The sequence below is a fragment of the Corynebacterium sp. ACRPE genome, assembly GCF_022347435.1.
In the GTDB taxonomy this organism is placed as follows: Bacteria; Actinomycetota; Actinomycetes; order Mycobacteriales; family Mycobacteriaceae; genus Corynebacterium; species Corynebacterium tuberculostearicum_D.
The window spans coordinates 1-50,470 of record NZ_JAKRNA010000017.1; the positions used below are offsets into that span (position 1 = coordinate 1).

A 50,470-nucleotide genomic window follows, 5' to 3' on the forward strand; every position below is an offset into this window, starting at 1 on the left:
GGCTCGGACATGAACGTCGATTCCGTAGAGGTGCTCGATGGCGAACTCAAGCTCACCATCACCGGCACCGATGTTCCGATGAACGACATGGATAAGCTGGCCGGCGGCGAGGGCGCCACCGGCAACAGCGGGTCTAATAATGGCGCGCCGCAGCAGGACGCGCAGAAGCAAGCCGCCTAAACCACAGCGGCGGGAAATTCGAGGACCGGAAGCTTGGCAGCCGCCAACTCCGGTCCTTTTTTCATGCCTTCTTCACCGGCGCCGGATTCTGCGCGGTCCGCGGCCGCAGCCTCGCTGCTGCGCACAATGAGGCGCTGGTAGCCGGCCTGTTGTGCAGCCGTAACCGCGGCATCCGCGGCTTCGGCCGCATCTGCGCCCACAGCCTCCGGCACGATGAGGCCCAAGCGGGCCGGATCCGGGCAGGCCTCGCGGATGGCGATGAGCTCGGAGAGCACGGCATTGGCATCCGTCACGATCTCATCGAGGCTGACCCACACCTCGCTGGCGCCCGATTGGATGGCCAAGCGCGCCTCAGAGGCCTTAATGAGCGTGTGGTGGCGGCCGGTGGGATAGCCAGCGACGGAGATGATATCGGCCGCGCCGGCCCCCGCGGCAATAGAAACGTGGTGTGGGGAGACCACGACGGTGTTATCGGCGGCGCGGTCCTTGACCATCGCGGCCGGGGCAGCAAGCAGGTTAAGCATTAGTAGCTGTAATCGCCGTTGATGATGGCCTTGAGCTGCGGGCGCACATCAAACCAGTACACGCCGGTAATGACCGCGCCGATCCAGGACAGGAATGGCATGCCGGTGGCCATCGCTACCGCCGAGCCCGCCAGGAGGCCAACCCACACCCACTTGCCCTGACGGTCGCCGGCGCGGAAGGCATCCTCGCGCGTGGCGGCGGCAAGCACCGCACCGACGATGGCGGTCAGGGTGAGGATTTGGAAAATGATGGCATCAAAGCGGAATGCGAGATATAGAAGGATATCCATGCAGATTAATTCTTCGGGTCGTCGGTATCGATTACTTCGCCATCGATAATATTATCGCCCTGCGAAGGAGCCGAATTCTGGCCGGGGCGCGCGCCGTTCTTCTTTTCCGCGCGACGGGCCTGGGCGGAATTATAGGCATCCATAACGCCCCCACGGGTCTCCTGATAGGCGGTGGAGAACTTGCCCTTGGCGTCAGCGAAAGACGCGGACTCGCGGGTGCCGTCCGCGGCCTTCTTCAAGGAAGCACCAAATTCCTTCGCGGTGGCGGTGGCCTTGTCCACTAGGCCATCCTTGCCGGTGGCGCCGTAGGGGCTTTGTGCCTGCGCGCCATGAGCGTGCTGGGTGCGCTCTTCTTGCAGGCGGCCGCCGAAGTCCTTGGCTACCTCAAAAGCAGCGCTGCCGGCATCCTTCAGGGAATCGAAAATCTTCTTATTATCACTCATTGCTCATTACTCCTTGTGTCTAAGCACCAAAGATAAGGTGGTTGATCGCGAATATCACCAATCCTGCCAGGGAACCGACGATAGTGCCGTTCAAACGAATAAATTGCAGGTCCTTGCCCACCATGAGCTCGATATTTTGGGAGGCTTCCTCCGCATCCCAGCGCTTGATGGTCTCTGGGATAATAGCGATAATTTCCGGCGCGAATTTCTCCACCGCGTAGCGCGCGGCTTTATCCACGAGCGCATTGGCCTGGGCCAGGAATTCGGAGTCCTCGAGCAGGCGGTGCGCCAACTCCTTTACCTTCGCCGTAATCTTCTGGCGCAGGAAAGACTCCGGATCATTGAGCTGATCAATGAGCGTGGTGGATACCGTACGCCACATGGCAGCCGGTGCCTGCTGGGCTTGGTCGGAGGCGAGCATCTCTTGCTTGATTCCCTCGATGCGCCCTCGCATGTCCGCATCCCACTGCAGATCCGAGGCCAGCTTGGACAGGTTGCGGCGAATGGCCAGGCGGGCCTCGTGGTTGCCATTGCGGCGCACCTCATCGGCGAATTCCACGAGCTCGGTATAGACCTTCTCCCCCACCATCTCGCGGGCAAAGCGCGGCGCCCATCCCGGCATGCGCTCGTCGATGGCGGTGACCACGGTGGGCTCCATGCTCAGAATCTTGCCGTGTGCCCACTCAATGAGGTCGTCTTCCAGCGGTCGAGCCTTGCCGTCAGCAATATAGCCCTCCAGCAACCTACCCAGCGGCGGGCCCCACTCGGGCTCGGCCAGACGGTCCATGACTTGGGTGCGGATGAATTGCTCTGCTTCTTCGGGGTCGAGATCCTCCACCACGCTGGCGGCACGCTCACCAATCCACGCGGAGGCCTCCTCCGCCTTGCCGGGTTCCACCCCCTGGCGCGCCAGCCATAGCGGCAGCTCCGCCTCCCGCACCTTGGCGCTAAGCGCATCTGCGGTAAGGAAGTTCTCCTCCACAAAGTCACTTAAGGCATCGCCCACGCGGTCCTTATTATTCGGAATCAGCGCCGTGTGCGGGATGGGCAGCCCCATCGGCCGGCGGAAGAGCGCGGTCACTGCAAACCAGTCCGCCAGGCCACCCACCATTCCGGCCTCCGCCGCTGCACGCACGTAGCCCACCCAGACGGGAGCCCCGCTTTCCGACGCCTGCCACCACGAACACGCCAAAAAGATCACCGCCGCACCAATCAGGAACGACAGCGCAATCGCCTTCCACCGGCGCAGGTCCGCACGCCGAGCCTCCTGATTGCCAGCCTGCGGCACGGGAGCAGCACCCGACGAGGCCGTTGCCGTAGCCGTTTCGAGGCTGTCGTCCGCGCGGTGCGTCATGAGTTCTCCTTGAGGTTGTGAAGGTGTAGTTCAGCTTCGTTCTATAACACTAGTGCCCGCCTCGGACATGCCCGGTGGTTGCCGTCATTCCAGCGACTTGTTGAATCGCTACCACGTGCTAGCGGCAGCGTCGTTTAGATGGTGAGAGATCACGCAACCCCCGCCTCCTGCACGGTGAACATGCTAATGGAGGCGGGGGTGACGTCGAGTCAGTACAGAAACTTAGGCAATGCCTGGATTAGGCAAGCACCTTAGTTAACTCGGCCGGTTTCCTTGCGGTACTTGCGGTAGTAGCGGCGGCCGTAGTGGACGGAGCCTACCGCAGCGATGGCCACAATGACTAGGGCGATGATGCCGATGATCATGGTCAGGGTGTAGTCACTCTCGCCTGCGGTGCCCAGCGGGGTATCCCACACGCCAAGACCCCAAATGAAGATGCCGGCAGCCGGGAGGCAAGACATGATCAGACCCATGCCCACCCAGGTGGAGGTGCGCAGGAGGGAAGAGTGAGGAGCACCGAAGGATACTGGATCGTAGCCTTCAATGTAGGTGTCCTGAATCTTGCCGGAGAACTCCGGGTAGGTCTCGCTGGTGTAGTCAGCGACTGCGTGGGTGTTATCGCTCATGGCGGAGTCTTTCTGTCTTTCTCTCGTTCCTAGTATTCCTACGGAATAACCTTAGCTTAGTCGTCCTTGCCGCGGAAAGCAGCACGTGCACGTTCGCGGGTAACTGCGGAAACTGCGGTCAGCGGAACGCCGGCCGGGCAGACATCGGCGCACTCACCGTAGAGGGAGCAGTGGCCGAAGTTGGCTTCCAGGTCGTCGACCATGTTGCGGGCACGGCGGCCACGCTCTTCCTTGCCCAGCGGCATGAGGGAGAGGTGTACCAGCTTCGCGCCGGTAAACAGGTGAGCCGCACCGTTCGGGCAGGCAGCAACGCAGGCACCGCAGCCAATGCAGGCAGCGTGGTCCAGCGAGTACTCGGAGGTCTCATGGTTGATGTGCATGGTATCTGCATCCGGAGCGGTACCAGCGTCCATGGAGACGTAACCGCCCTGCTCCATCACGTGATCCAGTGCCGCGCGGTCCACGATCATGTCCTTAATGACCGGGTAGGCAGCGGAACGGAATGGCTCCAGCTTGATGGTCTGGCCATCGGTGAAGTTGAACAGGCGCTGCTGGCAGGCCGGGGTGTTCTGCCCAGGGCCGTGTGGACGGCCGTTGACGGTCAGACCACAGGTACCACAGATGCCCTCACGGCAGTCGGAAGCGAAGGCGAAGGGCTCTTCGCCGCGCTCAATGTAGCCCTCGTTGACGTGGTCCAACAGCTCCAGGATGGACATCTGCTCAGAAGCGTCATCCACCTGGACGGTCTCGAAGTGGCCTTCTTGGGTCGGTCCGGCTTGACGCCAGATCTCAAGTGTCAGTTTCATTACTTGTAGTTCCTTGTCATCAGCGGGATCGAATCAAAGTACAGCGGCTCGGCGTGGCGGATGAACTCGTTCTTATTAGCGCCCGGCTCCCAGGCGGAAACAAAGCACCAGTTCTCGTCGTCGCGTTCTGCCTCGCCGTCCTCGGTGAGGTGGTCCTCGCGGAAGTGAGCGCCACAGGACTCATCGCGGTCCAGAGCGTCAACACACATGAGCTCACCCAAGTCCAGGTAGTCGGCAACGCGCAGGCCGTACTCCAGCACCTGGTTCATGTCATTGGCCTCACCCGGAATGCGGACATTAGCCCAGAAGTCCTCGCGCAGCTCGCGGATCTTGGTGATCGCGGCCTTGAGGTCCTCGACGTTACGGGACACGCCGCAGCCATGGTAGAGGATATCGCCCAGCTGGCGGTGGTAGTAGGACGGACCGTGCGGGTTCTCACCGCGCACACCCATGAGGCGGTCGATGCGCTCCTGGGACTGTGCCAGGGTTGCCTGTGCCTCTGGGGAATCCTCGGCCAGCTTCTCCTCGTTGAGGTGGTCAGCCAAGTAGTTCGGGATGGTGAACGGCAGGGTGAACCAGCCATCGACGGAAGCCGAAAGCAGGGAGTTTGCACCCAGGCGGTTAGCACCGTGGTAGGTCCAGGAGCACTCACCGGCGGCAAAGAGGCCGTCGATGGAGGTCATCTCGTTGAAGTCCGTCCACAGGCCGCCCATGGTGAAGTGGCAGGTCGGGGCGATGCGCATCGGGGTCTCATAGGCGGACTCGCCGATAGCCTCTTCGTACATCTCGATCAGGTTGGAGTAGCGCTCGCGGATCTTGTCCTTGCCTAGGCGCTCGATGGCGTCGCGGAAGTCCAGGTACACCGAGTTGTGCAGCGGGCCAACGCCCAGGCCGGCATTGATCTGCTGGGAGATGGCACGGGAAGCAACGTCGCGCGGAACCAGGTTGCCGAATGCCGGGTAGCGGCGCTCCAAGAAGTAGTCGCGCTCTTCTTCCGGAATGGTATTCGGGTCGCGGTCGTCGCCCTCCTTCTTCGGGGACCAAATGCGGCCGTCGTTACGCAGGGACTCCGACATCAGGATGGTCTTGGACTGCCAATCGGAGTTGACCGGCAGGCCCGTCGGGTGGAACTGCACGAAGGCGGGGGAAGCCAGGTAAGCACCGCTGTCGTACGCACGCATCATGGCGCTGGCATTGGAGTTCTTTGCCAGGGTGGACATGTGGTAGACGTTGCCGTAGCCGCCGGTACCCAGCACAACTGCGTGGCCGGTGAAGGCCTTGAGCTCACCGGTAATCAGGTTGCGGGTAACGATGCCGCCGGCACGCTTCTTACCGTTGTCGTTGTAGACGATGATGTCCTGCAGGTCGTTGTGAGCGAAGAGCTCCACGTTGCCCAAGCCAATCTGGCGGTAGAGCGCCGAAGTGGTGGACAGCTGCAGCTGCTGACCTGTTTGGCCACGGGTGTAGTAGGTACGGGAGACCTGCACACCACCGAAGGAACGGGTAGCCAGGGTGCCGCCGTACTCGCGAGCGAATGGGGCGCCGATGGCGTTCATGTGGTCAATAACGCGGACGGACTCGTTTGCCAGGCGCCAGCAGTCGGACTCGCGGCAGCGGTAGTCGCCGCCCTTCACGGTGTCCTTGGTGTGGCGGTAGGCGGAGTCATTGTCCACCTTCTTGGCACGGGAGGCGTTGACGCCACCCTGCGCGGCAATGGAGTGCGCGCGGCGCGGGGAATCGTGGTAGGTGAATACCTTTACCTTGTAGCCCAGCTCGCCCAGTGCGGCCGCAGCGGAACCAGCGGACAGGCCGGTACCAACCACGAGAACCTCAAACTTGCGGCGGTTCAGTGGGGAGACGAGCTGCATGTGGTCCTTCTGGTGGGACCACATATCCTTCATCGGCACGCCGTGCGGCTCGTGGGATTCCAGGATGTTGCCGGCGGATACGCCCGGAACGATGGACTGTGGGTGCGAGAACTTAGGGTGCTCGCGCTTGAGTTCAGTATTAGTCATGGGTTTCTAACTCCTTTAGCTGACCAAGCCCAGGGCAACGGACAAAGGCATAACGATGTTGCCGATGCAGACAACGGCCGGGATGACGTACGCCAAGATCAGGAAGGTCTGACGCCACTTCGCACCGGTGATACCCAGGTCAGAGGCGGCAAGGCGAATGCCGTGGGTGAGGTGCAGGAACAGGAAGCACATGGCAATCACGTACACGATGGTGACCGGCCAGCGGCTGAAGGTAGCAATCATGTTGGCCTTCACTGCACCCTCTGCAAAGTCACCTGGGGCGATGGGCTGTACGCCCATGGTCAGGTCCAGCAAGTGGAAGATGATGAACAGCAGCAAAACCAGGCCGGAGACCAGCATGGTCTTGGTGGCGAAGGAATCTAGGCCACCCATGAGGTTGCTGCGGCGGAACTTGCCGCGGGATGCCTTAGAGCGGGCAGTCAAGGCGATCGCGCCGTAGATGTGGGCGATGATGGCGACCAGCAGGACGGCGCGAATGATCCACAATGCGCCCTCATGCGGGAACAACGGCTCGCCCATGGAGCGCAGGAATGCACCGTATTCATCTAGTGCTTCTTCGCCGCCGTTCGCCGGCAAGTACAACTTCAGGTTGCCGGCCATGTGGCCGACGACGAAAAGTGCAAACAGCAGGCCGGTGACGGCCATGATGAGCTTCAGAACCCAGGAGGGCACTCCCGGCTTCTGACGGATTGGTTCGTTAGTAATGTGGCCGTGAGCTACTGCCTCACGGTCGGGATTTCTTAAAGTCATGACACCTCCATTGTCGCCCTCACTTTAACTGGGCTTAACCGCTGGTTACTAGTCAATTCCTGCGGTGTTTCACCTAACGGTACGGTGGTACGGTTAAAGCCAGAATTCTTTTAGGCAAGGGTTACCTTAGAAGGTTTGAGGCAAAACGTCGCTACCTTGGCCGCTCGCAATTCCGCAATATTTACGTTGCGTAATTCGCGTTCTGAATGTGAACTTGCTCACCCGGTGTTACTAGAGTGACCGCCTTACCCCTTTATGTGTCAAACTTTCGCATGAAACCCACATGAGCCCCACAGGCGTGGTGAATATTCTTCGCAAGATCTTTGTAATTAGGGTGCACACCCGCTGGCCGCCCAGTAACCTTGCCGGCATGAGTAAGACGTATGTGGGTTCCCGCCTTCGCCAGCTTCGCCGCGAGCGCGATCTCAGTCAGGCTTCCCTTGCCGCAACGCTTGGGCTCTCCGCCAGCTACGTCAATCAGATCGAACATGACGTTCGGCCTCTGACCGTTCCGGTGCTCCTCCGCATCACCGAGGTCTTCGGCGTCGATGCCACCTTTTTCTCCCGCGACGATGACTCCCGCCTCCTCGCCGAGATTCAGGACGTCATCCAAGACAAGGAGCTCTGCCCCTCCCCCGTCGAGCTGCAGGAGCTCTCCGAGCTGGTCTATAACCACCCCACCGTGGCTCGCACGCTGGTGGATGTCCACCGCCGCTACCGCAACGTGCGCGATAAGCTCTCGCTCGCCACGGATACCCGCCGCACCACCGAGGCCACCCAGGCCCTGTCCATGCCGCACGATGAGGTGCGCGATTTCTTCTACGCCCGCCAGAACTACCTGGACGGCTTGGACCACCATGCAGAACAGCTTGCCGACGCCCTCTCGGTCACCCACTTCGGCATTCGCGACACCGAACATGCCCTGGCCCAGCGCCTGCGCGATCGCCACAACGTAGATATCCGCATCACTTCTCAGATGGATGGCACGCTACACAGCTTTAACCGCGAGACCGGCGAGTTCCGGCTCGCGTCGCGCCTGAGCGAAGGCCAGCGCGCCTTCCGCATGGCCGCGGAGCTGAGCTTCCTCGAGGCCGGGGAGGACATCGCCGCCTTAGTGGAGGAGGAGCCGTTTACCTCGGATGCTTCGCGCAACCTCGCACAGCGCGGCTTGGCCAGCTACTTCGCCGCCGCCACCGTGATGCCCTATGCACTGATGCATTCCGAAGCCGAGCGCTCCGGCTACGACGTGGAATACCTCTGCCAGGTCTTCGGCGTGGGCTATGAATCCGTGGCCTCCCGCCTGTCCACCCTGCAGCGCGATAACCTCCGCGGCATTCCTTTTACTTTTGTCCGCGTCGACCGCGCAGGCAATATGTCCAAGCGCCAATCCGCCACCGGCGTGCACTTTTCCAATAACGGCGGCACCTGCCCGCTGTGGAATGTCTACGAGACCTTCACCCAGCCCGGCATTATCTCCCGCCAGCTGGCGCAGATGCCCGACGGCCGCAAGTATCTGTGGATTTCGCGCGCCGTCCAGCACCACCAAGGGCGCTTTGGCGATACCGATAAGCTTTTCGCCATCGGGCTAGGCTGCGAAGCCCGCCACGCCGACCGCACCGTCTACGCCGAGGGGCTCGATCTCACCGATCTCTCCTCGGCCACCCCCATCGGTTCCGGCTGCCGCACGTGCCCGCGCGAGAACTGCGCGCAACGCGCCTTCCCACCGATCAACGAGGTCATCAACGTCGATGCCCACCGCTCCGCCGTTGCGCCCTACTAGCGCCTTAGGCACCAATCGACCTACTCGAAAGCTACTCGAAAACTACTCGAAAGCTACTCGAAAGAGCTCGTTTCGAGTAAATAACGTTACGACCTGCCGGTTTGGCAGCACTCGAAGCCTACTCGAAGCCTACTCGAAGCCTACTCGAAATCTACTCGAAAAATTTTCGAGTAGCAGTGAGGGTTGCGCGCGTTATGCACACAAAGAGCATCGGCACCGCTGATCCTCCTGCTCCGTGTGGGCGGAGGAGGATCAGCGGTGCCGATGCTGTTGCCGTTGTGGTGTGCCGAGGTCCTATCCTCCCGCCGCTGCTGGGGCGGTGGTGGGAGAAAAGGTGGACGTCGGCAAGCAGCCCTGCTTAGAGGTTAATCATGTGGCCGCCAATACCCTCGGCAGCTTCCTTCATGGCCTCAGAGAGGGTCGGGTGGGTGTGAACGTTGCGGCCGATTTCCTCAGCGGTGAGGTCGAAGCGCTGCGCCAGGGTCAGCTCTGGCAGCAGCTCGGAAACGTTGGAGCCCACCATGTGGCCGCCGATGAGCTCGCCGTACTCGCCGTCCGCGATGAGCTTGACAAAGCCCGCGGTCTCATTGAGGCCAGCGGCCTTGCCGTTAGCGGAGAACGGGAAGGTAGCGACCTTGATATCGCGGTCCGCGAACTTCTCCTTGGCAGCCTCTTCGGTGTAGCCGAAGGAAGCGACCTGCGGGTTGCAGAAGGTAGCGCGCGGCATATTCATGTAATCGCCCAACAGCTGGGTCTCCACGCCGGCGATGGTCTCTGCGGCCACAACGCCCTGTGCCTCAGCAACGTGGGCGAGCTGCAGCTTCGCGGTGACGTCACCAATGGCGTAGATGTGGTCAACGTTGGTGCGCATGGTGTCATCGATGGCAATCGCGCCGCGCTCGGTGAGCTCAACGCCGGTGTTCTCCAGGCCGAAGCCCTCGGTGCGCGGGGCGAAGCCGATGGAGATCATGGCGCGGTCCACGGTCAGGGTGTCCTGCTTGGAGCCGTCCTTGGACTCGACCTCAACGGTGACATTATCGCCGTTGTCCTTCACGGAGGTGGTCTTATAGCCGGTCAGCAGCTTGACGCCGAGCTTCTTGTACTCCTTGGCAATAGCCTTGGAGACGTCCTTGTCCTCGTTCGGCAGGACGCGGTCCATGAACTCCACGATGGTGACGTCTACGCCATAGTTGGACAGAACATAAGCAAATTCCATGCCGATGGCGCCGGCGCCGACGATGACCATGGACTTCGGGGCCTCATCGTTGAGGATCTGCTCCTCGTAGGACACGATGTTGCCGCCGAGCTCTACGCCCGGCAGGGACTTGACCACGGAGCCGGTAGCGATGATGCAGTCATCGAAGGTGACGGTCTTACCCTTGTCATCACCATCGGTGATTTCGATGGTCTTATCGTCCTTGAAGGAGCCAAGGCCGTTGATCTCGGTGATCTTGTTCTTCTTCATCAGGTAATGGACACCCTTGACGATTCCCGCGGAAACCTTGCGGGAACGCTTGTGGGCAACACTGAAGTCGAAGGAGACATCGCCGGAAATGCCGAAGTCCTTGGCCTCGTGGTTGAAGGTGTGGGCAACCTCAGCGTTCTTCAGCAGTGCCTTGGAAGGGATGCAGCCTACGTTGAGGCAGACACCGCCCCAGTACTGCTTCTCGATTACGGCAACTTTCTTACCAAGCTGAGCTGCACGGATGGCGGCCACGTAGCCGCCAGGGCCCGCGCCGAGTACTACTACGTCATAATGTTCATTAGTCACGCCCTTTAGGATACGTAACTTTCCCCTCCATGTCGCGCATTGGGTCACACGCTTGTGCCCGAGTACCCCACGCTTCGGGGGTAAAACGCACAAAGGCCCTGCACGGTGGCGTCGGCAAGCGCGCGACGCCCCCACGCAGGGCTCTATGGGTTCGGTGTTTTAGAACAGGCCGAGAGCCAATGCGGCGGCGGAGGACATGGAGGAACCCATGTGCAGGAACTGACCCAGAACTTCATTGATGGATACGAGGATGGAATCGAAAACGTTCATTATGCTTCTTTCTGTGTTTTTACTTGCCTAGAGCGAGGGATGGGCCCGCGGTTGGGGACCGCATTATTCACACGTTTAGTACTAGCGGAGATTGTAGCGACACCGTTACATACATACGCGCTGCGTTCAGAATTATGACACACAAACCACATACGTCACAGGTTTTGCTACATTAAAAGGGCTATTAAGGCATAGAGTCTTGCTAACACTCCCGCTATGCGGAACGATACCTACTGAGAAGATTCTCTTAACTCGAGGAAGCTAAAAATATGCATACTTTGCGCTCTATCGGCTCCAGCGTCGCAGGCATCGCCATCGCGGCAGGAGTCCTCTCCGCCCCTCTCGCCTCCGCCGTCGAGCCGGCCGAGATCCAGGGTGACGCCACCCCGTCCACCATCCGCGAGGTAAACCTCACCGACTCGGCGGATGCGGAAAACATCAACTACGCCATCACCACCGAAGGCGAAAACCGCGTGGTAGATATTGCCAAGCTGAAAGATAAGGACAAGTGGAAAGGCTATGCCTTCGGCCACAAGAGTGGCCAGGACAAGCACTACGGCAACCACGTTAAGGCCCTGACCGCCACCTCCGCCGCGATGGGCGGCCGCGAGGTTCCGCTGGCGGTCATCACCCCGGACGGCAACTTTGATAAGCAGCGCCCCACCCTGTACCTGCTCAACGGCGCCGGCGGCGCCGAGCAGGGCATGGACTGGCTGACCGCCACTGCTAACCACGACATCGACCCTGAGGCCGAGGGCGTACAGGACATGGTGGACTTCTACACGTCCAAGGACGTCAACGTGGTCATCCCGCAGGCCGGCGCCTTCTCCTACTACACCGACTGGGTATCTTCCCCGAATAGCGGCTACCTCAAGGGCCCGCAGAAGTGGGAAACCTTCCTCGCCAAGGAGCTACCGGGCGCACTGGAAGAGCACATCGGCGGCAATGGCAAGCGCGCGATTGCCGGCATGTCCATGTCCGCGACCTCCTCCCTGCTGCTGGCGGAGCACAACCCGGGCTTCTACAACGCCGTGGGCTCCTTCTCTGGCTGCGCTTCCACCTCTCGCCCGCTGCCACGCCTGTACACCCAGCTGACCGTCAACCGCGGCGGTGGCTCGGCCGATCAGATGTGGGGCGCTATGGGCAGCGAGTACAACGTGTACAACGATGCCTTGGTGAACGCTAACCCGAATAACCTGGGCAAGTCCGAGACTTATGTTTCGGTCAACTCCGGCCTGGGCGGCGCCAACGACTGGGGTGTTCCGGGGTCTTCCACCCTCATCGTTGAGGGCGGCGTCATCGAGGCTGCCATGAACTCCTGCACCCATGACCTCAAGGCCAAGATGGACTCCCAGGGCATGAAGGCGGACTGGAACTTCCGCAATACCGGCACCCACTCCTGGCCGGGCTGGCGCAATGACCTCTTCACCTCCTGGGCAACCTTCGAGCGCGGCTTTGCCAAGGATGCCGCAGAGGCACCGGCCGAGCCGGAGGTAAAGCCCAACGAGCTTTCCATCGAGGCACCGCAGGCCGAGGAAGATGCGCAGGTTAAGGACGCCCCGAGCGCCGCTGACCAGTCCCCGGATAAGGACTTTGTCGCAGGCAAGGACGCAGAGGGCGCAGAGGTTCCGGACGCTGCGGAGGCTGCAGCGTCCGCCGAGGCTGCTGTCGCTGCCGAATAATCAGGAATTCAATAACTACAGGAAAGAAGCACTATGAAGCGCCTAAGCTCCATCCTTGCCGGCACCGCAGTGTGCGCAGGCTTGGCTTGCGCCCCAATGGCGGGGGCCGCACAGCTCACCCCGCAACAGGTAGCGGGCAACGCCGCCCAGTCCACCCTGGCCCCACTGGAGGTCACCCCAGAGCTGGAGCAGCAGACCTGGTACCAGAAGTACAAGGACGATCCGCGCGTCGAAAAGCTGCAGGCCACCTCCCCTGCCATGAACGGCCGTAAGATTCCGCTGGCCGTCATTCGCGCAACGGATGAGAACCGCCCGACCATCTACCTGCTCAACGGTGCAGGCGGCGCGGAGCAGGACATGGACTGGCTGAAGCTTTCTGACGCCGTCGATTTCTACCACTCCAAGAACGTCAACGTGGTCATCCCGCAGGCCGGTGCTTTCTCCTACTACACCGACTGGGTATCCGAGCCGAACTCCAAGTACCTCAAGGGCCCACAGAAGTGGGAAACCTTCCTCACCAAGGAACTGCCGGGCGCCATCGAGGGCCACATCAAGGCCGATAATCACCGCGCTGTCGCGGGCATGTCCATGTCCGCCACTTCCTCCCTGCTGCTGGCGGAGCACAACCAGGGCTTCTACGACGCCGTCGGTTCCTACGCCGGCTGCGCAGCCACCGCTTACCCGGTAGAGCACAAGGCCGTTGAGCTTACCGTCAACCGCGGTGGTGCGACCGCGGAGCAGATGTGGGGCCCGTTCGGCTCCCCCACCAACCGCTATAACGACGCGATGATGAACCACGAGAAGCTGCGCGGCACGGATCTGTACATCTCTTCCGGTTCTGGGTTGGCCGGAGAAACCGATACGTATTCTTACTATACGAATCAGGGAGCTAACCCTGCTATCGCTGCTGTGGGCTCCGCTCGGCTGCAGGTCGAAGGTGGCGCCATCGAGGCTGGCGTGAACTACTGCACCCACAACTTCAAGGCCAAGCTGGACCAGGCTGGCATCCCGGCGACCTACAACTTCCGCAATACCGGCACCCACTCCTGGCCGCACTGGATTGCGGACCTCAAGGATTCTTGGCCGGTCTTCGAGCGCGCTTTCAATAAATAAGCTCGTTTCTTTCCGCGGCTAAAAGGGCGGTAGGCTTGCAGCATTATGAAGTTGCTTCCTACCGCCCTTTCGCGTGCCCACACTGATCCTTATACCGGCGTGGATTTTAACCTCGGCTTTGAGGTCTCCCACTACACGCTGGATCTGACCTACCGCGTGGAGCCCAACCTGCTCCACGGCGAGGCTATTTTGGCCATCCGGGCCGATGAAGATTTGGCGTCCCTGACCCTAGATCTGGGCGGGGCGATGGTGGCTCGGCGCGTGACCGCAAAGGGTGCGCCGCGGGTGGCTAAATTCCGCCAGTCCTCCGGGAAGCTGCGCCTGCGCTTTGCTGAGGAGATTGCGGCCGGCACTGAGTTTGAGCTGGTGATTCGCTATGGCGGCAGCCCGCGGCCGATCCGCACCACCTGGGGCGAGATTGGCTGGGAAGAAACCGAGTCCGGTTCGCTGGTGGCCAGCCAGCCCAATGGCGCGCCGAGCTGGTTCCCCTGCGACGATACGCCTTCTGCCAAGGCACTCTATGACATCATCATTACGGCCGATGATCCCTTCATCGTGGTATCTAATGGTGACCTTGTCTCCCGCCGGGCGGGCGGTTCCACCACGCGCTGGCACTACCGCACCCGCGAGCCCATGGCCACCTATCTGGCGACGGTGCAGGTAGGAGAGTTCTCTTCTTTCGATTTGGGACCTTCCACGCGCGCTTGGGCGCCGGCCGCGCTGCGCGAGCGCGTGCTGAACGAGTTTGCCCAGCAGCAGGAAATGGTGGACTTCTTCTCCTCCCTCTACGGCCCGTATCCCTTTGCGGATTATCAGGTGGTCATCACGGAAGATGAGCTGGAGATTCCACTGGAGGCGCAGGGCCTCTCCATCTTTGGCTCCAACCACATCAAGGGCGACCACGCCTTCGAGCGCCTCATTGCCCATGAGCTTTCCCACCAGTGGTTTGGCAATTCCGTGGGCCTGGGCGAGTGGAAGGATATTTGGCTCAATGAGGGTTTTGCCTGCTACAGCGAGTGGCTATGGGGCGAGCACAAGGGCGAGACCACCGCGCGCGAGGCAGCACGTTCCCACTACAACGTCCTGGGACGCAAGGCGCAGAACCTCACCGTTTCCGATCCGGGTGCGCGCGATATGTTTGATGACCGCGTGTATAAGCGCGGGGCCTTGACCGTGCACGCCATTCACCGCCTGCTTGGCGACGCCTTCTTTACCACCCTCCGCAGCTACCTCACCGAGCACCAACATTCGGTGGTGGAGCCTTCCATGTTGCTAGATTCCTTCCGCGCCGCCGCTCCTGATGCCGCGCTTTTCGACGCCACCGTAGACGCCTGGCTCAACCAAAAGGCCCTTCCCCCCTTCCCGAATTAGTGGTTTTGGCCCCGCTTTGCGGGGTTTTGGCTGCGTTTGTTTGGGGAATGTCTAATCTATTGACCAATCTCTTCTTTCCTGTTGACGGGGTGTTTTATCTGGGTAAGATAGAACATGTAAACGAAAAGGAAGGGAGGGATCATGCAGACCACCAAGCACGCGGAGATAGACTCCGCCATCGCACAGGTTGCCACTGGGCTCACCCAGCTGCGCAGCCTCATGCAGGATCCTTCCGATCTGTCCTTCGAGCTTCTTCATTCGCATTTCGAACACTTGGAGCGGGCGCTAGGCAATAAGTCCACCATCGACGCCGCCTTCGCTTTCATCGCGGAGCGGGATGACGCCGGCCGCCGCGTTGGTTCTTCCAAGGCCAAGGACTACCTGACCACGCGCCTAGGCCTTACCGATGCCGAGGCCGCCGCCCGCCTCCGCAATGGACGCAACCTCTTCGCACCCATCCCCGATCCGGAGCCCACTCCCCCTGCGGACCCCGATGCGGACGATGCCGCACGCGCCCGAGCCGAAGAGGAATCCCGCCGCCGCGCTGACCGCGAGCGCCGCGAGGAGGAGAAGCGCCGCAAGAAGCTCTTTGAGGAAGATCCTATCCCCGAGCGCATCCTCAACCTCATCGAAAACGAGCTGCGCAGCCTCAGCAAGTACGCCATCCCCGGCCCGAGCGAACTGCGCAACCAGGCTCTCGAGCAGGCCAAGCGTCGTTCCTTCGATTCCCTGCGCGAGTGGCTGCGCAAGGCCATCCGCAAAGCGAATAAGCACGCTCTCAACCCAGCCGGCGAGCCCGATCCGCACGCCGCTACCCGCAAACGCCGCTTTAGTATCTCCCGCCAAGATGCTGATGGCGGCGTGCACATCTCCGGCTATCTCGATGCCTCCGCAGCTGCCATCCTCGCCAGCGCCTTCGCGCCCGCCAAGAATAAGGGCAGCGCGGATCTCAGTGCCGAGGACGATACCCGCACCTATGCCCAGCGCATGGCGGACCAATTAACCGCTGCGCTATCCAGCTATCTTTCCGCCACCCAAAAGAACTCCGACGGTCTCGGCTCCTTCTTCGTCGCCACTACCTTGGAGGAGCTAGAAGCGATGGGCGGAGATACCCGTTTCGCTACCAGCACCGGCATCGAGCTCACCCCGCTCGACCTCCTTCGCCTCGGCGGCGCGCGGCACGATTTCTTCTGCGCTGTGGACGACAAGAGCTTCCCCCTCGAGCTTGGCCGCACCAAGCGCACCGCGTCCCTCTGGCAGAAGCTCGCCCTCGCAGCCTCCGAGCTCGTCTGCACACACCCAGAATGCAACCGCCCGTGGCAGGACTGCGACGTCCACCATCTCCAAGCCTGGTCTCACGGTGGCGCCACCGACCTCAAGAACCTCACTCTGTTGTGTCGCCGGCACCACGTGGACAATAACGACTACCGCGATGGCCGCAACGGAATGGGACACGCCGAACGAGACCCCGACACGGGCCGGGTAGGATACCGAGCCGCCCACACCAACGGCTTATCGCCGACCGTGGAGGTCAACGACCACCCCGCCGCGGAACAAGCCCCGGCCCGCAGGCTCACCGATCCGCCTTCGCCACCGCCCTCACCTCCGGGAGCGGCCTGACCGGGGCCCGCGGCCTGCCACAGCCGCGCGCCCGACTGCCCTACACTGGATAACCATGCAAACGATGCTCGTCACTGGCGGCGCCGGTTTTATCGGCGCCAATTTCGTGCGCCTAATATGCCAGGCGCGCCCCGATACCCGCGTTACGGTGCTCGATAAACTGACCTACGCCGGAAACCGCGCCAACCTCGCCGGTCTCGATATTGACCTCGTGGAGGGGGATATCGCCGATCCCGCCACCGTAGAACCGCTCGTCGCCGCTGCCGATGTAGTGGTTCATTTTGCCGCCGAGTCCCATAACGACAATTCTTTGCGCGACCCCTCGCCCTTCATCCACACGAACCTCGTAGGCACATTCACCCTTCTGGAAGCCTGCCGGAAGCACGATACCCGCCTCCACCATGTCTCCACTGACGAGGTTTTCGGAGATCTGGAAATCGGGGCAGACACCAAGTTTACTGAGGAGACCGCCTACGCTCCCTCCAGCCCGTACTCAGCCACCAAGGCGGGGTCTGACCACCTCGTGCGGGCATGGGTGCGTTCCTTCGGACTGCGCGCGACCATCTCAAACTGCTCCAATAATTACGGGCCTTACCAGCACATCGAGAAGTTCATCCCCCGCCAAATCAGCAATATCCTTTCCGGACACACCCCCAAGCTCTATGGCACGGGCGAGCAGGTGCGCGATTGGATCCACGTCGATGACCACAACGAAGCGGTGCTCGCCATCCTCGAGCGGGGCCGCATCGGCGAGACCTACAATATCGGCGCGGACCAGGAAGATATTAATAATAAGCAGGTCATTGAGCTGATCTGCGAAATCATGGGCCACACCCGCAATGGGCGCGCACTTTATGAGCACGTGGCGGACCGCCCCGGCCACGACCAGCGTTATGCCATGGACGCCGCCAAGCTGCGTCGCGAGCTGGGATGGACCCCGCGGTTCACGGATATCCGCGCCGGTCTCGAAGACACCATCGCGTGGTATCGCGATAACGAGGGCTGGTGGAAGCCCGAGAAAGAAGACGTGGAAGCCCGCTACAAGCAGCAAGGACAGTAGATATGCGTATTACCGAAACCGCCATCCCGGGGCTGCTCATCATCGACCTCGACGTGCACGGCGATAACCGCGGCTGGTTCAAGGAGAATTGGCAACGCGAAAAATTCACCGGCCTCGCGCCCGAGCTCGCGAGCTTCCAGCCGGTGCAGAACAATATCTCTTTTAATCACGCCGGTGCTACGCGCGGCCTGCACGCTGAGCCGTGGGACAAGCTCGTCTCGGTGGCGCAGGGCAAGATTTTCGGCGCATGGTGCGACTTGCGCGAGGGGTCAGATAGCTTTGGCGAGGTCGTCACCCACGAGGTAGGGCCGGAGACTGCGGTGTTTGTCCCACGGGGCGTCGCCAATGGCTTTCAGGCGCTGGAGGAAACCTCCTACTGCTACCTGGTGAATGAGCACTGGTCGGCCGAAGCTCGCTACGCCGCGGTGAACCTCAACATCGTGGACTGGCCGCTGGAGCCCACCGAGATTTCGGAGAAGGACAAGCAGCACCCCGCTCTTAAAGACGTGAGCCCGATGCCCGCCCGGCGCATCCTCGTCACCGGCGCGAACGGGCAGTTGGGGCGGGCGCTCAAACGCCTGCTTGCCGATGCTGAATTGTGTACCCACGCCGACTTCGATATCACCGACCCACCAGAACGGAATTGGAAGCAGTACTCCGCCATCATCAATTGCGCGGCGTATAACGACGTCAACGGCGCCGAAAACGACCGCGCCGCCGCCTGGGCCGTCAATGCGGAAGCGCCCGCACGGCTGGCGCGCATCGCCGCGGAGAACCAACTCACGCTGGTGCATGTGTCGAGCGACTATATCTTCGATGGGGCGAGCGAGGTCCACTCCGAGGAGGAGCTACCGTCGCCGCTGAGTGCATACGGGTCGTCGAAAGCCGCGGGCGATACCGCCGCGCAGACCGCGCCGCAGCACTACGTCATCCGCACCTCGTGGGTGTTCGGCGAGGGCGAGAATTTCATGTCCACCATGCGCCGGCTGGCCAATAAGGGAGTGGAGCCGAAAGTCATCCATGACCAGCGCGGGCGGCCCACGTTTGCCGAGGACCTTGCCAAGGGCATCGTCCACCTGCTTAAATCCGGAGCGGAGTACGGCGTGTATAACCTCTCCAACTCGGGCGATACCGTGGGCCGCGATGAGATTGCCATGGCCGTGTTCATCGGGCTCGGCCACGACCCGGCCGAGGTCACTCCGGTAAGCACCGAGCAATACCGCGAGATCGCGGGCCCCGAGGCGCCGCGCCCCAAGGAGTCGACGCTTGCGCTAGATAAAATCGAGGCTACGGGCTTCAAGCCGCCGAATTGGCGCGCGGCCCTTGCCCTGTACTTGGCGCTGTACCCGGAGGATTAAATGAAAGGCATCATCCTGGCCGGCGGTTCCGGCACGCGGCTCTACCCGATTACCAAGGGCATCTCGAAGCAGCTCATGCCCATTTATGACAAGCCGATGATTTATTACCCGCTCACCACGCTCATTCAGGCGGGTATTCGGGAAATCCTCATCATCACCACCCCGGAGGATGCGGGGGCCTTCCAGCGGCTCTTTGGCGATGGATCGCAGCTCGGACTCATGATCGATTACGCGGTCCAACCGCGGCCGGAGGGGCTCGCGCAGGCCTTTTTGATTGGCGAGGATTTTATTGGAGACGACAGCGTCGCACTCGTGCTCGGCGATAATATCTTCCACGGCTTCGGCAGCGAGCTCGCCCACTGCCAAGATCCGGAAGGCGGCATCATCTTCGCCTACGAGGTCTCGGATCCGCAGCGCTATGGTGTCGTGGAATTCGACACCGCAGGCCATGCGCTGAGCATCGAGGAAAAGCCGGAAGTACCGCGGTCGAACCACGCGGTGGTGGGCTTGTACTTCTACGACAACTCGGTGGTGGAGATAGCCAGGGGCATCAAGCCCAGCGGCCGCGGCGAACTGGAAATCACAGCCGTGAACGAAGAGTACCTGCGCCGCGGCGAGCTCAGTGTCCAGCGCCTGCACCGCGGGAGCGTATGGCTCGATACGGGAACGGTGGACTCGATGAGCGAGGCCTCCGCCTACGTCGAGGTGATGCAAAAACGCACCGGCATCGTTATTGGCTCACCAGAAGTGGCCGCCTTCGAAGCCGGCTTCATCGACCGCGCCCAGCTAGAAAAACTCGCCGAGCCGTTGCTTAAGTCCGGCTACGGCGAGTACCTGCGGGCGTACTAGAGGCTAGTAGCCGCGCTCGATGTATTCGTCGATGCGCGCTGCCTCCGCGCCCACCGTGGTGGCGTCGCCATGCCCTGGCAGGACCTTGGTGTCCTCCGGCAGGGTGAAGACGACGTTCTTCAGCGACTCGATGATCACATCGAAGTCGGAGTACTTGCGGCCGGTGGCACCAGGACCGCCGTTGAAGAGCGTATCGCCCGACAGCAGCGTCTCGCCCACGTGCAGCACCACGCAGCCCGGCGAGTGGCCCGGGGTGTGGTAGACCGTGATCTTCTCGCCGCCAATATCGAACTGACCGCGGTCCGCCAATGGCGTGTATGGAGCATCGCCATTGGACTCCTGCCACAGCATGTCATCGTCCGGGTGCAGGTAGACCTCGGTATCGAAGCGCTTGGCGGCCTCGGGGGCGAGCTCGCAGTGGTCATTGTGCGCGTGGGTGAGCAAGATGCCTTCCACGCGGCGGTCGCCAACGAGCTCTGCTACCGCATCCAGATCGTGGGAGGGGTCCACCACGTACACGCTGGAGTCATCGCCCACGACGTAGACGTTATTGTCCACGTCCCACTCGCCGCCATCGAGGCGGAACTTGCCAGAAGTAACCGTGCTATCGATACGCATTAGAACTCCACCACCGAACGCAGAACCTTGCCGGACTTCATGGTGGTAAAGGCCTGCTCGACGTCGTCAAGCGCAATGCGCTCGGAGACGAACTTGTCCAGCGGGAAGTTGCCGGCCTTGGACAGCGCTACGTAGGCGGGGAAATCGCGCTCTGGGAGGCAATCGCCGTACCACGCAGGCTTGATGGAGCCGCCGCGGCCGTAGAGGTCGATGGCCGGAATGTCCACGTGGTCGGTGAGGTTCGGCACGCCCACCATGACCATGCGGCCGGCGTGGTCGCGGGAGTAGAAGGCCTGGCGCCAGGTGGGCTGGATGCCCACGGCGTCGATGGACACGTCGGTACCGAAGCCGCCGGTGAGCTCGCGGACCGCGTCAATAACCTCCTGCTCCGAGAGATCCTTGGAGCAGATGGTGTCGGTCGCGCCGAACTCGCGAGCGGTTTCCAGCTTGGACTCGTCGATGTCCACGGCGATGATCTTGGCCGCGCTCGCCAGCTTGGCACCCGCAATGGCAGCCATACCAACGCCGCCGCAACCAAAGACAGCGACGGACTCGCCGAGCTGGATATCGCCGGTATTCACGGCCGCGCCGAGGCCCGCCATGATGCCGCAGCCCAGCAGGCCAGCGGCAGCCGGGTCGGTGTCTTCCACCTTGGTGCACTGGCCCTCGTGGACCAGGGTCTTCTCAGCGAAGGAACCGATGCCCAGCGCAGGGGTGAGCTCGGTGCCGTCCTCGAGGGTCATCTTCTTGGAGGCGTTGTGGGTATTGAAGCAGTACTTTGGCTCGCCCTTCTTGCAGGCGCGGCACTCGCCGCACACGGCGCGCCAGTTCAAAATGACGAAGTCGCCTTCCTCCACGTGGGTGACCGCAGAACCTACGGTCTCTACTACGCCTGCGGCCTCGTGGCCGAGCAGGAAAGGGAAGGCGTCTTCAATATCGCCATCGCGGTAAGCAAGGTCGGTGTGGCACACACCGCAGGCCTGGACGCGCACGATGACATCGTTAGGGCCGGGGTCAGGAACGACAATGTTGACGGTTTCGACTTCCGCACCCTTGGAACGGGCGATAACAGCTTTTACAGTCATGCGCCCGAGCGTACCGATATTTTCAAAACCGGCGCATTATTGAAAACTCTTTTTAAGAGTGGGCAATGACGTTGGCCGCATGCTCGTGACCACGCTGGTTCATATGGATGGGCAGGTTGCCGTCACCACCAGTAAAGTCCACCAGACCAGCCCACATGCGCTGGTTTGCATCGGCGCACATGCCGTTATTGCGGGTAGAGGGCTTCAGATCCAGGAACTGCACGCCGGTGCGCGCCGCCAAGTCCACCTGCATCCACTGCGCCTTATTCTCAAAGTCTTGGATGCCCGGCAGGAAGGTGGAATCGGCCGGGCGCGGACCGAAGTGGAAGAGGCAGTAATAAGGGCCGGTGCCGATGGTGGGGTATCCCACGATCTGGACGCGAGCGTTCGGGGCAGCGCGCTTAATGCGCTCGATCTGCGGGGCGGTGCGGTCCGCGAACTCCTTGCGAATCTGCGGCAGGCTCATATCGCGGTGGTTGTAGGTGTCATTAAAGCCGGTGGTGATGACCACGCGGTTAGTGGCCGGGCTCAGCGCGCCGGTACGGATGGCCGCATCCACCTGCTGGAAGATCTGCGGGCCGCGGGACATGGACACGGCGCCGGAGCAGGAGAAGTCCCGCACCGGAAGGCGCAGCTTGGCGCCGGCGCGCTTGGCGTAATTATTAGAGGTCGGGCAATCTACGCCCACACCTTTAGAGGGGGCGTAGCGGTGAGCGAGGTAGGAGCCGGCGTCTGGATCCGCCAAGACGGAATCGCCGAAGGCTACCAGGTTGCGCTCCGCGGCGGTGGCCTGCGGTGCGACAGCCACGCCTACGACGGCCAGCGCGGACGCCACCACGGAGAGGACTTTGAGCTGCAGAGATTTCATGAGATCCTTTTCTAGAAACACCAGTAACTTCAGGTAACTGTAGTCACTTCTGTAACATATTTCGAGTTGGCGGCAACACCGCCCGCCTCTCTCACGATATCGTCCATGGTTATCTTTTCGTTATCTTCGCTAATTTGGAGCTTTCCCGATCGTGAATTTTTCTGATTTCACATTCCACGCTGCAGCCCTCGGCCGGTTCGTGCCGGCGCTTCTTAACGCTGGACTCGTCAGCCACCAAGGCGGCGCGAAGGCCCAGCTCAATCTCCTGCCGAACCTGGCCCGCTACCGCTTCACCACCGCGCGCGAGATCGAACAAGGCTACCTCGCCTGCCCGGAGCGTTTGGCGCTTATCGACGACGACGGCACCCTCACCTACCGCCAGCTGCGCACCCACACGCAGGGCTTCGCCCGCTACCTCCGCTCGCTGGACCTGCCCGAGATCCGCCTCGGCGTCATGGCGCGCAACGGCCGCGGCATCATCATCCCGCTCGGCGCCAAGGGCTATGTGGGCGCTTCTATTTACCTGCTCAACGTGGGCTCCTCCCCGGAGCAGCTGGCCGGCTGCATTGAGGAAAACGGCATCAATGTGCTCGTCGTGGATGATGAATTCATCGACCGCGTGGACACCGATATCCCGGTCATCATCGCGCACGATACGGGCGCAAGCGATCTACCGAAGCTGGATAAAATTGTGAAGAACCCACCGGCCGTGCAGCTGCCGCGCTTCCCCAAGCACGGCCCGATTGTGCTCATGTCCTCCGGCACCACCGGCATTCCGAAGGGCATTGTGCGGCCGGAGCCGACCCTGCCGGTGGTGCTGGCATCCATCGTGGATACGATTCCGTGGCGCGCCGACCAGCGCCTACAGCTCACCGCCTCCATTTTTCATACCTGGGGCTGGGCCTGCATCAATATTGCACTGGGCCTGCGCAATACCATCGTCACCCGCCGCGTATTCGACGCGGAGCAGGTGCTTGACGACGTCCAGCGCTACCGCCTCGATGGCATGATTTCCTCCCCCATCTTTTTCAAGCGCTTGGTGGAGCGGGATCCAGCCGGCGAGTTCGATACCTCGAGCCTGAAATTTATCGCCTCGGCCGGCAATGCGCTGACCCCGGAGGTGGTCAAGGAGACCAATGAGCGCTTCGGCGCCATCCTGTGCAACGTGTACGGATCCACCGAGCTCGCGCTCGCAACGACCGCCACCATGGATCAGGTGGCCGCCAACCCCACCATCGCCGGGCGCGTGGCCTCGGGCACGAAGCTGCGCATCCTCGATAAGGAGGGCCACCCGGTTCCGCGCGGCGAGGTGGGAGAAATCTACCTGACCAACTCCACCGCGATGACCGGCTATACCAACCCGAACCTGCGGCTCAATAAGGTGGACGGGCTCATTTCCATCGGCGATTTGGGCTACATCGACGAGCACGACTTCCTCCACGTGGTGGGCCGCGCCGATGACATGATCATCGTCGGCGGCGAAAACGTCCACCCGCAGTCCGTCACCGAGGTTCTCGAGGCCATGCCCGGCATCCACGAGGTGCATGCCGGCGGCGTGGAGGATAGCGAGACCTTCCAGCGCATCGCCGTGTGGGCGGTGCCTACTGCCGACGCCGCCGGAAAGGCCCTCACCGCCGACGCCATCCGCGACTGGGTCCGCACCAAGCTCGCCGATCACTCCGTGCCGCGCGACGTGCACTTCCTGGCCAAGCTTCCGCGCAACGCCACCGGCAAGGTGGTCCCGCGCCTGCTTAATAACGACAGCGAGGCTTAGCGCGCCGCCCCCACAACGCGCTTTCCCCAATAACGCGAAAGGCCGCAGGCTATACACCTGCGGCCTCTGTGGAGCCGCCTGCGAGAATCGAACTCGCGACCTTTTCATTACGAGTGAAATGCTCTACCGACTGAGCTAAGGCGGCACGCTGCTCGGCATGCGCCAGTGCAGCAAGAGAAAGTTTAACCTAGGGGCGCCGCGGAATAGAAATCGGGCCCCACCTACAGGCACGCGCGGCGCAGGCGGCCCACCAACCCGTCGAAGGCAATCTGCGTGCCGACGTTTTGGGTCAGCTGCTCGCGGCACAGCGTAATGGCCGCCTGGCAGTCCAGCAGGCCTTCCTCGCTCACGCGCTGCGCGATCTCACCAGAAAGTCCAGCAAAATCCGGGTGGGTGAGATCCACCTGCGCGCCCACCTTCTGCATGAGTGCATCGCGGTAGACGCCGGAGAGATCAACAAGCACGAGGTCCAGGTTGTCGATCACGCGGCGCTTCGCCCGCTTCTTGTGCTGGTCCTGCAGATCCTTGATGGCGGAGCGGGCGTCGCGCTGCGCCTTGGCCGCACCTTTGCCCTTCGCACCCACGCCGAGGGTCTGTTCCAGCTTCGCCAGCTCGGCCTCTTCCTGTTCCTTATGTGATTCCTTCGCCTCCGAGTCCACCAGCTTCAGCAGCGAGGTCACCGCCTGGAAGCCTTGGGAGCCGTGGAAGACCTCTTCTGCCAGGTTGATGGCCACCGCGCGGCGTTTTTGCACCGCCGGATCGTTGACCAGGCGCCGCGCCCGGCCGACGTGGCGGAGGGAGGTGAGGGCGGCCAAGTGGGCGTCGTGATCCGAGGCGCCCTCGCCGACCAACTGGGCGGTAATGCTCTCCACCGACGGGGAGGGAATGTAGAGGTGGCGGCAGCGCGAGCGAAGGGTCTGGGAGAAGTCCTCGGGGGCGTCGGAAGGAGCGCACATGATAATCACGGTGCGCGCCGGCGGCTCCTCCACCGTCTTGAGCAGGGCATTCGCGCCGTTATTGTTCAGGCGGTCAGCGTTATTGAAGATCACCACTCGCCAGGGCGCCACCGTGGGCAGGCTCGCCGCGCGGCCGATGACCTCGCGCACCGTATCCACGGGAATGATGACCTCCTGCGGATCCACGAGGACCAGATCGGTGTGCTGTTTGGTTTCTAGCACCGCGCGGCAGGCCTCGCACCGGCCGCAGCCTGGTTCCTCCGGGTCCGTGCACATGAGCGCGGCCGCAAAATCGATGGCGGCCAAGGAACGGCCGGAGCCCGGCGGGCCGGTAAATAGCCAGGAATGGCTCATCGCCCGCGGGTCTGCCCCCGGCATCCCCCGAGCTGCCCGGGCGGCGCCCAGGATAGTGCGGGCCACACCTGGGGTATCTGCCAATCTTTGCGCAACGCTTCCGGTATTCACTCGCCCTAGCCTACTGGTCTTACTAAAGTATGAAAGCATGAACAGACTACTGCGCGGCGCACGATGGCTCATGGGTACCCAATGGCCGGTCTACGCTGCCTTAGTCCTTGGCGCGAACCTCATCGGTGCCATCGCGATCATGACCTTCGTCCTCTATTTCTTACCGATGCCGGAGATTAAGGACTTTGCCGCCGAGCTACCCAGTCTGATGGGCGTCGCCGCGGTGTACCTCATCTTTGCCGTGGTCATCGGCATCGCCGTCACCCTGCTGCTTTTCCGCCCGGTGCTGGACTGGCAGCGCAACCCGGACGAGCACGATCCGAATATGGTGCGCAACCTGGTGCTGCGCATCCCCGTCTACCAATCCGTGGTGGCGGCCGCGGTGTGGCTCATCGGCATCATCCTGGCCGTGGTGATTTCCGGCCGGGAAGCTGCCAGCCTCGGGCTCGTCGTGGGCGTGTCCGCCACCCTGGCCGGCCTCGTGGTGGTCATCTTGACCTACCTGCAGGCAGAGCGTCTCGTGCGCCCGGTGGCCGCCCAGGCGGTGGCTCGCCGCTTCGAGGACGCCACCCTGGAGCCGCCCATCAAGTACCGCCTGATTTCCACCTGGCTGATGACCTCCGGCGTGCCGCTGGTGGGCATCTTGCTCGTGCTCATCGCCCAGCGCACCGGGCTCTTCTCCGGCACCGCAGGAGACCTCGTGCCTGCCATTACCGCCCTGGCACTTACCGCCCTGGCCACCGGTTTTATCGGTACTAGCTTCGCGGTGATGAGCGTGGTGGACCCGATCGTGGAGCTCCAAGACGCCATTAACCGGGTGCGCCGCGGCGAGAACAATGCCGAGGTCGATATCTATGACGGGTCCGAGCTGGGCGTGCTGCAGGCCGGTTTCAACGAGATGATGCGCGGCCTGCGCGAGCGCCAGCGCGTGCGCGATATCTTCGGCCGCTACGTCGGCGCCGAGGTGGCGCAGCGCGCCCTGGAAGAGCGCCCCGAGTTGGGCGGCGAGGACCGCAAGGTCGCGGTGCTCTTCATTGACGTCATCGGTTCTACTACCTTCGCCGTCAACCACTCCCCCGAGGAGGTAGTGGAGGAGCTCAATAAGTTCTTCGAGCACGTTGTCCAGGTGGTGCACCGCAATAAAGGCATCATTAATAAGTTCCAGGGCGATGCTGCGCTGGCTGTCTTCGGCGCGCCGCTCAATGTTTATGATTCCGCTTCCATGGCCCTGCAGGCCGCCCGCGAGCTGCGCGGCGAGTTGCGCGGGCTGGAGCTGCAGGCGGGCATTGGCGTGGCGGCGGGGCACGTCGTCGCCGGGCACATTGGCGGCGCGGATCGCTTCGAATACACCGTCATCGGTGACGCCGTGAACGAGACCGCGCGCCTGACCGAGCTGGCCAAGGACACCCCGGGCCAGGTACTCACCAACGCCGCCACGCTCAAGACCGCTAATGAGGCCGAGCAGGCCCGCTGGACTATGATGAAATCCATTGAGCTGCGCGGGCGTCACCGCATGACCCAGCTGGCTCGCCCTATCCGCGCTACCCTGGCAGAACGTTCCGAGGTATAACGAGGTTTTTCAGTGAGCTCAGCTTCCCGGCCCCGCATGATCGTGCCCGATGTGGCACGCGGCATGGCCCTTCTAGGCATCGCCATGGCCAATATGACCACGGCATGGATCATCACCACCGACCGGCAGGGCAGCTATTTCGGCGGCATCATCGATGGCAGCGCGTGGGATAAGGCGGCCGTCGTCTTTGGCGCCTTCTTTGTCCACAACCGCGGCCTGCCCATGTTTTCTACCCTGCTCGGCTTTGGCGTGGGGCTTATTGCGATGAGTCTGTGGCGGCGCGGGTTTCCGGTGCAGGCGGCGCGCGGGGTCATCGCTAAGCGCTATGCCTTCTTGGCGGTGATGGGCGCGGTGCACTTGGTGCTGCTGTTTTGGGGCGACATTATGTTCTTCTATGGCGTGGCCGGAATTATCATCGCATTCCTGCTGCGCAAACGGGATTCTACCCTCATGCTCGTTGCCTATATTCTGTTTGCGCTGTGCGCGCTGGGCGGGGTTGTGGCCTTTATTTCCGGTGCCTTGGATCCCCTCGGCGTGGTGGCCACGGAGGGCATAGGCACCATCGAGTCTTATCCAGATCTGCTGCTCAGTCAGCTTATTACCCTGGGCAGCCAGGCCGTTGCCACGCCGATCATTGTGCTGATGTACCTGCCCGTCATGCTGGTGGGCTTTGTGTGGGCGCGCCAGGGCGTGCTTGCCGACGTCCCCTCTCACCGCCCCACCCTCATGCGTTGGGTCACCATTGCGGTGGCCATTACCGTGGTTATCGGTACTTTGTGGTCTTTGAGCACGCTGGGGGTCATCGAGCAGCGCTGGGCCAATGCAGCCAATAATGCCAACGCTTTCATCGGTGTCTTTACCGGACCTGGCATCCTGGCCGGGCTCGCGCTGCTGCTGCAGCCGGTGCAGGAGCGGCTCTCGGCCGGCGCGCCGCTGCCCACAGTGCTGTGGCCTTTTGCGGCGCTGGGCAAGCGCTCCATGAGCGGCTACGTGGGGCAGTCCATTCTCTTTTTCTTCCTCGTGCACCCGTTCACGCTGAACTTCGGCCACGATCTGGGCGCCTTCGGCCAAGCCGCGCTGGCCTTCGCGGTGTGGTTGGCCACGCTTATCGGGGCCTGCGTGCTGGAGGCCTTCGACCTCCGCGGCCCCTTCGAGGCGGTGCACCGCCGGCTGTCCTACGGTCCGACGATGCAGCCGCAGCTACCGCGTGCGGCACAGGCCATCAATGAGCAGCAGGTGGCCGACAACTAGGGCGCCCGCCTCGGCCGCGCCCACCAGGCGCGCCCCCTGCTTCCGCTTACCGCGATAGTGCTGCGCGAGCGCCGCGCGCAGGGCCGTCAGCCCCTCGGCCACAACGAGTAGGTTGGCGCCGTGGCTCATGCCCTTGCCGGCCTCGGTGCGCAGCGCTGGGTCTCCCGCCAAAGCCGAGGTCGTGAGCACGGCCGCGCCGCCCACCGCGACCGCAGCGGCCGTCGGCTGTGTGCGAGCGGCGGCAACGCCCGCGCCCCATGCTGCCGCGCGCAGGCCCCAGCCTAGGGCATCATTGCGCGCGCCGCGGCGATAGAGGCTCCACGCATAGGCGGCGTGGTTCGCCGTTACAGCCGCCACGCCAAGCGCCGAAGGACGGGTGAGCCGGCGGGCCTTTTCCACCTGGCCAATAGCTGCGGCTACAACTCCGGCGCCTACGGCGGGTTCTTCGCGAACCGAGGCCAGAACCTGCGGCCGTGCACTGATATCGGTGACGGCGCGCCACAGAGCCGCGGCGCCTTCTCGGGTGCGGACAAGAAAATCGTTCATGCCCGCCACCTTACGCGGTTACTTCTTGCGCGAGCCGGCCTTTACCACGTTCTTCGTGCCGGGCGAAGGCTTCTTAGTCGCCTTCTTTCCAGCCTTCTTCGTGGACTTTTTGGTGGCCTTCTTGGTTGCCTTCTTTTTCGTCGTCTTCTTAGAGGACTTCTTGGTGGACTTCTTCTTGGTCTCGCCGGAAGCTTCCTTGGCGCGGCGCTCGGAAAGGAGTTCGTTCGCGCGGGCGTCGGTAAGCTGCTCCGGGTCATCGCCGCGGCGCAGGGAGGCATTGGTGGTGCCATCGGTGACATAGGGGCCGAAGCGGCCGTCTTTGACGGTCATGGGCTTGCCGGAGACGTCGTTATCGCCCAGCTGCTTAATCGGCGGCTGGGCCGCTGCGCGGCCGCGACGCTTCGGCTCGGCGTAGATGCGGCGGGCCTCGTCCAAGGTGACGGTGAAGATCTGCTCTTCCTTAGCCAGCGAGCGCGAATCGGTACCCTTCTTCAGATACGGGCCGTAGCGGCCGTTCTGCGCGGTGATCATCACGCCGTCGTCCTCGCCCACCTCGCGCGGCAGGGAAAGCAGCTTGAGGGCCTCCTCCAAAGTCACGGTGGACGGTTCCATGGAGCTAAATAGCGAAGCCGTACCCGGCTTGAGCTTGTTCTCGATGTACTCCTTGACGCGCTTTTCCTTCTGCTTTGCGGCCGTCTTGGTTTCCCAGTTCTTGGCGCGTTTTCCTTCCTCGGCGCGTTGCTTGTCTTCCTCGGCGCGCTCCTCGGCGACGACCTCCTCGGCCTCACCCTCGGCCTTCTCTCGCTCATCCTCGCGGACGATTTCGGTGACATACGGGCCGAAGCGGCCTTCCTTGGCCACGATCATGCGGCCGTTTTCTGGGTTCTCGCCCAGCTCGCGGCCGCCCTGCGGGGTGGCGAAGAGCTTTTCCGCCAGCTCCTCGTTCAGGCCGTCTGGGGTGACGGTTTCGGACAGGTTAGCGCGCTGGTACTCGATGCTGCCGTCGTCATTAGTGCCAACGGCGCGCTCAATATACGGGCCGTAGCGGCCTACGCGGACAAAGACGTCGCGGCCCTCGGTGTCGGTATAGAGGCGCAGGGAGTTGACCTTGCGGGCGTCGATGGCTTCCAGGTTGACGTCGATAAGCGACTTCAAGCCGCCGTGGCGGGCAATGGAAGCCACCTTCTGCTCGTTGGCCTCGGCGTTGCCAAAGTAGAAGCCGTTAAGCCAGGCGGTGCCGTCCTCGATGCCGGTGGCAATCTGGTCTAGCTCGTCTTCCATGGAAGAGGTGAAGTCATAATCCACCAACTCGGTGAAGTTTTCCTCCAACAGGCCTACGACGGCGAAGGCAACCCACGAAGGCACCAGCGCATTGCCGCGCGAGACCACATAGCCGCGGTCCTGGATGGTCTTGATGATGGACGCGTAGGTGGACGGGCGGCCGATTCCCAGGTCCTCCATCTTCTTGACCAGGCTGGCCTCGGTATAGCGCGCCGGCGGGTTGGTGGAGTGGCCCTCGGCGGAGACCTCCTTGGCAGTCAGGCCGCGGCCCTCTTCCAAGTGTGGCAGGCGGGTCTCGCCCTTCTTGTCACCCTTGGCGTCGTCCGCACCGTAGGCCTTCAGGAAGCCGGGGAAGGTAATGGTGCGGCCGGTGGCGGAAAATTCCACGTCGTAGCTGCCCTTATCGGTGGCGGCGGTGCCGGCTACGGTGACCTTCATGGAGGTTCCCTTCGCATCGGCCATCTGCGAGGCGACGGTGCGCTTCCAAATCAGGTCATAGAGCTTAAACTCCTCCGCATCCAACTGGCCGGAGAGCTGGCCCGGGGTGGCGAAGGACTCGCCGGCCGGGCGGATGGCCTCGTGAGCCTCCTGGGAGTTTTTCACCTTGCGGTCATATACACGCGGGGAATCAGAGACGTACTCTGCGCCATAGATGCTGGTAGCGGAGTTGCGCGCGGCGGACAGGCCCTGCTTGGAGAGCGAAGTGGAGTCCGTACGCATATAAGTAATGTGGCCGTTTTCGTACAGTCGCTGCGCAATGCGCATGGTGCGCTCAGAGGTAAAGTGCAGGCGGCGTCCGGCCTCCTGCTGCAGCGTGGAGGTCATAAACGGCGCATAGGGCTTGCGCGTATAGGGCTTGTGTTCGACCCCAGCGACCTGCATATCCGCACCGCGCAGCGCTGTTTCCAGCGCCTTAGCCTGTGGCTCGGTGATGACGATGACGTCTTTGCTCTTGACGTTTCCGCGGTCATCAAAGTCGCGGCCCAAGGCCACGCGCTTGCTATTGACGGCCGTGAGGCGGGCGTCGAAAGTAGCAGGGTTGTCCGCATCCGCAGCGCCGGTATCTAGCGTGGCGGCCAGGTCCCAGTAGTCGGCCGGGATGAACGCCATGCGCTCGCGCTCGCGCTCGACGATGACGCGGGTGGCCACCGACTGCACGCGGCCGGCAGAAAGCCGCGGCATGACCTTCTTCCACAGCACCGGGGAGACCTCATAGCCGTAGAGACGGTCGAGGATGCGGCGGGTTTCCTGGGCGTCGATAAGATTGTAATCCAGATCGCGGGTATTGTCCGCGGCCTCCAGGATCGCGGACTTGGTGATCTCGTTAAAGACCATGCGGCGCACCGGAACCTTGGGCTTGAGCACCTCGAGTAGGTGCCAGGCGATGGCCTCGCCCTCGCGGTCGGGGTCTGTTGCGAGGTAGAGCTGGTCGCACTGCTTCAGCTTGGACTTGAGGTCCGCGACCTTCTTCTTTTTATCGGGGCTCACCACATACAGCGGTGCGAAGTCATCCTCCGGGTTCACGCCGAGGCGCGCCCAGGATTCCTTCTTATACTTAGCCGGCACGTCCGCAGCGCCACGGGGAAGATCGCGGATATGACCCACGGAGGCCTCCACGATGTAGTTGTCTCCGAGGTAAGGCTGAATCTTCTTCGCCTTCGTCGCCGACTCGACGATCACCAAGGTCTTTCCCGGCCCGGCTGCTTCTGCCACTTCGACTTCATCCCTTTCGATGATGCGAACAATAAGGTATGCACGCTTTCAGCAATCGCCCCTAGCGTACACAGTTGATCTGCGTTTCCTTTCTCGCACCATATACGCGGTTCTGCCAAAAGGCCGTTTTCAGGGGCACTATGTACCCCCACGGAACGGGTCTATACTGGCCTACTTAGAACGCCCAGTAGCTGTGAAAGCATTGTGGGGCACGATAGCACACCCAAGACGACGCCCGGGGAGTATTCATGGTTGACACCATCACTATGTGGATCGAAACCGTCATGTCCACAGAGTGGATCTACCCGCTGGTGGGCGTACTGATCTTTGGTGACTGCTTCTTCCCCGTGCTGCCTTCTGAAATCCCGCTCAATATGGCCGGCGCCTGGTCCGGCTCCCAGGGCTTTCCGCACCTGCCCACCATGTTTTTCGTGGCGCTCATTGCCGCCATGATGGGCGATAATCTCTGTTTCCTGCTGGGCACGCGCTTCATGCCCCTGCTCCAGCGCGTACCTAAGGGATCGAAGGCCTACGAGGGGCTCAAGTGGGTCAAGCGCAATATGCGTCGCGGCGGCGGTGCGGCCATTATTATTGCCCGCTTCATTCCTTCAGCGCGCCTGTTTATGACCATCCTGTTGGGGTCGATGCGCTTCCCGTGGCTCGTCTTTGTCTTCTTCGACACCATCGGCGTCGCGCTCTGGGCGGCCGAGGCGCTCGCCATTGGCTACCTGGGCGGCATGGCCTTTTCCAATTCGCCGGTGCTGGCCGTGGTGGTCAGCATCATCGCCGCCGTCATCATCGGCGTGGGCCTGCAGAAACTGCAGAATAAGTTCACCGAGTGGTGGGATACCCGGCGCGGCTACGCCGAAACGCCGTAGCGGGAAGACCTGAGCGAGGCAACCGGCCGCCTAAACTACGGACACGGACTGGGCCTGCTCGCCCTTCGGGCCGGAGCCTACCTCGAAGGTGACCTGCTGGTTTTCTTCTAGGGTGCGAAAGCCGCTGCCCTGGATCTCGGAGTAGTGGACGAAGATATCGCCTTCGCCGTCCGCGCGTTCGATGAAGCCGTAGCCCTTTTCAGAGTTAAACCACTTAACGGTTCCTTGTGCCATGGTGTGCAGTCCTTTTCTTGATTAGCGGTGCGGCGATTCCGCGCCGAGGGGTTCGGTAAATGCGTCCTTTAGCAGTACCTTAAAGTGTAAACACCGCACCAAGACATCATTGGCCTCATATCAGTGTGACACGTTCCACGCCAAAGCGATAGGCCTAACCCACGAGGGGGTAAAAATGGCTCACCCGGAAACGGATAATCCCCTGGGAGAAGAGCTGCTCGAGTTCATCCAGCGCCGCCTCGATGAGGCCACTCTCACATTTCACACCACCCTGCCGCCGCAGCGTGCGCAGTATGCCGAGTGGCCCGAATGGGTGCTGCCGGAGTTGAAGGAGAAGCTGGTCGAAGGGGGCGTCGGCAAGCTGTATAGCCACCAAGCGGAGCTGGCGCAGGCGGCCTGGGCCGGCGAGGATGCGGTGATTTCTACCGGTACGTCCTCGGGTAAGTCCCTGGGCTACCAGCTGCCCATTTTGAGCCGGCTGGCGCAGGAGCCGACCGCCTGCGCGCTGTATCTCACCCCCACCAAGGCGCTGGGATCTGACCAGCTGCAGGCGGTGCTCGAGCTGTGCCGGGGCATTCCGGCGCTCAAGGGCGTGGTGCCCTCGCCTTATGACGGCGATACGCCGCAGGAATCCCGCGCGGGCGTGCGCGATCATTCGCGGTTCATTTTCTCCAACCCGGATATGGTGCATATGTCGCTGCTGGCGGCGCACGCGCGGTGGGCGCGGCTGCTGCGGCACCTGGAGTTCATCGTCATTGATGAATGCCATTCCTACCGAGGCGTTTTTGGCGCGAACGTGGCGCTGGTGCTGCGGCGCCTGCTGCGCCTGTGCGCGCACTATGGCTCGCGGCCGACGGTAATTTATGCCTCGGCCACTATGAAGGACCCGGGCCGGCATGCGCAGCGCCTTACCGGCCGGCCCGCCCGCGCGATTACGGAGGACACCGCGCCCACCGGCGCGCGCACCGTGGCGCTATGGGAGCCGGGCTTTATCGAGGGCGCCGAGGGCGAGCACGGGGCGCCGGTGCGCCGCGCCGCCACCACCGAGGCGGCCGAGATGATGGCCTCCTTCATCGCCGAGGGCGCGCGCACCATGACCTTTGTGCGTTCGCGCCGCTCGGCCGAGGTAGTAGCCATGCGCGCGGCCGAGGTGCTCTCCGGTAGCCTCGGCCGGCCCGATTTTGCCCAGCGCATCGCCGCCTACCGCGCCGGTTACCTGGCCGAGGACCGCCGCAAGTTGGAGCGCGCGCTTGACGACGCCTCCTTGCTCGGCGTCGCCACCACCTCCGCCCTCGAGCTGGGTATCGACGTCGGTGGGCTCGATGCTGTGGTCACGGCCGGTTTCCCGGGGACCGTCGCAAGCTTTTGGCAGCAGGCCGGGCGTGCGGGCCGCCGCGGGCAGGGCTCGCTCGTAGTGCTCATCGCCCGCGATGAGCCGATGGATACCTACCTGGTCCACCACCCCGAGGCCCTGCTGGGTCGGCCGGTGGAGGCCAGCGTCTTCAATCCGGCCAATCCGTATATCCTCTTCGGCCACGTCTATTGCGCCGCAGTGGAAAAGCCGCTGGATGATGCCACGATTGCCGCCTGGGGCGCCCAAGACGTGGTCCACCAGCTGGCCGAGTCTGGCCTGCTGCGCCGCCGCGAGCGCGGCTGGTTCGCCGTGCCCATCCCTGCCCATTCACCGGAGGAACTCTCGCCCGAAACGGCGCATACCGCGGTTTCGCTGCGCGGCGGGGCGGGCGAGGAAGTCATGATCATGGATTCTTCGGACGGCCGCCTGCTCGGCACCATCGACGCCGCCCGCGCTACTAGTCAGGTCCATCCCGGCGCGGTGTACCTGCACCAGGGCGAAAGTTTTGTCATCGAGGGGCTCATCCTCAGCGATTACCTGGCACTGGCTCGGCCCGAGGCCCCGGACTATTCCACGACTCCGCGCTCCACCACGGATATCCGCATCCTGCGCGAGGCCGATAACCTGGTCAATTACTCCCCGGGGCTGTGGGTGGCGGACGTGGAAGTGGAGGTCACCGACCGCGTCACCGGCTACCAGGTGCGGCTTGCCGACGGCACCATTGGCGATGACATCCCCCTCGATCTCCCCGAACAGCGCCTGGTCACCCGGGCGGTGGCCTACACCATCGATCCGGTGGCGCTTTCCGCCATGGGTGTGACGGCCTCCGATACTCCTGGCACGCTGCACGCGGCCGAGCACGCCGCCATTGGCCTATTACCGCTTATCGCCACCTGCGACCGCTGGGACATTGGCGGCGTCTCCACCGCGTTGCACCCCGATACGCAGCTGCCCACCGTCTTTGTCTACGACGGCCACCCCGGCGGCGCCGGTTTTGCTGAGGAGGGCTTTCGCCGCTTCCCCGAATGGATCGAGGCTACCTTCGAGGCGGTGCGCTCTTGTCCGTGCGAAGCCGGGTGCCCGTCGTGCGTCCAGTCGCCCAAGTGCGGAAACGGAAACAATCCGCTGAGCAAGGACGGCGCCATCAAGCTACTGGGTGCGCTGGTCACCATGACGCAGGGCTAGCCTCAACTTAAGCGGTTTTGCCTTTTTCTTCATTTACTCGCTGCGCCCGCGCGTGTTCATAGTCCGCGCTGCGCTGCAACAGCTCCTCACGCCGATGAGGGAACCGCTCCAAAATTATGCGCTGAATTTCCGCCGCTGCACGTGCGCGAGTGCGCCGCACTTCCGGATCCGGCTCATAAAAAGGCGAGCCTTGCGGATGTCTCATGGAGCATCGCCTCTTTCTTTTTTCGGGGCAGATTTGTCGAGCTCACCCTCTTTAAACTCTTGGGCAAAATCCCACAGTGTGTTGATAAAAGGGGAATCTCCTTCAACGTCCGATAATAATCCCAGAATTGTGGGGAGAAAATACCATCCAGTAATTTTTTCGGCTCTTTCCGCCGAGTCAGTCTTATCGATACACCACTGCACAATTCCCCACCATCTATCTTGTTCCCGCCTATGATCCGATTTGATTTCTTCGCGTACCTTTCGGCGATATTCCCGCCAAGCAATGAAGCCTGCTACGGCTGCCACTGCGGTGGGGATAAGGCGCACTACTGCTTCCTGCCAGCTCATACCGGCCCCGCCTTCGCTTGAGTGGACCGGCCACGGACCGCAGCGGTGACGATGACGTCGCGGCCGGATTCGGTGCAGGTTTCTAAGGTGGCGTCGTTAAGCTCGGCGGTATCGCGCGCGGCGGTACAAGCATCTTCACCCGTAGCGAGGGCCCAGGCACCGGCAACCGCCGCGAGGTCGGCCGCCACTTGGGCCTCGTGGCGCGCGGCCACGCGCGAGCCCACTGCCGCCACGATAAGCAGCAGGCTCACTATGGCGACGATGATACCGGCCGCGGCAATGGTGGCATAGCCTTCCTCGCCGCAGCGCCTCGGCCTACTCATTTCCGCCCACCTCGGCCGGAAATACCGCCTCGGAGCGCATGGTGCCGACGGGGGCATCGACGCTTACCGACGCCCTCACCAACCCACCGCTTTCTTCCACGCTGACCTGGGCATCCTCGCGCGGGGGATGGTATTCGACGCCGATGGCGTGCGAACGCGCGGCCGCGCCCGCCATGTCCACCGCGGCGATATAGGATGCCAGCGTGGCAATGGCACCCACGATTCCCGCCGCGACCAAGACCAGGGAGCTTAAAGCCAAGGCGGCCTCGATGGTCACGGAGCCATCGTCATCAAATACCCTGTGCATCATTCCTCCTTTCTGCCGGCAGGCTGGGCCCGCCGGCCGCGGTTAAAGAGCGGCGCTAGCTCGGGGTATTCGAGAGGGCGTCGGTAATGATGCCCTCGATGGCATCGACCACCCCGCCGCCGTTGATGACCATGTAGAGCACCCCGGCAAGCGCGGCGGCCGCCAAAGATCCCATGGCATATTCGATGGTGCTCATCCCCTCGTCATTGCGGATGAGCTGGGAATACTTATTTAGTGCGTGCATGATTAGTGTCCTTTCATGTGAGGTTTAGAGAAGTTGCGCGCCCAAACTGATGACTACGGGCGCAAGGCCTAGAACGATGAATGCTGGCAGGAAGCACACCGCCAGCGGGAGGGCGATAAATACTCCTGCGCGCTCCGCCTGCGCCGTGGCGTGGGCGGATGCTTCCGCGCGCAAAGAAGTACAGATTCGATGGCACCCGGCCGCGATGGTGGCGCCGGATTGGCCCGACATGATGACAAGCTGCGCTAAGTCCTCCAGCCCCGCATGGCCCTTCATGTGGCCCCACGCGGAGTGCGCGGGAACGCCCACGCCGAGCAGCGCGGCGACGGTCTCCCACAGTTCCTTAGTCTGGGCATCCGCGGTGCGGGCCACCGCGGTGGTGGCGCCATGTACGGAAAGCCCTGCGGCCAGGCACGCTGCGAAGAGCTCGACGTCGCCAGCTACTGCCAGTGGATCCAGCGGTGCGGCGGGCTTGAGCTTGCTTATCAGTCCCCCGCGTGCGGTCGGGCCATCGCGCGGGGTCTTGGCGGTGGTCTCGGTTGCGCTGGCAGGTGCCAAACGGGCGGTGTGCGACGGCAGGCCGACAAAGGCGGCGAGGGCGATAAAGATGAGCGGGGTCATGCGGCCGCCTTCCGGATAATGACGCGCGACCAGGCGAATCCGCCACAGGCCAGCGCCACACCCACCACGAGGAGAATGCCGCCTAATCCGCCGCCTAAAAGGAAGCCGAGGGAGTTGGCACCCATGGCCCCGCCCATGGCGATGCCGGCTATGGGCAGGCATGCGAGCACCGTGGCGGTGGCTTGGGGGCCTTGCAGGCTAGCGGCGGTGGATTGCTGGTGGCGTCGGGAAGCGTCGAGGCGGCTTTGGGCTTGGTCGAGCAAGCTGGCCACCGCTATGCCGTGGTAGGTGGATAGCTCTAATAAGTGACCTAAGCGGTGAAGCTCTGTCAGAGCCTTGCCGCCCTGCGCTTCTATCAGCGCCATGTGCGGCGGCGCACCGCGCGTGGCGAGGGCGGCCGTGGATTCCAGGGCGACGGATACCTCGCGCGGGGTGGTGGCTGGCATGGACTCCACGCCGCGGGCGAGCGCCCCAGCCAAGGTCGCCCCTGCACGCAGGTCCGCGGTGACCACGCCCAGGTAGGCGGCCAGCCCCTCGCGGCCGCGCCGCTCTGCCCGCGCGGCCACTAGGTCTTTGACGTACCAGGACACGCACCACGCGATAATGGCGGCGGCGATGGCGATGCTGATGCGTCCCACCGAGTAGAAGACCAGGCTGCCGCAAAAGACTGCGCCTAGGATAACCACGGAGCTGGTCTGTGCCCGGCGCGTGGCTGAGGCCAAGCGGCCGGCACTCGAGGGCGCGGGTATAAGCAGCGCAGCGGCAAGGAAGAGGTAGCTAAGCATGGCTGGCCTCCCCGGCAGGCTCTCCCAGCAGCTGCGCGGAGAATTCCGCGAAGCCGTCTGCCGGGCCATCTTCGGCGCTCCAGATGATGCGCGGGGTCACTGGGATTCCCTCGAGCACACCGATATGGGCGAGGCGGCGGCCCTGCGGGGTGCGCTCCATGGTCAGCACCATGTGCACAGCCGCCGCCAATTGCGAATGCAGCGCCGCGCGGTCCACGCCGCCGAGGGCGGCGAGCGCCTCCATGCGGGCTGGTACTTCAAAGAGGGAATTGGCGTGCAGCGTGCCGGCGCCGCCGTCGTGGCCGGTGTTGAGCGCGGCGAGGAGGTCCACCACCTCGCGGCCGCGGATCTCGCCCACCACGATGCGGTCCGGCCGCATGCGCAGCGCTTGGCGCAGCAGTTGTGACATCGTGACCTCGCCACTTCCCTCCGCGTTGGCCCGGCGCGAGACCACGCTGACGCAGTGCGGGTGGTGCGGGGAGAGCTCGGCGGTGTCCTCGATAACGAGGATGCGTTCGCGCTCGGAGACGGTTCCCAAAAGCGCGGAGAGCAGGGTGGTTTTGCCGGAACCGGTGCCGCCGATGACGAGGAAGGAAATCCGCTTGTCCACCACGGCGCGCAGCAGTGCCGCGATGTCGTCAGGCAGCGTGCCATTGTCTACCAGCTGGGGCAGGGTGGTCTGCGCTTGGCGCAATACGCGCAGGCTCAGGCAAGTCCCGGCAACCGCGGGCGGGCTCAGCAGTGCGTGGACGCGCAATACGACACCATCGGGGCGAGTGACGCGGCCATCGGCAAAGGGCTGCGCATCATCGAGGCGCGTGCCTGAAGCTGCCGCAAGCCGGCTGGCCAGCTGGCGGACCTCGGCATCATCGCGGAAGGTGATATCGGTGCGCTCAAGGCCTTCGCCGCGGTCCATGAATACCGCGTGTGGCCCGTTGACTACGACGTCTGTAACGCCCTCGCGCCCCAGCACCGCATCGAGCGGGCCCATGCCGGTGGCGTCTTGGCGCAGGCGGCGCAGCAGGTCGAGCACTGCAACGTCACTAATCACGCCGGCTTCTGCGCGAATGCGCCGGGCCAGAGCTGCCGCATCATGCACCAATTCGGGCTCGGCGGCAATGATGCGCTGCATCTTTTCCAGCGTTTCTTGTGCTGCTTTATGCTCGCTCATACGCCGACCTCCTCGAGGACCGCGCGGGCGGCCTTGCGCAAGGGTGCGGGGAGGCGCTGCGGCAGGCCGCCGATTTCCACCGCGCGGGTGAGGCCCCGGAGCGTCGGCAATTCTGCCAGCACCGTGCTGTGGACGATGCGTTCTACTTCGGCCGCGCTTAACGACGCCCACTGGCGTTGCCGCAGCACCACCACGCACCTGCGCCGCGCGGCATCGAGACGCACCAGAAGTTGCGCGGCCGACGCGGCCGATCGCACCTCCGCGGCCACCACGATGACCACGTGGGTACAGGCATCCGGGATGGTCTCCGGGGTGCAATCCACCACGCATACCCCTTCGCCCGCATGGGCCGCCCCTACCACCCGGGCAAGCAGGTCCTTGTCCAAGCGGAAGGGATCCGCGACGGTGCTGCGCGCGGCTGAGAGCACCGCTACCCCATCGGGCGTGGAAGGCAGCGCGCGGTAGAGATCGGCGGCATCGATGCTGCCATCGCCCACGGTAAGCTCCGGCCAGCGCGCCCCCGGTTCCGCTTCTACGCCGAGCAGGAGGTCGAGGCCGCCGGAGTATGGGTGGGCGTCGATAAGCAATGCGCGACCGTCGGCTGCGCACTGGGTGCGGGCCAGCGCGGCCGCGAAGGTAGAAGCACCCACCCCACCGCTCGCGCCCACCACTGCGATGGTCGCACTGCCCGGCCGCGCTTCCTGCGGCGCGCCCGCCGCGGCAATGCTCGCCAGCAACTCCTTCACCTGGGCGGGGATGATAAAGGCGCTCTCCGCGTGGCAGGCGAGCGCCGCCTCGTAATCAATCGGTCCGGGGTCCGCGGCCAGGAAAAGCACCGGCGCAGGCGCGGTGTGGGTGCGCCGCGCTGCTGCCACCACGCGGGCCATAAGGGAATCAACCAGCACCGCATAGGCGCCGGGCAGGCTGCGAGGGATATCGCGGGGATCGGTTACGGTCAGCACATCGTGGCTGGTCGCAGCCGCGGCGTGAACGGCCTCGGCGCGCAGCGCTTCGTCACCAATGGCGACAACGATGACGGCGGAATCAGGGTGTAATGCGTTCATGCCTCATAGCCTGAAGCAGTCGCGCAACCGCAGCGAGGCTCTGGCAGCAGCGTTGTGGATAACCCGCCAGACGTCACCATGTGGACCTAGTTTGGTTGTCGTTTCAACCAAAAATCTGTGGATAACCCGCTCCGCACGGCGGTAGATATAGGTGACGGCCCGCGCATCGGGGGGTGTGCGCGCGGGCCGTCAGTAACCCGGCCTCGGGGGGGTGAGCCGGGGCAGGCCGCACAGTATATCGGGGCCTTGCACGCATTATTATGACATGTTCGCCACCCAATCACAACAGCTAACAGCAGATTTCCACGGTCACGGCGCTGACCTGCACCGAATGCATGTTCACTCAGCGCCACCCCCACGCGGGTTCCCAATCCCACATTAGTGACATACAAATCACCGTTAACGCCAGCCACTTCTACACCAGCAAGCGCTGAGGGCGGCTACACTCGGCAGCACATCATGCCTACTTCCCGCGAGCCCCGTCATCCCCGCCCCGCCAGCGCAACCCGCACCGGCGGCGACCCCGCACGCACCGCGGCGTTTTTCGATCTCGATAAGACCATCATCGCCACCTCCTCGGCCTATGCGTTTGGTCGCGAGTTCCTCCACAACGGGCTCATCTCGCCGGCCGAAGCGCTGCAGCTCTCACTTGCTAAGGCCAGCTATATGTTCTCCGGGCTGACCAGCGAAGGCATGGATTCCACTCGCGACCAGCTCACTGCACTGGTCACTGGGTGGTCCGTGGACGAGGTGCGCGCCATCGCCCGCGACACCATGCATCACGTGGTCACACCCTCCATTTATGCCGAGGCCCGCGAACTCATCCGCGCCCACCGCGCCGCTGGCCACCACGTGGTCATCGTCTCTGCCTCCGCGGCCCTGCTGGTGGACATCATCGCAAAGGAACTCGGCGTCGAGCACGTCATCGCCACCGAATTGGCAGAGGAAAACGGCCGCTTTACCGGGGAGGTGCTCTTTTACTGCAAGGGCCCCAATAAGGCAGAGGCACTGGAGCGGACCGCAGCGGCAGAAAACCTCGACCTTAATGCCAGCTATGCCTACTCGGATTCCGCTACCGATATCCCGATGCTGGAAAAGGTAGGCCACCCCGTCGCCGTCAACCCGGACAAGCAGCTAAAGCGCCACGCCCTCGCCCACGAATGGGAGATCCGCTCCTTTAAGGACCCAGAGCCGCTCCTGCCTGCGCCGACCGCCAAAGAAATTGGAATCGGCGCCTCCGTTCTGGCAGGTACCGCGGCAGTTATCGGCGCTGGCCTGTGGCTCGCCCAGCACCCGGGCCGCCCCGGCCCGCCCAAGCGGGGCCCACGGCGCGCCTCCTAGGCCGCGCGGGCAATCGCGTCGGCTTCTTTGCCGCCGGCGGTCCAGGCGGCGAGGTGGGTTAAGAGGGCGTCGGCAAGCGCGGTGCGGTAATTGCCCACCGCGGCGGCATACTCGGCGCGGTGACGGGTGTAGTAGACCTCGGGCACGGCGAAACCGCGCGGGTCAAAGCCCGTATGCACCGCGGCGAGGCGGGAGGCAACGCGGGCGACGAGGCCACTGCGAGGGCCGAAGAACTCGCCGGCGGCAATCTCGGCATGGACCACGCTCGGCAGCAAGAGATCGAAGGCAGGGCCGCCACCCTGCGCGATGAGCCGGCCCAGCCCTTGCAAGCGCGCACTCTCGCCGGCCGGAATGCCGGTACCGCCGGCCGCGACGTCAATGCGCGCCAGTACCTGCAGCGGTGCCCTAGCAAAGGAGCGCACCGTGGCTTCTAAGAGTTCCGGGGCGGCCACGGAATAGGCGCTGACTGCGCTGGCCAGCGGCCCTTCTTCCATATCTTCTGGTCCCGGATGTGGGGGGATGGCGTGGCCGTCCAGCGCCACGCTGGCACGGGCGCCGCGCATAAGGGACTCCGCAGAGATAACCTCAAACTTGCGCAATCCTGCAGGTCGGCGGTGTGCACGAGCAATGGCAGCGGCGGCCTTTTCTGCACTTTCTTTCACCCCCGGCAGGCGAAACAGCGGGGATAACGCGTCATTTTCTGACATATCCATTAGGATAGCCGTGGAAGTCCCTAAGTATGCGTGGCACCATGGGATAATAGTGATTCCATTATTATTGGGGACATTACAAGGTTTAGATAAACGCGAGGAGAATTAATCGTGAGCAACGACGGACTTTTTACCGACGGTACTGATCAATTTGCACCGAAGGTGAACTCGATCCCTTTGAGTGACGTGGATACGTCCTCGTCCGAGACCTCGGTAGGCCAGCTGGTCTCCAACGCCACCGAGCAGATGTCCCAGCTCGTACGCTCCGAGGTGGAGCTAGCCAAGACCGAGCTGGCAGAGTCTGCTAAGAAGGGCGGCATCGGTGCAGGCCTCTTCGGCGGCGCAGGCACCATCGCACTGTATAGCTCCTTCTTCTTTTTCTTCTTCCTGGCTGAGCTCCTCGCCATCTGGCTGGACCGCTGGGCAGCGTTCCTGATCGTCTTCCTGATCATGATCGTCCTCGCCGGCATCCTGGCCTTCATTGGCCTGAAGAATGTCAAGCAGGTCAAGGCCCCGCAGAAGACCATTGATTCCACCAAGGAGCTCAAGAACCTGGTTCCGGGCAAGGCGCAGAAGTCCCTGGACCGTAAGAACACCCACGGCCTCTACACCTAAACCGGCAGGCGCCACGCGTACGTGCACCCCTCTATCCGCCCTAGCTAGCCTGGGGCGGATTTTGTGTACTTCCTCCCCTTTTCTCTACCGTTTCTGCCCCAACTATAGAAAGGCGGCACCATGGCCTTCGCACCCCTGCCTCCCTCAACGGTGGAGCTGGATGGACCTTATGCGCATGAGTTCGTCCACACCCGCGGCATCCGCTTGCACGTAGCCACGGCGGGCGATAGCACGCAGCCCCTAGTGGTGCTTATCCACGGCGCTTTTGGCGGGTGGTTCGATTATCAGGACGTCATAGCGCCGCTTGCCCAACGCGGCTTCCACGTCGCGGCCGTGGATATGCGAGGTTTTGGCATGTCCGATAAGCCACCCATTGATCCGGGACAGGATATCCGTACCTTGGTGGGCGATATTAGCGGGCTGATCCAAGCCTTGGGCCACGACGACGCCTTTGTAGTAGGCGCCGATACCGGCGGCGCGGTGGCTTGGTGCCTGGCTGCTGAGCGCCCTGAGCGGGTGCGCGGCCTGGCCTCCATTTCCGCCGCCCACCCGGTAGATCTGCGCCGCGCGATTGCCGCCCGGCCGTGGGATTTTGGCTGGATTAACCTGCGCTCGCTGCTGTGCCGCCTGCCGCGCGTTACCCGCGCCCAAAACCTGCTGCTTAGCCCCCGCGCCTATCGCAAGGAGCTGGAGCTGGATACGGGGCCTTTGCTTGCCGACGCCGCCCTAGACCGCATCCTCGATCTCCGCCTGCGCGCCTCCCGCATCGGCAGCGTCCGCCGTGGAATCTTGTGGAACCACCGCATGCGCACCGCCGTGGTCCCCTTGACCTGGGTGGAACTGGCAGTAGAGCGTCCCGTTCTCTTCATCCACGCCCAACAGCGACTGTGGAACCCTGTGGTCCGCCGCGCCGCCTCGCGCGCCCGCCGCGGATTCACCGCCACGACCGTCCCCGGCGCGAAGAACCTTCCTCACCTGGAAGCACCGGCGGATTTCGTTTCCATGCTGGCGGCCTGGCTACAAGAACATAACTAGTGCGCCACGCACTCCCCGGTATCAACCGGGTGGGTAAGCTGCGTGATGTCTCCGATTTGGGCGTTGACCTCATCGGCGGTTAAGGCATAGCCCGTCTCGGAATCATCCACCGAGGCGCCGAAGACCACGCCGAGGACCTCGCCGGCCGTGTTGACCAGCGGCCCGCCGGAATTTCCTTGTTGGATCTTGCCGCGCACGGTGTAGGAATCGCGTTCCACGCGACCATGCGAGTAGATATCCGGGCCGGAAATGGTGATGCGATCGCGCACGCGCGCCATCTCGGCGTCGAAAGGCCCGGAGTGCGGGAAGCCCATGACCATGGCATCATCGCCCGTCTGGGCCGGGGCCTGGGCCCAGGGCAGTGGATCGATGCCCAGGTCGCGCGAGTGCAGCACCGCCACATCCACATCCGGGTTGTAGTAGACCACGGTCGCGTCCTTGAGGCCCACCTTGGTATCCAAGCGCACGGTCTGCGTGCCGGCCACGACGTGAGCATTGGTGATCACGTAGTCATCGGCCGCCACGAAGCCGGAACCCATGAGGCGGCGGGAGCACTCTTCGGCGTCGCCAAGCACGTGAATGATAGACGGCCGCATGCGCCGCACCATCTCCGGATCCTGCACGTCTGGGTCCGGCTCTTCTACTTCCTCGGTGCTAATCGAGTTTTGCCACGGCGAGACCAGCGGCGGCAGGCCGGACTCGTTGAGCATCGCCGCCACCCCATTGGGCAGCGACGCTACCTGCGCCGGTGCGGCCGAGTTGAGGTTGCCCAAGATGCGGGAATCGCGCAGGCCCTGGCCGGCCGCACCGCCTAAATTAGTGGCCACGGGGATAGAAATCAGCCATATAACCACCAAGGCGGCAAAGGCTTGAAAAACCGCACCCACGGCAGAATCGAGGCGCTGCGTCTTGCGCGCTTTCATGCGATCGCGCACGCTGCCGCCCAACGAGGACCCGATAAGCTGCCCGATGCCCACAAAAAGCACCAGGATTCCCACCAATAGCAGCAAGCGCAGCGAGGGCTGCTCCACCAAGCGCAGGGCGGCTGGGGCCACGGCAATGCCTAGCACTACCCCAGCGCCCACACCTATGGAGGCCAATACCGCCGCGAGGGCGCCATTGCGCCACCCGCTCAGGAGCGCTATGAGGACGGCGACCACAATCAGGCCGTCAACGAAGAGCGCAGGAGTCATGGCTATGGGTTCTTTCTATCTGGGGTTTAAGACGTATACGTACCGCGGCACCAGCGGTTAGGACATCTTCTCATTATTGCGGGAGTTTGTGAGGGAGTCACGCAGGTCCATGACTGAATTGTTATCCCATGGCACGCTCCATCCGGAATGCTGCAAAAGCGCCGAGAGCACGCCGGCGGTAAAGCCCCAAATGACGTAGCCATTGGCGTGAAATGCTGGTCCCTGCCATTTTCTAAAGCCCACCATGAAGCGGTTGCGCGGATCGACTAACTCCCGGATCGGTACGAGAAATACATCATCGGTCTCATCGGGGCTGGCGGGATAGACCTCCCCCGGCTGGGTCCAATGCGCCAAAATCGGGCTCACCGGATTGCCGGTGGCGCGAATATGCAGCTGCTCCCACTGCTCCAGCGGGGTTACGGAGTTGCGCTGCAGGTCCGTTTCCTCCCAGGCTTCCCGCAGCGCGGTATCCACCAGGGAAGTATCCGCGGGATCCCGGCGGCCGCCGGGAAAGGCAATCTGGCCCGAGTGCGAGCGCATGGACGGCGAGCGATGCGTGAGCAAGATGCTGGCCTCCTCCGCGCTCTCACCGCTCAGCAGCATGAGCACGGCCGCTTCCCGCTTGACCGGCACCTGCACATTGGTGCCATTGAGGGACGAAGCCTGGCGGTTGCCAATGAGCTCTTGCACTTGGCTGGGGTCTACCCCCAGCGCCGGCTTGAGCCATTCTGGCGTGCGCTCGGGAAGGAGTTGACTCATGCCGCAATCGCCTCCTCCACGGCCTTTTCAATCTCCGCTGCGGAGCTAAACGGCTGCGCAAATTGCTTGCGCACCTCGCCGTCCTTGAGCACCACGGTCACCGGCACCACGCCCGGCAGGCCCAGCTCACCGGCGAACTTATTATCCGAATCTTGGAAGCTCGGCAGCTCCACGCCCAGGTCATTCAAGAAGGCTGCACCACTTCCCGCGTTCTTATCCGCGTGCACGCCTACGACCTGCCAGTCCGGGTGCGCTTCCGCCACATCCTGCAGATAGGGAAGCTCCGCGCGGCACGGCTCGCACCACCACGCCCACACGTTAACCACGGATACGCCCTCATCGGCCGGCTTTCCGGCGGCCGCACCGCCTAGGCACTCCAGCTCTACCCCAGCCACAGTGCCGGCCGGGCAGTCTGGGCGCTGCGGGACTTCTTGCGGGGAAGCCTCGCTTGGCGACGCCTCCTCGGATCCGTCCCCACCCCGCAACTGCGAGACCCCAGCTACCGCAATGACGGTGATGAGGATCGCGGCAATCACCGTGCCAAGGACGTAGTTCTTCATACCGTTAGCCTAGCGCCCACGAGCGGCTGGACACATATCCCGCAGAACACATGCTTCGCACTCCGGCGTGCGCGCATGGCAGACCTGACGCCCGTGGAAGATGACGCGGTGCGAAAACATCGTCCACTCTTCCTCCGACACGAGCTTAGCGATGTCCCGCTCAATCTTGACCGGGGTCTTCTCCCCCGTCAGCCCGAGCCGCTGCATGAGGCGGCTAAAGTGCGTATCCACGGTCAGCCCAGGAATCCCGAAGGCATTTCCGAGCACCACCAGTGCGGTCTTGCGACCAACACCGGGCAAGCTGGTCAGTTCCTTGACCGTGCGCGGGACCTCGCCTTGAAAATCTGCCACCAGCTTCTCCCCGATGCCCAAAAGGTGACCCGCCTTGGCGCGCTGAAAGCCCAACGGCCGCAGGATGCTCTCCAAGTCCGAACGCTGCGCAGCCGCATAATCTGCCGCCTCGGGGTAGCGGGCAAAGAGTTCAGGGGTCACCGAATTCACGCGTTCATCCGTGCATTGTGCGGAAAGAACGGTGGCAATGAGCAGCTGCAGCGGGGAGTCATAATCCAAGGCACACCGTGCATCCGGATACTCCTGCGCCAAACGCCGATTTACTTCCGGTGCGCGTAGCTCCGGCGCGCTGGCCGCTGACAGTGCTGAATTCATGGGGTTTAGCTTAGTAGACTAGGAAAACATGATTTCACTCGTGATTCTGGTACCACTTGCCATCGCCCTTTTCGCCCTCCTTATGGAAAAGCTCGAGGCAGTCGTTTTTGCTGACTAGGCCGCAAAACTGCTGGCCTGAACCGTGCACTAGCACGAGTAGAGTTTCTATAGTGTGACAAAATTTCTGTGAAGTACCAAAAGTGACCAATTACACTGTAAGATGAAACGCGTTACACAGTGACCCCGCTTGTTCCGCATTGTCGAGTGCATGAAAGACCGCACCCAGATGTGGCACAGGCTCATCTATGGACTTTCGTAGTCGACATCCAAGGAGTAAAACGTGGAAGGCGTACAGGACATCCTCTCCCGCGCCGGAATCTTCCAAGGCGTTGATCCCGTTGCAGTGCAGCACCTTATCGAGCAGATGGAGACCGTGCGCTACCCGCGCGGAACCACCATCTTCGACGAAGGCGAGCCCGGTGACCGCTTGTACATCATCACCTCGGGCAAGATTAAGCTCGCCCGCCACGCCCCGGATGGCCGCGAAAACCTGCTGACGGTCATGGGCCCATCCGATATGTTTGGCGAGCTGTCCATCTTCGATCCGGGCCCGCGCACCTCCTCCGCCGTGTGTGTGACCGAGGTTCAGGCCGCCACCATGAACTCCGAGCTGCTCAAGAAGTGGGTTGGTGACCACCCCGAAATCGCTCAGCAGCTGCTGCGCGTGCTGGCACGCCGCCTGCGCCGCACCAACGCCAACTTGGCTGACCTCATCTTCACCGACGTTCCGGGCCGCGTGGCAAAGACCTTGCTGCAGCTGGCTAACCGTTTCGGTGTTCAGGAAGGCAGCGCCCTGCGCGTGAACCACGACCTCACCCAGGAAGAGATTGCCCAGCTGGTGGGCGCTTCCCGTGAGACCGTCAACAAGGCGCTGGCCACCTTCGCGCACCGCGGTTGGATCCGCCTCGAAGGCAAGTCCGTGCTCATCGTCGATACCGAGCACCTCGCCCGCCGCGCTCGCTAAGACCGCGCCAGTTCGCTACCCCGCTCCGGCGGGGTTTCGCTGGTTTTACCCCCTTTTAACCAGTTCCGCACCGCACTTGTGGCCACGGTACGCTCCACTCCGCACCGCCTGCGGGCCCCACCGCGGCCATACGTCGGCCCTGCGCTCCTCCTGCCTCAGCCCACAAACACAGTTAAGCCCCTCTCCCCACCAAAGAGGAAGAGGGGCGAACGGAGACAGGCTTATTTAGCCTCGCCGTCCAAGTACTTCAGCGCGGTGCGCGTGGACTGCTCCGCAGCGTGGCGCAGCACCGGGTCCACGTCGTCATACATCTCGTTGACCAGGGTATTCAAATCCACATCATCGCCTAGGCGGGAGCGGATCTCCTTAATCTGGTCAAGGCGGTAGTGGCGGCGGTCAATGTACTTGCGGGCCACCTGCGAGGTGTCATCCAAGTCCGGACCGTGTCCTGGGAACAGCGCAATATCCTTGCCGCGCTCTTCCAAGGTGTCGAGGGTCTGCAGGTAATCAGCCAAGTTACCGTCCGTCTCCGAAAGCAGAACGGTGTGGCGGCCGGCGATGGTGTCACCGGAGATAATGCCTTCGAGGCGGGAATTTCCTACCTCACCGCTCCACACAAAAAAGCAGGTGGAATCCGCGGTATGGCCTGGGGTGTGCACGACCTCGAGACTTGGGGTGATGCCATCGAGGGAGATGTGCTCGCCGTCCTGAAGGGCCTCGGCACCATTGCAGTAGCTCGGATCGAAGGCGCGGATGGGGGCGCCGGTCATCTGCCGCAAGCGTTGTGCGCCCGAAGCGTGGTCATCGTGGCGGTGGGTAATCAAAATCAAAGCCACCTCACCTGCGTTGCGGTGCACAACGTTGAGATGGCCTTCATCCTCGGGACCGGGATCCACGACAATCGCCCGAGAGTCTTCGGCGGCGCGAATAATCCAGGTATTCGTGCCCTCAAGGGCGGTGTAGCTGGGGTTATCACAAAGGACTACGCCAACGGATTGGCTGACGGGACGCAATTGACTATATGCGGGGTGCTCCATAGTTACTAGCCTATCCGATCAAGCAGCAATTTCTACGATTAGTTCGATCTCTACCGGGGCGTTTTTAGGCAACGCGGCTACGCCCACGGCAGAGCGAGCATGCGTTCCAGCATCCCCAAAGACCTCACCGATGAAATCGGAGGCGCCATTGATAACTACCGGTTGGTCGGCATAGGCCGGATCGGAGGCCACAAACCCCACGATTTTTACCACGCGGGAGACATTGTCCAGACCAACTTCGGCATCGATAGCAGCGAGCGCATTGAGCGCCGCGATGCGTGCCTGTTCCTGGGCCTGTTCCGTGGTGACTTCGGCGCCAACCTTGCCGGTTAGCGGCAAGGCGCCCTCCACGAGGGGAAGCTGGCCAGAAGTCCAGACCTGATCACCCACGCGTACGGCCGGCACATAGGACGCTAGCGGCTTGGCGACGCCCGGTAGCTCATACCCCAGCTCCCGCAAGCGAGCATGAAAGCCCATTTACTCTGCCACCTCGCGCTTGAAGTAGGCCACGACGTTTTCCGGGTTAGGACCCGGGGTGACGGTGACCAGTTCCCAGCCATCTTCACCCCAAGAATCGAGGATCTGCTTGGTGGCGTGGGTAAGGACAGGTGCGGTTGCGTATTCCCATTTAGTCATGGGGCCCATTCTAACTATTAAATACGCCCCACGCCGTCTAAATTGAACTGCTCCCCATTAGTTGGACTGAGAAATCAGTTGCCAACAACTAGTGGGGAGCATTTTCTTTGAGAGCACGTAGTTCGCTGAGTGAAGTTCAGCGTGAGCAGTTAGTGGAGCTTTT

Annotated in this window: 50 protein-coding genes, 1 tRNA gene and 1 pseudogene; 18 read left to right on the plus strand and 34 right to left on the minus strand. The window is 62.8% G+C overall.

Annotated features, from left to right (window positions below):
* Positions 1-180, plus strand: a pseudogene (locus tag MHY13_RS08650) (DUF2993 domain-containing protein); the annotation flags it as partial.
* Here the strand turns inward: MHY13_RS08650 and MHY13_RS08655 are convergent.
* The 8 genes from MHY13_RS08655 to MHY13_RS08690 all read right to left on the minus strand — a co-directional run bounded on the left by MHY13_RS08655 (position 177) and on the right by MHY13_RS08690 (position 7,009).
* Positions 177-704: a deoxyribose-phosphate aldolase gene (locus tag MHY13_RS08655; protein ID WP_239282874.1), complete on the minus strand. Its 528-nt coding sequence runs from the start codon at positions 702-704 to the stop codon at positions 177-179. The pseudogene MHY13_RS08650 and the gene MHY13_RS08655 sit on opposite strands and share 4 nt — an antisense overlap.
* Positions 704-994 carry a DUF2516 family protein gene (locus MHY13_RS08660; protein ID WP_239236274.1) on the minus strand — a complete coding sequence of 97 codons (291 nt, stop codon included), beginning with the start codon at positions 992-994 and terminating at the stop codon, positions 704-706. Before MHY13_RS08660 ends, MHY13_RS08655 begins: the two co-directional genes overlap by 1 nt.
* A 5-nt stretch (positions 995-999) precedes the next feature.
* Positions 1,000-1,437, minus strand: coding sequence for a CGLAU_01105 family protein (locus tag MHY13_RS08665; RefSeq protein ID WP_204610385.1), 438 nt, complete (start codon positions 1,435-1,437; stop codon positions 1,000-1,002).
* Between the two features lie 19 nt (positions 1,438-1,456).
* Positions 1,457-2,791 carry a DUF445 domain-containing protein gene (locus tag MHY13_RS08670; RefSeq protein WP_239282875.1) on the minus strand — a complete coding sequence of 445 codons (1,335 nt, stop codon included), beginning with the start codon at positions 2,789-2,791 and terminating at the stop codon, positions 1,457-1,459.
* A gap of 251 nt (positions 2,792-3,042) precedes the next feature.
* A complete protein-coding gene (locus MHY13_RS08675; RefSeq protein ID WP_239282876.1) occupies positions 3,043-3,417 on the minus strand; it encodes a hypothetical protein in 375 nt (124 codons plus the stop codon).
* A gap of 56 nt (positions 3,418-3,473) precedes the next feature.
* On the minus strand, positions 3,474-4,223 hold the full coding sequence (locus MHY13_RS08680; protein ID WP_005327185.1) for a succinate dehydrogenase/fumarate reductase iron-sulfur subunit: 750 nt from the start codon (positions 4,221-4,223) through the stop codon (positions 3,474-3,476).
* Positions 4,223-6,238: a fumarate reductase/succinate dehydrogenase flavoprotein subunit gene (locus MHY13_RS08685; RefSeq protein ID WP_201802305.1), complete on the minus strand. Its 2,016-nt coding sequence runs from the start codon at positions 6,236-6,238 to the stop codon at positions 4,223-4,225. Before MHY13_RS08685 ends, MHY13_RS08680 begins: the two co-directional genes overlap by 1 nt.
* A 15-nt stretch (positions 6,239-6,253) precedes the next feature.
* Entirely contained in the window at positions 6,254-7,009 is a 756-nt protein-coding gene (locus tag MHY13_RS08690) for a succinate dehydrogenase cytochrome b subunit (protein WP_239282877.1), read from the minus strand.
* 370 nt (positions 7,010-7,379) lie between these two features.
* Between MHY13_RS08690 and ramB the strand changes: the two genes are divergently transcribed.
* A complete protein-coding gene (gene ramB / locus MHY13_RS08695; RefSeq protein ID WP_239282878.1) occupies positions 7,380-8,789 on the plus strand; it encodes an acetate metabolism transcriptional regulator RamB in 1,410 nt (469 codons plus the stop codon).
* Positions 8,790-9,147: 358 nt separating this feature from the next.
* Here the strand turns inward: ramB and lpdA are convergent, their stop codons facing one another.
* Positions 9,148-10,560 (minus strand): dihydrolipoyl dehydrogenase, encoded by a 1,413-nt coding sequence (gene lpdA / locus MHY13_RS08700; RefSeq protein ID WP_239282879.1) that lies wholly within the window; start codon positions 10,558-10,560, stop codon positions 9,148-9,150.
* A gap of 539 nt (positions 10,561-11,099) precedes the next feature.
* Here lpdA and MHY13_RS08705 point away from each other — a divergent pair.
* From MHY13_RS08705 to rfbA, 7 genes are all read left to right on the plus strand, one after another.
* Positions 11,100-12,512 carry an alpha/beta hydrolase family protein gene (locus MHY13_RS08705; RefSeq protein ID WP_239193783.1) on the plus strand — a complete coding sequence of 471 codons (1,413 nt, stop codon included), beginning with the start codon at positions 11,100-11,102 and terminating at the stop codon, positions 12,510-12,512.
* Between the two features lie 33 nt (positions 12,513-12,545).
* Positions 12,546-13,625 carry an alpha/beta hydrolase family protein gene (locus MHY13_RS08710; protein ID WP_239282880.1) on the plus strand — a complete coding sequence of 360 codons (1,080 nt, stop codon included), beginning with the start codon at positions 12,546-12,548 and terminating at the stop codon, positions 13,623-13,625.
* 45 nt (positions 13,626-13,670) lie between these two features.
* On the plus strand, positions 13,671-14,996 hold the full coding sequence (locus MHY13_RS08715; RefSeq protein WP_239282881.1) for a M1 family metallopeptidase: 1,326 nt from the start codon (positions 13,671-13,673) through the stop codon (positions 14,994-14,996).
* A 141-nt stretch (positions 14,997-15,137) separates the two neighbouring features.
* On the plus strand, positions 15,138-16,616 hold the full coding sequence (locus MHY13_RS08720) for an HNH endonuclease signature motif containing protein (protein WP_239282882.1): 1,479 nt from the start codon (positions 15,138-15,140) through the stop codon (positions 16,614-16,616).
* 55 nt (positions 16,617-16,671) lie between these two features.
* The gene (rfbB, locus tag MHY13_RS08725; RefSeq protein WP_239282883.1) at positions 16,672-17,676 is read left to right on the plus strand and encodes a dTDP-glucose 4,6-dehydratase; all 1,005 of its coding nucleotides are present in this window, start codon (positions 16,672-16,674) and stop codon (positions 17,674-17,676) included.
* Between the two features lie 2 nt (positions 17,677-17,678).
* Complete coding sequence (gene rfbD, locus MHY13_RS08730; RefSeq protein ID WP_239236286.1) at positions 17,679-19,034, plus strand: dTDP-4-dehydrorhamnose reductase; 1,356 nt, start codon at positions 17,679-17,681, stop codon at positions 19,032-19,034.
* Entirely contained in the window at positions 19,035-19,883 is an 849-nt protein-coding gene (gene rfbA / locus MHY13_RS08735; RefSeq protein ID WP_239282884.1) for a glucose-1-phosphate thymidylyltransferase RfbA, read from the plus strand.
* Between the two features lie 3 nt (positions 19,884-19,886).
* On the opposite strand, the gene MHY13_RS08740 is transcribed toward rfbA, so the two are convergent.
* The 3 genes from MHY13_RS08740 to MHY13_RS08750 are packed head-to-tail and all read right to left on the minus strand — an operon-like array spanning position 19,887 to position 22,454.
* Positions 19,887-20,501, minus strand: coding sequence for an MBL fold metallo-hydrolase (locus tag MHY13_RS08740; protein WP_005323087.1), 615 nt, complete (start codon positions 20,499-20,501; stop codon positions 19,887-19,889).
* Positions 20,501-21,586: an S-(hydroxymethyl)mycothiol dehydrogenase gene (locus MHY13_RS08745; protein WP_200435940.1), complete on the minus strand. Its 1,086-nt coding sequence runs from the start codon at positions 21,584-21,586 to the stop codon at positions 20,501-20,503. Before MHY13_RS08745 ends, MHY13_RS08740 begins: the two co-directional genes overlap by 1 nt.
* A gap of 52 nt (positions 21,587-21,638) precedes the next feature.
* Positions 21,639-22,454, minus strand: a complete 816-nt coding sequence (locus tag MHY13_RS08750; RefSeq protein ID WP_239282885.1) for a GDSL-type esterase/lipase family protein — start codon at positions 22,452-22,454, stop codon at positions 21,639-21,641.
* A gap of 151 nt (positions 22,455-22,605) precedes the next feature.
* Between MHY13_RS08750 and MHY13_RS08755 the strand changes: the two genes are divergently transcribed.
* The gene (locus tag MHY13_RS08755; protein WP_239282886.1) at positions 22,606-24,228 is read left to right on the plus strand and encodes an AMP-binding protein; all 1,623 of its coding nucleotides are present in this window, start codon (positions 22,606-22,608) and stop codon (positions 24,226-24,228) included.
* Positions 24,229-24,297: 69 nt separating this feature from the next.
* Here MHY13_RS08755 and MHY13_RS08760 read toward each other — a convergent pair.
* Both MHY13_RS08760 and MHY13_RS08765 read right to left on the minus strand, forming a co-directional pair.
* Positions 24,298-24,373, minus strand: a tRNA-Thr gene (locus tag MHY13_RS08760).
* Positions 24,374-24,449: 76 nt separating this feature from the next.
* Positions 24,450-25,688, minus strand: a complete 1,239-nt coding sequence (locus tag MHY13_RS08765) for a DNA polymerase III subunit delta' (RefSeq protein ID WP_239282887.1) — start codon at positions 25,686-25,688, stop codon at positions 24,450-24,452.
* Between MHY13_RS08765 and MHY13_RS08770 the strand changes: the two genes are divergently transcribed.
* Both MHY13_RS08770 and MHY13_RS08775 read left to right on the plus strand, forming a co-directional pair.
* Positions 25,687-27,219, plus strand: a complete 1,533-nt coding sequence (locus tag MHY13_RS08770; RefSeq protein WP_239282888.1) for an adenylate/guanylate cyclase domain-containing protein — start codon at positions 25,687-25,689, stop codon at positions 27,217-27,219. The two genes, MHY13_RS08765 and MHY13_RS08770, sit on opposite strands and share 2 nt — an antisense overlap.
* A 12-nt stretch (positions 27,220-27,231) precedes the next feature.
* Entirely contained in the window at positions 27,232-28,470 is a 1,239-nt protein-coding gene (locus MHY13_RS08775; protein ID WP_239282889.1) for a DUF418 domain-containing protein, read from the plus strand.
* On the opposite strand, the gene MHY13_RS08780 is transcribed toward MHY13_RS08775, so the two are convergent.
* On the minus strand, positions 28,420-29,016 hold the full coding sequence (locus MHY13_RS08780) for a hypothetical protein (RefSeq protein ID WP_239282890.1): 597 nt from the start codon (positions 29,014-29,016) through the stop codon (positions 28,420-28,422). The two genes, MHY13_RS08775 and MHY13_RS08780, sit on opposite strands and share 51 nt — an antisense overlap.
* Before the next feature lie 18 nt (positions 29,017-29,034).
* On the minus strand, positions 29,035-32,010 hold the full coding sequence (topA, locus tag MHY13_RS08785; protein ID WP_239282891.1) for a type I DNA topoisomerase: 2,976 nt from the start codon (positions 32,008-32,010) through the stop codon (positions 29,035-29,037).
* A gap of 248 nt (positions 32,011-32,258) precedes the next feature.
* Here topA and MHY13_RS08790 point away from each other — a divergent pair, with 248 nt between their 5' ends.
* Positions 32,259-32,888: a DedA family protein gene (locus tag MHY13_RS08790; RefSeq protein WP_005327150.1), complete on the plus strand. Its 630-nt coding sequence runs from the start codon at positions 32,259-32,261 to the stop codon at positions 32,886-32,888.
* Between the two features lie 30 nt (positions 32,889-32,918).
* Here MHY13_RS08790 and MHY13_RS08795 read toward each other — a convergent pair whose 3' ends face one another.
* Positions 32,919-33,122 (minus strand): cold-shock protein, encoded by a 204-nt coding sequence (locus tag MHY13_RS08795; RefSeq protein WP_204610420.1) that lies wholly within the window; start codon positions 33,120-33,122, stop codon positions 32,919-32,921.
* Positions 33,123-33,297: 175 nt separating this feature from the next.
* Between MHY13_RS08795 and MHY13_RS08800 the strand changes: the two genes are divergently transcribed.
* A complete protein-coding gene (locus MHY13_RS08800; RefSeq protein WP_239282892.1) occupies positions 33,298-35,661 on the plus strand; it encodes a DEAD/DEAH box helicase in 2,364 nt (787 codons plus the stop codon).
* A gap of 7 nt (positions 35,662-35,668) precedes the next feature.
* On the opposite strand, the gene MHY13_RS08805 is transcribed toward MHY13_RS08800, so the two are convergent.
* Genes MHY13_RS08805 through ssd form a run of 9 tightly spaced genes read right to left on the minus strand, consistent with a single transcriptional unit; the run spans position 35,669 to position 40,731 of the window.
* Positions 35,669-35,866: a hypothetical protein gene (locus MHY13_RS08805; protein WP_239282893.1), complete on the minus strand. Its 198-nt coding sequence runs from the start codon at positions 35,864-35,866 to the stop codon at positions 35,669-35,671.
* Positions 35,863-36,216 carry a hypothetical protein gene (locus MHY13_RS08810; protein ID WP_239230240.1) on the minus strand — a complete coding sequence of 118 codons (354 nt, stop codon included), beginning with the start codon at positions 36,214-36,216 and terminating at the stop codon, positions 35,863-35,865. Before MHY13_RS08810 ends, MHY13_RS08805 begins: the two co-directional genes overlap by 4 nt.
* Positions 36,213-36,539, minus strand: a complete 327-nt coding sequence (locus MHY13_RS08815; protein ID WP_005323100.1) for an Rv3654c family TadE-like protein — start codon at positions 36,537-36,539, stop codon at positions 36,213-36,215. The genes MHY13_RS08810 and MHY13_RS08815 overlap by 4 nt, the downstream gene beginning before the upstream one ends.
* On the minus strand, positions 36,532-36,846 hold the full coding sequence (locus tag MHY13_RS08820; protein WP_005323101.1) for a hypothetical protein: 315 nt from the start codon (positions 36,844-36,846) through the stop codon (positions 36,532-36,534). The genes MHY13_RS08815 and MHY13_RS08820 overlap by 8 nt, the downstream gene beginning before the upstream one ends.
* 55 nt (positions 36,847-36,901) lie before the next feature.
* Positions 36,902-37,090: a DUF4244 domain-containing protein gene (locus MHY13_RS08825; RefSeq protein WP_005327144.1), complete on the minus strand. Its 189-nt coding sequence runs from the start codon at positions 37,088-37,090 to the stop codon at positions 36,902-36,904.
* Positions 37,091-37,114: 24 nt separating this feature from the next.
* Positions 37,115-37,711 (minus strand): type II secretion system F family protein, encoded by a 597-nt coding sequence (locus tag MHY13_RS08830; RefSeq protein WP_239282894.1) that lies wholly within the window; start codon positions 37,709-37,711, stop codon positions 37,115-37,117.
* A complete protein-coding gene (locus MHY13_RS08835) occupies positions 37,708-38,496 on the minus strand; it encodes a type II secretion protein F (RefSeq protein ID WP_239282895.1) in 789 nt (262 codons plus the stop codon). The genes MHY13_RS08830 and MHY13_RS08835 overlap by 4 nt, the downstream gene beginning before the upstream one ends.
* Positions 38,489-39,667, minus strand: coding sequence for a TadA family conjugal transfer-associated ATPase (locus MHY13_RS08840; RefSeq protein ID WP_239282896.1), 1,179 nt, complete (start codon positions 39,665-39,667; stop codon positions 38,489-38,491). The genes MHY13_RS08835 and MHY13_RS08840 overlap by 8 nt, the downstream gene beginning before the upstream one ends.
* A complete protein-coding gene (ssd, locus tag MHY13_RS08845) occupies positions 39,664-40,731 on the minus strand; it encodes a septum site-determining protein Ssd (protein ID WP_239282897.1) in 1,068 nt (355 codons plus the stop codon). Before ssd ends, MHY13_RS08840 begins: the two co-directional genes overlap by 4 nt.
* Before the next feature lie 459 nt (positions 40,732-41,190).
* On the opposite strand from ssd, the gene MHY13_RS08850 reads away from it, so the two are divergent.
* Positions 41,191-42,072: an HAD family phosphatase gene (locus MHY13_RS08850; RefSeq protein WP_239282898.1), complete on the plus strand. Its 882-nt coding sequence runs from the start codon at positions 41,191-41,193 to the stop codon at positions 42,070-42,072.
* Here MHY13_RS08850 and MHY13_RS08855 read toward each other — a convergent pair.
* Positions 42,069-42,785 (minus strand): oxidoreductase, encoded by a 717-nt coding sequence (locus MHY13_RS08855; protein WP_204610428.1) that lies wholly within the window; start codon positions 42,783-42,785, stop codon positions 42,069-42,071. The two genes, MHY13_RS08850 and MHY13_RS08855, sit on opposite strands and share 4 nt — an antisense overlap.
* A gap of 108 nt (positions 42,786-42,893) precedes the next feature.
* Between MHY13_RS08855 and MHY13_RS08860 the strand changes: the two genes are divergently transcribed.
* On the plus strand, positions 42,894-43,397 hold the full coding sequence (locus MHY13_RS08860) for a phage holin family protein (RefSeq protein WP_239282899.1): 504 nt from the start codon (positions 42,894-42,896) through the stop codon (positions 43,395-43,397).
* Between the two features lie 120 nt (positions 43,398-43,517).
* Entirely contained in the window at positions 43,518-44,432 is a 915-nt protein-coding gene (locus tag MHY13_RS08865; protein ID WP_239193751.1) for an alpha/beta fold hydrolase, read from the plus strand.
* On the opposite strand, the gene MHY13_RS08870 is transcribed toward MHY13_RS08865, so the two are convergent.
* From MHY13_RS08870 to nth, 4 genes are read right to left on the minus strand one after another with little or no spacing between them, the layout of a single operon-like run.
* Positions 44,429-45,625: a MarP family serine protease gene (locus MHY13_RS08870; RefSeq protein WP_239193749.1), complete on the minus strand. Its 1,197-nt coding sequence runs from the start codon at positions 45,623-45,625 to the stop codon at positions 44,429-44,431. The two genes, MHY13_RS08865 and MHY13_RS08870, sit on opposite strands and share 4 nt — an antisense overlap.
* Positions 45,626-45,682: 57 nt before the next feature.
* The gene (locus tag MHY13_RS08875) at positions 45,683-46,384 is read right to left on the minus strand and encodes a CoA pyrophosphatase (protein ID WP_239193747.1); all 702 of its coding nucleotides are present in this window, start codon (positions 46,382-46,384) and stop codon (positions 45,683-45,685) included.
* Positions 46,381-46,944: a TlpA disulfide reductase family protein gene (locus tag MHY13_RS08880; protein ID WP_239236318.1), complete on the minus strand. Its 564-nt coding sequence runs from the start codon at positions 46,942-46,944 to the stop codon at positions 46,381-46,383. The genes MHY13_RS08875 and MHY13_RS08880 overlap by 4 nt, the downstream gene beginning before the upstream one ends.
* 9 nt (positions 46,945-46,953) lie before the next feature.
* Positions 46,954-47,610, minus strand: coding sequence for an endonuclease III (nth, locus tag MHY13_RS08885; protein ID WP_239230271.1), 657 nt, complete (start codon positions 47,608-47,610; stop codon positions 46,954-46,956).
* 340 nt (positions 47,611-47,950) lie between these two features.
* Here nth and glxR point away from each other — a divergent pair, with 340 nt between their 5' ends.
* The gene (gene glxR / locus MHY13_RS08890; protein WP_005323128.1) at positions 47,951-48,634 is read left to right on the plus strand and encodes a CRP-like cAMP-activated global transcriptional regulator GlxR; all 684 of its coding nucleotides are present in this window, start codon (positions 47,951-47,953) and stop codon (positions 48,632-48,634) included.
* A 221-nt stretch (positions 48,635-48,855) separates the two neighbouring features.
* Here glxR and MHY13_RS08895 read toward each other — a convergent pair whose 3' ends face one another.
* Genes MHY13_RS08895 through MHY13_RS08905 form a run of 3 tightly spaced genes read right to left on the minus strand, consistent with a single transcriptional unit; the run spans position 48,856 to position 50,307 of the window.
* Complete coding sequence (locus MHY13_RS08895) at positions 48,856-49,671, minus strand: MBL fold metallo-hydrolase (RefSeq protein ID WP_204610435.1); 816 nt, start codon at positions 49,669-49,671, stop codon at positions 48,856-48,858.
* Between the two features lie 18 nt (positions 49,672-49,689).
* The gene (locus MHY13_RS08900; protein WP_204610437.1) at positions 49,690-50,148 is read right to left on the minus strand and encodes a RidA family protein; all 459 of its coding nucleotides are present in this window, start codon (positions 50,146-50,148) and stop codon (positions 49,690-49,692) included.
* A complete protein-coding gene (locus tag MHY13_RS08905) occupies positions 50,149-50,307 on the minus strand; it encodes a DUF4177 domain-containing protein (protein WP_005323131.1) in 159 nt (52 codons plus the stop codon).
* Positions 50,308-50,470: the final 163 nt, after the last annotated feature.

Excerpts from the sequence above, each read along its gene's own strand:
- MHY13_RS08840 (WP_239282896.1), bottom strand. The coding sequence starts at position 39,667 with ATGAGCGAGCATAAAGCAGCACAAGAAACGCTGGAAAAGATGCAGCGC.
- MHY13_RS08790 (WP_005327150.1), top strand. The coding sequence starts at position 32,259 with ATGGTTGACACCATCACTATGTGGATCGAAACCGTCATGTCCACAGAG.
- MHY13_RS08710 (WP_239282880.1), top strand. The coding sequence starts at position 12,546 with ATGAAGCGCCTAAGCTCCATCCTTGCCGGCACCGCAGTGTGCGCAGGC.
- MHY13_RS08800 (WP_239282892.1), top strand. The coding sequence starts at position 33,298 with ATGGCTCACCCGGAAACGGATAATCCCCTGGGAGAAGAGCTGCTCGAG.
- MHY13_RS08715 (WP_239282881.1), top strand. The coding sequence starts at position 13,671 with ATGAAGTTGCTTCCTACCGCCCTTTCGCGTGCCCACACTGATCCTTAT.
- MHY13_RS08835 (WP_239282895.1), bottom strand. The coding sequence starts at position 38,496 with ATGCTTAGCTACCTCTTCCTTGCCGCTGCGCTGCTTATACCCGCGCCC.
- MHY13_RS08750 (WP_239282885.1), bottom strand. The coding sequence starts at position 22,454 with ATGAAATCTCTGCAGCTCAAAGTCCTCTCCGTGGTGGCGTCCGCGCTG.
- MHY13_RS08685 (WP_201802305.1), bottom strand. The coding sequence starts at position 6,238 with ATGACTAATACTGAACTCAAGCGCGAGCACCCTAAGTTCTCGCACCCA.
- MHY13_RS08705 (WP_239193783.1), top strand. The coding sequence starts at position 11,100 with ATGCATACTTTGCGCTCTATCGGCTCCAGCGTCGCAGGCATCGCCATC.
- MHY13_RS08670 (WP_239282875.1), bottom strand. The coding sequence starts at position 2,791 with ATGACGCACCGCGCGGACGACAGCCTCGAAACGGCTACGGCAACGGCC.
- MHY13_RS08680 (WP_005327185.1), bottom strand. The coding sequence starts at position 4,223 with ATGAAACTGACACTTGAGATCTGGCGTCAAGCCGGACCGACCCAAGAA.
- MHY13_RS08745 (WP_200435940.1), bottom strand. The coding sequence starts at position 21,586 with ATGACTGTAAAAGCTGTTATCGCCCGTTCCAAGGGTGCGGAAGTCGAA.
- MHY13_RS08900 (WP_204610437.1), bottom strand. The coding sequence starts at position 50,148 with ATGGGCTTTCATGCTCGCTTGCGGGAGCTGGGGTATGAGCTACCGGGC.
- MHY13_RS08850 (WP_239282898.1), top strand. The coding sequence starts at position 41,191 with ATGCCTACTTCCCGCGAGCCCCGTCATCCCCGCCCCGCCAGCGCAACC.
- rfbA (WP_239282884.1), top strand. The coding sequence starts at position 19,035 with ATGAAAGGCATCATCCTGGCCGGCGGTTCCGGCACGCGGCTCTACCCG.
- MHY13_RS08820 (WP_005323101.1), bottom strand. The coding sequence starts at position 36,846 with ATGCACAGGGTATTTGATGACGATGGCTCCGTGACCATCGAGGCCGCC.
- MHY13_RS08690 (WP_239282877.1), bottom strand. The coding sequence starts at position 7,009 with ATGACTTTAAGAAATCCCGACCGTGAGGCAGTAGCTCACGGCCACATT.
- MHY13_RS08905 (WP_005323131.1), bottom strand. The coding sequence starts at position 50,307 with ATGACTAAATGGGAATACGCAACCGCACCTGTCCTTACCCACGCCACC.
- MHY13_RS08660 (WP_239236274.1), bottom strand. The coding sequence starts at position 994 with ATGGATATCCTTCTATATCTCGCATTCCGCTTTGATGCCATCATTTTC.
- MHY13_RS08895 (WP_204610435.1), bottom strand. The coding sequence starts at position 49,671 with ATGGAGCACCCCGCATATAGTCAATTGCGTCCCGTCAGCCAATCCGTT.
- MHY13_RS08770 (WP_239282888.1), top strand. The coding sequence starts at position 25,687 with ATGAACAGACTACTGCGCGGCGCACGATGGCTCATGGGTACCCAATGG.
- MHY13_RS08655 (WP_239282874.1), bottom strand. The coding sequence starts at position 704 with ATGCTTAACCTGCTTGCTGCCCCGGCCGCGATGGTCAAGGACCGCGCC.
- MHY13_RS08875 (WP_239193747.1), bottom strand. The coding sequence starts at position 46,384 with ATGAGTCAACTCCTTCCCGAGCGCACGCCAGAATGGCTCAAGCCGGCG.
- rfbB (WP_239282883.1), top strand. The coding sequence starts at position 16,672 with ATGCAAACGATGCTCGTCACTGGCGGCGCCGGTTTTATCGGCGCCAAT.
- MHY13_RS08720 (WP_239282882.1), top strand. The coding sequence starts at position 15,138 with ATGCAGACCACCAAGCACGCGGAGATAGACTCCGCCATCGCACAGGTT.
- MHY13_RS08815 (WP_005323100.1), bottom strand. The coding sequence starts at position 36,539 with ATGAGTAGGCCGAGGCGCTGCGGCGAGGAAGGCTATGCCACCATTGCC.
- rfbD (WP_239236286.1), top strand. The coding sequence starts at position 17,679 with ATGCGTATTACCGAAACCGCCATCCCGGGGCTGCTCATCATCGACCTC.
- MHY13_RS08675 (WP_239282876.1), bottom strand. The coding sequence starts at position 3,417 with ATGAGCGATAACACCCACGCAGTCGCTGACTACACCAGCGAGACCTAC.
- MHY13_RS08795 (WP_204610420.1), bottom strand. The coding sequence starts at position 33,122 with ATGGCACAAGGAACCGTTAAGTGGTTTAACTCTGAAAAGGGCTACGGC.
- MHY13_RS08740 (WP_005323087.1), bottom strand. The coding sequence starts at position 20,501 with ATGCGTATCGATAGCACGGTTACTTCTGGCAAGTTCCGCCTCGATGGC.
- ssd (WP_239282897.1), bottom strand. The coding sequence starts at position 40,731 with ATGAACGCATTACACCCTGATTCCGCCGTCATCGTTGTCGCCATTGGT.
- MHY13_RS08825 (WP_005327144.1), bottom strand. The coding sequence starts at position 37,090 with ATGCACGCACTAAATAAGTATTCCCAGCTCATCCGCAATGACGAGGGG.
- MHY13_RS08780 (WP_239282890.1), bottom strand. The coding sequence starts at position 29,016 with ATGAACGATTTTCTTGTCCGCACCCGAGAAGGCGCCGCGGCTCTGTGG.
- nth (WP_239230271.1), bottom strand. The coding sequence starts at position 47,610 with ATGAATTCAGCACTGTCAGCGGCCAGCGCGCCGGAGCTACGCGCACCG.
- MHY13_RS08765 (WP_239282887.1), bottom strand. The coding sequence starts at position 25,688 with ATGCTTTCATACTTTAGTAAGACCAGTAGGCTAGGGCGAGTGAATACC.
- MHY13_RS08870 (WP_239193749.1), bottom strand. The coding sequence starts at position 45,625 with ATGACTCCTGCGCTCTTCGTTGACGGCCTGATTGTGGTCGCCGTCCTC.
- MHY13_RS08830 (WP_239282894.1), bottom strand. The coding sequence starts at position 37,711 with ATGACCCCGCTCATCTTTATCGCCCTCGCCGCCTTTGTCGGCCTGCCG.
- MHY13_RS08805 (WP_239282893.1), bottom strand. The coding sequence starts at position 35,866 with ATGAGACATCCGCAAGGCTCGCCTTTTTATGAGCCGGATCCGGAAGTG.
- ramB (WP_239282878.1), top strand. The coding sequence starts at position 7,380 with ATGAGTAAGACGTATGTGGGTTCCCGCCTTCGCCAGCTTCGCCGCGAG.
- MHY13_RS08880 (WP_239236318.1), bottom strand. The coding sequence starts at position 46,944 with ATGAAGAACTACGTCCTTGGCACGGTGATTGCCGCGATCCTCATCACC.
- MHY13_RS08810 (WP_239230240.1), bottom strand. The coding sequence starts at position 36,216 with ATGAGCTGGCAGGAAGCAGTAGTGCGCCTTATCCCCACCGCAGTGGCA.
- MHY13_RS08855 (WP_204610428.1), bottom strand. The coding sequence starts at position 42,785 with ATGGATATGTCAGAAAATGACGCGTTATCCCCGCTGTTTCGCCTGCCG.
- MHY13_RS08665 (WP_204610385.1), bottom strand. The coding sequence starts at position 1,437 with ATGAGTGATAATAAGAAGATTTTCGATTCCCTGAAGGATGCCGGCAGC.
- MHY13_RS08865 (WP_239193751.1), top strand. The coding sequence starts at position 43,518 with ATGGCCTTCGCACCCCTGCCTCCCTCAACGGTGGAGCTGGATGGACCT.